45 protein-coding genes (1 of these 45 only partly in view) are annotated in these 46,354 nt (G+C 45.5%); 31 read left to right on the top strand and 14 right to left on the bottom strand.

The annotated features are described in order from the left end of the window. The 13 genes from OJ16_RS13680 to OJ16_RS13620 all read left to right on the top strand — a co-directional run. Positions 1 to 1,060: chemotaxis protein CheW (locus OJ16_RS13680; protein ID WP_040991790.1), on the top strand; the 1,060-nt coding region annotated here is incomplete at its 5' end. A gap of 35 nt (positions 1,061 to 1,095) precedes the next feature. Further along, entirely contained in the window at positions 1,096 to 1,590 is a 495-nt protein-coding gene (locus tag OJ16_RS13675; protein WP_040991788.1) for a chemotaxis protein CheW, read from the top strand. After that, positions 1,590 to 2,075 carry a DUF2802 domain-containing protein gene (locus OJ16_RS13670; RefSeq protein WP_040991786.1) on the top strand — a complete coding sequence of 162 codons (486 nt, stop codon included), beginning with the start codon at positions 1,590 to 1,592 and terminating at the stop codon, positions 2,073 to 2,075. The genes OJ16_RS13675 and OJ16_RS13670 overlap by 1 nt, the downstream gene beginning before the upstream one ends. Before the next feature lie 223 nt (positions 2,076 to 2,298). Next, positions 2,299 to 2,919, top strand: a complete 621-nt coding sequence (gene ccmA / locus OJ16_RS13665) for a cytochrome c biogenesis heme-transporting ATPase CcmA (RefSeq protein ID WP_040991784.1) — start codon at positions 2,299 to 2,301, stop codon at positions 2,917 to 2,919. A gap of 1 nt (position 2,920) precedes the next feature. After that, positions 2,921 to 3,589: a heme exporter protein CcmB gene (gene ccmB / locus OJ16_RS13660; protein ID WP_040991782.1), complete on the top strand. Its 669-nt coding sequence runs from the start codon at positions 2,921 to 2,923 to the stop codon at positions 3,587 to 3,589. Between the two features lie 106 nt (positions 3,590 to 3,695). After that, positions 3,696 to 4,448 carry a heme ABC transporter permease gene (locus OJ16_RS13655; protein WP_040991780.1) on the top strand — a complete coding sequence of 251 codons (753 nt, stop codon included), beginning with the start codon at positions 3,696 to 3,698 and terminating at the stop codon, positions 4,446 to 4,448. 2 nt (positions 4,449 to 4,450) lie between these two features. Then, a complete protein-coding gene (ccmD, locus tag OJ16_RS13650; RefSeq protein ID WP_040991778.1) occupies positions 4,451 to 4,657 on the top strand; it encodes a heme exporter protein CcmD in 207 nt (68 codons plus the stop codon). After that, entirely contained in the window at positions 4,654 to 5,139 is a 486-nt protein-coding gene (ccmE, locus tag OJ16_RS13645) for a cytochrome c maturation protein CcmE (protein WP_040991776.1), read from the top strand. Before ccmD ends, ccmE begins: the two co-directional genes overlap by 4 nt. Next, on the top strand, positions 5,136 to 7,094 hold the full coding sequence (locus OJ16_RS13640; protein WP_040991774.1) for a heme lyase CcmF/NrfE family subunit: 1,959 nt from the start codon (positions 5,136 to 5,138) through the stop codon (positions 7,092 to 7,094). Before ccmE ends, OJ16_RS13640 begins: the two co-directional genes overlap by 4 nt. Positions 7,095 to 7,096: 2 nt before the next feature. Continuing rightward, entirely contained in the window at positions 7,097 to 7,651 is a 555-nt protein-coding gene (locus OJ16_RS13635) for a DsbE family thiol:disulfide interchange protein (RefSeq protein WP_040991772.1), read from the top strand. Continuing rightward, positions 7,648 to 8,127 carry a cytochrome c-type biogenesis protein gene (locus OJ16_RS13630; protein ID WP_040991770.1) on the top strand — a complete coding sequence of 160 codons (480 nt, stop codon included), beginning with the start codon at positions 7,648 to 7,650 and terminating at the stop codon, positions 8,125 to 8,127. Before OJ16_RS13635 ends, OJ16_RS13630 begins: the two co-directional genes overlap by 4 nt. After that, positions 8,127 to 9,359, top strand: coding sequence for a c-type cytochrome biogenesis protein CcmI (ccmI, locus tag OJ16_RS13625; protein ID WP_040991768.1), 1,233 nt, complete (start codon positions 8,127 to 8,129; stop codon positions 9,357 to 9,359). The genes OJ16_RS13630 and ccmI overlap by 1 nt, the downstream gene beginning before the upstream one ends. Before the next feature lie 62 nt (positions 9,360 to 9,421). Continuing rightward, the gene (locus tag OJ16_RS13620; protein WP_040991766.1) at positions 9,422 to 10,180 is read left to right on the top strand and encodes an MlaA family lipoprotein; all 759 of its coding nucleotides are present in this window, start codon (positions 9,422 to 9,424) and stop codon (positions 10,178 to 10,180) included. 101 nt (positions 10,181 to 10,281) lie between these two features. Here OJ16_RS13620 and OJ16_RS13615 read toward each other — a convergent pair whose 3' ends face one another. The 4 genes from OJ16_RS13615 to OJ16_RS13600 form a co-directional block, all read right to left on the bottom strand. Beyond that, on the bottom strand, positions 10,282 to 11,595 hold the full coding sequence (locus tag OJ16_RS13615; RefSeq protein ID WP_040991764.1) for an outer membrane protein transport protein: 1,314 nt from the start codon (positions 11,593 to 11,595) through the stop codon (positions 10,282 to 10,284). 355 nt (positions 11,596 to 11,950) lie between these two features. After that, the gene (locus OJ16_RS13610) at positions 11,951 to 13,240 is read right to left on the bottom strand and encodes an outer membrane protein transport protein (protein WP_040991762.1); all 1,290 of its coding nucleotides are present in this window, start codon (positions 13,238 to 13,240) and stop codon (positions 11,951 to 11,953) included. A 280-nt stretch (positions 13,241 to 13,520) separates the two neighbouring features. Further along, the gene (locus tag OJ16_RS13605; protein ID WP_040991760.1) at positions 13,521 to 14,255 is read right to left on the bottom strand and encodes a DUF3379 domain-containing protein; all 735 of its coding nucleotides are present in this window, start codon (positions 14,253 to 14,255) and stop codon (positions 13,521 to 13,523) included. Further along, a complete protein-coding gene (locus OJ16_RS13600) occupies positions 14,248 to 14,796 on the bottom strand; it encodes a sigma-70 family RNA polymerase sigma factor (RefSeq protein WP_173425032.1) in 549 nt (182 codons plus the stop codon). The genes OJ16_RS13605 and OJ16_RS13600 overlap by 8 nt, the downstream gene beginning before the upstream one ends. 589 nt (positions 14,797 to 15,385) lie before the next feature. Between OJ16_RS13600 and fadI the strand changes: the two genes are divergently transcribed. The 3 genes from fadI to OJ16_RS13585 all read left to right on the top strand — a co-directional run bounded on the left by fadI (position 15,386) and on the right by OJ16_RS13585 (position 19,538). Further along, positions 15,386 to 16,693, top strand: a complete 1,308-nt coding sequence (fadI, locus tag OJ16_RS13595; protein ID WP_040991756.1) for an acetyl-CoA C-acyltransferase FadI — start codon at positions 15,386 to 15,388, stop codon at positions 16,691 to 16,693. After that, complete coding sequence (fadJ, locus tag OJ16_RS13590; RefSeq protein WP_040991754.1) at positions 16,693 to 18,804, top strand: fatty acid oxidation complex subunit alpha FadJ; 2,112 nt, start codon at positions 16,693 to 16,695, stop codon at positions 18,802 to 18,804. The genes fadI and fadJ overlap by 1 nt, the downstream gene beginning before the upstream one ends. A 185-nt stretch (positions 18,805 to 18,989) precedes the next feature. After that, a complete protein-coding gene (locus tag OJ16_RS13585) occupies positions 18,990 to 19,538 on the top strand; it encodes an NAD(P)H nitroreductase (protein ID WP_040991753.1) in 549 nt (182 codons plus the stop codon). 129 nt (positions 19,539 to 19,667) lie between these two features. Here the strand turns inward: OJ16_RS13585 and OJ16_RS13580 are convergent, their stop codons facing one another. Further along, positions 19,668 to 20,543: a LysR family transcriptional regulator gene (locus tag OJ16_RS13580; RefSeq protein WP_040991751.1), complete on the bottom strand. Its 876-nt coding sequence runs from the start codon at positions 20,541 to 20,543 to the stop codon at positions 19,668 to 19,670. 245 nt (positions 20,544 to 20,788) lie between these two features. On the opposite strand from OJ16_RS13580, the gene OJ16_RS13575 reads away from it, so the two are divergent. The 6 genes from OJ16_RS13575 (at position 20,789) to recR (ending at position 26,890) form a co-directional block, all read left to right on the top strand. Then, a complete protein-coding gene (locus tag OJ16_RS13575; protein ID WP_040991749.1) occupies positions 20,789 to 21,883 on the top strand; it encodes a response regulator in 1,095 nt (364 codons plus the stop codon). 626 nt (positions 21,884 to 22,509) lie between these two features. Next, positions 22,510 to 22,902 carry a YbaN family protein gene (locus tag OJ16_RS13565; protein ID WP_040991745.1) on the top strand — a complete coding sequence of 131 codons (393 nt, stop codon included), beginning with the start codon at positions 22,510 to 22,512 and terminating at the stop codon, positions 22,900 to 22,902. Positions 22,903 to 23,048: 146 nt separating this feature from the next. Then, positions 23,049 to 23,594, top strand: coding sequence for an adenine phosphoribosyltransferase (apt, locus tag OJ16_RS13560; RefSeq protein ID WP_040991743.1), 546 nt, complete (start codon positions 23,049 to 23,051; stop codon positions 23,592 to 23,594). Between the two features lie 12 nt (positions 23,595 to 23,606). Beyond that, on the top strand, positions 23,607 to 25,796 hold the full coding sequence (gene dnaX / locus OJ16_RS13555) for a DNA polymerase III subunit gamma/tau (protein ID WP_040991741.1): 2,190 nt from the start codon (positions 23,607 to 23,609) through the stop codon (positions 25,794 to 25,796). A gap of 142 nt (positions 25,797 to 25,938) precedes the next feature. Next, the gene (locus OJ16_RS13550) at positions 25,939 to 26,268 is read left to right on the top strand and encodes a YbaB/EbfC family nucleoid-associated protein (RefSeq protein WP_040991739.1); all 330 of its coding nucleotides are present in this window, start codon (positions 25,939 to 25,941) and stop codon (positions 26,266 to 26,268) included. Between the two features lie 16 nt (positions 26,269 to 26,284). Further along, on the top strand, positions 26,285 to 26,890 hold the full coding sequence (recR, locus tag OJ16_RS13545) for a recombination mediator RecR (protein ID WP_040991737.1): 606 nt from the start codon (positions 26,285 to 26,287) through the stop codon (positions 26,888 to 26,890). Between the two features lie 155 nt (positions 26,891 to 27,045). Here the strand turns inward: recR and aqpZ are convergent, their stop codons facing one another. Further along, on the bottom strand, positions 27,046 to 27,738 hold the full coding sequence (gene aqpZ / locus OJ16_RS13540) for an aquaporin Z (RefSeq protein WP_040991735.1): 693 nt from the start codon (positions 27,736 to 27,738) through the stop codon (positions 27,046 to 27,048). 184 nt (positions 27,739 to 27,922) lie between these two features. Then, entirely contained in the window at positions 27,923 to 28,621 is a 699-nt protein-coding gene (locus OJ16_RS13535; RefSeq protein ID WP_040991733.1) for a GntR family transcriptional regulator, read from the bottom strand. 411 nt (positions 28,622 to 29,032) lie between these two features. Here OJ16_RS13535 and OJ16_RS13530 point away from each other — a divergent pair, with 411 nt between their 5' ends. The 4 genes from OJ16_RS13530 to OJ16_RS13515 all read left to right on the top strand — a co-directional run bounded on the left by OJ16_RS13530 (position 29,033) and on the right by OJ16_RS13515 (position 33,056). Continuing rightward, the gene (locus OJ16_RS13530) at positions 29,033 to 30,673 is read left to right on the top strand and encodes an alpha-glucoside-specific PTS transporter subunit IIBC (RefSeq protein WP_040991730.1); all 1,641 of its coding nucleotides are present in this window, start codon (positions 29,033 to 29,035) and stop codon (positions 30,671 to 30,673) included. A gap of 114 nt (positions 30,674 to 30,787) precedes the next feature. Then, positions 30,788 to 32,125, top strand: coding sequence for a 6-phospho-alpha-glucosidase (locus tag OJ16_RS13525; RefSeq protein ID WP_040991728.1), 1,338 nt, complete (start codon positions 30,788 to 30,790; stop codon positions 32,123 to 32,125). 55 nt (positions 32,126 to 32,180) lie between these two features. After that, positions 32,181 to 32,468 carry a SemiSWEET transporter gene (locus OJ16_RS13520; RefSeq protein ID WP_173425030.1) on the top strand — a complete coding sequence of 96 codons (288 nt, stop codon included), beginning with the start codon at positions 32,181 to 32,183 and terminating at the stop codon, positions 32,466 to 32,468. Between the two features lie 189 nt (positions 32,469 to 32,657). Continuing rightward, complete coding sequence (locus OJ16_RS13515) at positions 32,658 to 33,056, top strand: hypothetical protein (RefSeq protein WP_040991724.1); 399 nt, start codon at positions 32,658 to 32,660, stop codon at positions 33,054 to 33,056. Positions 33,057 to 33,149: 93 nt separating this feature from the next. On the opposite strand, the gene OJ16_RS13510 is transcribed toward OJ16_RS13515, so the two are convergent. After that, positions 33,150 to 34,727: a PTS transporter subunit EIIC gene (locus OJ16_RS13510; RefSeq protein WP_040991722.1), complete on the bottom strand. Its 1,578-nt coding sequence runs from the start codon at positions 34,725 to 34,727 to the stop codon at positions 33,150 to 33,152. Between the two features lie 213 nt (positions 34,728 to 34,940). On the opposite strand from OJ16_RS13510, the gene OJ16_RS13505 reads away from it, so the two are divergent. From OJ16_RS13505 to OJ16_RS13495, 3 genes are all read left to right on the top strand, one after another. Further along, positions 34,941 to 35,639 (top strand): GntR family transcriptional regulator, encoded by a 699-nt coding sequence (locus tag OJ16_RS13505; protein ID WP_052810406.1) that lies wholly within the window; start codon positions 34,941 to 34,943, stop codon positions 35,637 to 35,639. A 186-nt stretch (positions 35,640 to 35,825) separates the two neighbouring features. Further along, positions 35,826 to 37,160, top strand: coding sequence for a 6-phospho-alpha-glucosidase (locus tag OJ16_RS13500; protein ID WP_040991819.1), 1,335 nt, complete (start codon positions 35,826 to 35,828; stop codon positions 37,158 to 37,160). A 14-nt stretch (positions 37,161 to 37,174) separates the two neighbouring features. Then, positions 37,175 to 38,155: an aldo/keto reductase gene (locus OJ16_RS13495; RefSeq protein WP_040991720.1), complete on the top strand. Its 981-nt coding sequence runs from the start codon at positions 37,175 to 37,177 to the stop codon at positions 38,153 to 38,155. 171 nt (positions 38,156 to 38,326) lie between these two features. Here OJ16_RS13495 and OJ16_RS13490 read toward each other — a convergent pair whose 3' ends face one another. Further along, entirely contained in the window at positions 38,327 to 38,617 is a 291-nt protein-coding gene (locus tag OJ16_RS13490; RefSeq protein WP_052810409.1) for a YkgJ family cysteine cluster protein, read from the bottom strand. 171 nt (positions 38,618 to 38,788) lie between these two features. Next, positions 38,789 to 39,040, bottom strand: a complete 252-nt coding sequence (locus OJ16_RS13485; RefSeq protein ID WP_040991718.1) for a GlsB/YeaQ/YmgE family stress response membrane protein — start codon at positions 39,038 to 39,040, stop codon at positions 38,789 to 38,791. Between the two features lie 190 nt (positions 39,041 to 39,230). Between OJ16_RS13485 and OJ16_RS13480 the strand changes: the two genes are divergently transcribed. Continuing rightward, the gene (locus tag OJ16_RS13480) at positions 39,231 to 39,683 is read left to right on the top strand and encodes a YcgN family cysteine cluster protein (RefSeq protein WP_040991716.1); all 453 of its coding nucleotides are present in this window, start codon (positions 39,231 to 39,233) and stop codon (positions 39,681 to 39,683) included. A gap of 253 nt (positions 39,684 to 39,936) precedes the next feature. Continuing rightward, positions 39,937 to 41,592, top strand: coding sequence for a mechanosensitive ion channel domain-containing protein (locus tag OJ16_RS13475; protein WP_040991714.1), 1,656 nt, complete (start codon positions 39,937 to 39,939; stop codon positions 41,590 to 41,592). 73 nt (positions 41,593 to 41,665) lie between these two features. Here OJ16_RS13475 and OJ16_RS13470 read toward each other — a convergent pair whose 3' ends face one another. From OJ16_RS13470 to rlmA, 4 genes are all read right to left on the bottom strand, one after another. After that, positions 41,666 to 43,231: an alkaline phosphatase gene (locus OJ16_RS13470; RefSeq protein ID WP_408063504.1), complete on the bottom strand. Its 1,566-nt coding sequence runs from the start codon at positions 43,229 to 43,231 to the stop codon at positions 41,666 to 41,668. A 293-nt stretch (positions 43,232 to 43,524) separates the two neighbouring features. Next, positions 43,525 to 45,411 carry a BCCT family transporter gene (locus OJ16_RS13465; RefSeq protein ID WP_040991711.1) on the bottom strand — a complete coding sequence of 629 codons (1,887 nt, stop codon included), beginning with the start codon at positions 45,409 to 45,411 and terminating at the stop codon, positions 43,525 to 43,527. A 127-nt stretch (positions 45,412 to 45,538) separates the two neighbouring features. Further along, positions 45,539 to 45,895, bottom strand: a complete 357-nt coding sequence (locus OJ16_RS13460; RefSeq protein WP_040991709.1) for a hypothetical protein — start codon at positions 45,893 to 45,895, stop codon at positions 45,539 to 45,541. Between the two features lie 318 nt (positions 45,896 to 46,213). Next, positions 46,214 to 46,354 carry the final stretch of a 23S rRNA (guanine(745)-N(1))-methyltransferase gene (gene rlmA / locus OJ16_RS13455; RefSeq protein ID WP_040991707.1) on the bottom strand. 681 nt of this gene lie beyond the right edge of the window, so the window shows 141 of its 822 coding nt (coding positions 682–822); its start codon lies off the right edge, out of view; it ends in the stop codon at positions 46,214 to 46,216.

The following is a 46,354-nucleotide window of genomic DNA, read 5'->3' as shown; positions in this document are numbered from 1 at the left end:
TAAGGTCGCGCACGAGGAAGCGGAAAACAACCGCGAACTTGACGAGAGCGACCTTAACCTTGAGGCTGCTTTGCCAGAGCCAGAGCCAGAGCCAGAGCCAGAGCCAGAGCCAGAGCCAGAGCCAGAGCCAGAGCCAGAGCCAGAGCCAGAGCCAGAGCCAGATTATAGCGATCAAGACGACTCTTTTACGCCTTTAACTCAGCGAGTGGCCCCCTCGTTTGACTATCTTCCTGCGATGGATGAGGTTGACGTCCCTAACTTAGAGGATGTCGAAAGGTTGCTTAAGCAATTAGAGGCGTCGAATCCTGTCGAAGAGTTTCAACTCGAGGCGTTGATGGAGGCGAATACCCGTCAAATTGCTCAAGAGTCAGCCATGTGGTCTACCGAGGATGAAGTTCAAGAGTGGGATATTTTACCCATCGAGCAAGTGAATCCTGAAGATGTTCACTCAGTAGAGATGCATCAAACCGAAGAAGATGGGCAGGATATTGCGGCGTCGACGAGCATAGGCATCCCTGACGAAACGTCTTCTGCTGAAACAAATGTTTCCATTGCCGCAGAAACTCAAGCGGGCGGAGTGATCGGTGAAGAGTGGCAAAACACTCAACGCCTCAAAGATTTCCAAGTGCTCTACTTTGAAGTGAACGGCATTACTTTTGCCGTTCCACTGGATGAGTTGGGTGGTATTCATCGACTCGGCGAACTGAGCCATTTGATTGGTCGTCCCGAGTGGTATCTTGGCTTGCAGTCGAGCCGAGAATCTCAAGTCGATGTTGTCGACACGGCGAAATGGGTGATGGCGAATAAGTTGACTGGCGATGAATATAAAGACGGCTATCAATATATTGTTATGCTCGGTAAGAGTTCGTGGGGGTTAGCCTCAACTCAGTTGATGGGGACTGAACTCCTCAGCTCAGAGATGGTCCGCTGGCGAGAGTTGGCTGGAAAGCGGCCATGGCTCGCGGGTATGGTAAAAGAAAAAATGTGCGCATTGATCCATGTTGAAGCATTGACCACTATGCTAAATGCCGGACTTGATGTAAAAGCTTTAAACAATTAGAAATGTACGCCATAAAAGGCTTAGAGAGGAAAGGTATGTCTCATACTAGCGAAGTTGAAGTGAGAAGAGATCAGTCAAACGACGAAGTGCTTCAATGGGTGACGTTCCAATTAGAAGAAGAAACTTACGGCATTAACGTTATGCAAGTTCGTGAGGTGCTTCGCTATACGGAAATCGCACCAGTTCCTGGTGCTCCTGATTATGTTCTCGGCATCATTAACCTTCGTGGCAACGTCGTGACGGTTATCGATACACGTTCACGTTTTGGTTTGATGGAAGGTGAGATTACCGACAATACACGTATTATCGTGATTGAATCTGAACTGCAAGTGATTGGTATTTTGGTTGATAGCGTTGCAGAGGTTGTCTACCTACGCTCTTCTGAAATTGATACCACGCCAAGTGTGGGTACGGATGAAAGTTCTAAGTTCATTCAAGGTGTGAGTAACCGTGACGGTAAGTTATTGATTTTGGTCGACCTGAACAAGTTGCTGACGGATGACGAATGGGATGACATGGCGCATTTGTAATGAATATGACAGCCATTAATCAGGCTCCAGCGATTGCCGCTGGTGTCATTGCATTTTTGCTGGTTGTGATGTTACTGGGTTTGTTTGGCTTGAAACGCAGCCAACGTATCGCCACTGAACACTCGCAGCAGCAACAGCGCCGACTTGATAGAGACATCAAAAAAGTCAATAAACAGCTTTTAGAAGTCCGTTCGGTCGTGGTTGGTCTTGGGCAAAAGGTCAGCGAGCAAGAAGACATCATTCAGCATCTTCAACAAAGAATTAAAGAGTTAGAGCAAGCGGACGGTGACGGCCGCATGTATTCACGCGCAACAAAAATGGCTCAACTCGGTGCGGATTTAAATGAACTGATCGTTGAATGTGAATTGCCGAAGGCAGAAGCTGAATTGATGATGTCATTGCAAAACAAGCTAGCCGGACGAGAAAAAATCCCGCCTCTTGAAAGCTTTCCAGAGCAACCGTCGCAAAGGCGACGCTACTCATAAAAACACTCATATAAGGATGCCGTTGCGCATCCTTTTTTATTGTTGGTGCATAGGCAGGAGAGAAGAATATGTATTTTTGTAACCATTTAGTGGTAGTTGAGTCTGGATATAATTAAATATTAATAACTTCTTACTTAGTTTCGTGATTCGTAAAGCTCTATCTCTATGCTGTCAAAAAGTGGCTGTGGTAAGATATAAACTTCAATTCTCCTAGTGACTGCGCATGCTTGAAGTAAAACAATTAACCTCGATTCGCGATGAAAGAGTTTTGTTCGAATCCCTGTCTTTTACGATAGGGAGTGGCGAACTGGTTCAAATTGAGGGCCGAAACGGCACAGGTAAAACCACATTACTGCGTATCATCACCGGACTAGGCGATCGTGATGACGGCGAAATTTATTGGAATAATGAGTCGATTGAAAAAAATCGCGATGAGTATCACCAAGATTTGCTCTTTTTGGGGCATCAAACGGGTGTAAAGCGTGAATTAACCGCTTATGAAAATCTTAGATTTTATATTTCGCTTCACAGTAAACATCCGACAGATAAAGAGACCATCTATAATGCACTGGTTAAAGTGGGCTTAGCTGGGCGAGAAGATGTCCCAGTAGCACAGCTTTCAGCCGGTCAGCAGCGTCGTGTTGCACTCGCCCGTTTATGGTTAAGTGACCATAAACTTTGGGTGTTGGATGAACCGTTAACAGCGATTGATAAACAGGGCGTCAAAGTATTAGAAGCCTTGTTCTTAAAACACGCGGAGCAGGGCGGTATTGTCATTCTCACGACTCACCAAGATATGTTTGCGGATAACCCGAAACTTAGAAAAATAAAATTGGGTGGTTAACATGTTGAATAGTATGAGTTCTATCATTCGTCGTGAGCTGTTAATCGCATTTCGACGTCAAGCGGATGTGTTTAATCCACTGTGGTTTTTTATCATAGTGATTACATTGTTCCCATTGAGCATTGGGCCAGAGCCTAATTTGTTGGCACGCATTGCCGCCGGTATTGTGTGGGTCGCGGCATTATTATCCGCATTACTGTCTTTAGAGCGCTTGCTTCGTGACGATTTTCAAGATGGTGCGTTAGAGCAAATGATGCTCATGCCTGTCCCTTTACCTCTTGTTGTGATCTCAAAAGTGATCGCTCACTGGTTGTTAACGGGATTGCCTCTGATCTTGATCAGTCCGTTATTAGCGATCTTATTATCACTCGATTTTAACACCTGGCTTGCGGTGGTTTTAACCTTACTTGTAGGGACACCCACATTGAGCTTTATTGGTGCAATCGGGGTGGCGTTAACGGTGGGGCTGCAAAAAGGCGGTGTGTTACTCAGTTTGTTGATACTGCCGTTGTATATCCCGGTGTTGATTTTTGCTACATCGGCGATTGATGCCGCTTCTTTAGGCATGGCCTACAGCGGGCAGTTAGCCGTACTAGGTGCAATGTTTATGGGGGCGTTAACGTTAACGCCTTTCGCCATCAGTGCTGCTTTACGCGTAAGTGTTAATTAATTGTTTTTGATCAAGCGACAAAAATTACCAGTATATAAATTACAAAACCAATAATTGCTCGGCGTGAAAGGCCCAGTAAAATCTGAAGTAAAGAGTGAGAATAACGATGTGGAAATGGCTTCATCCATACGCTAAGCCTGAATCGGCTTACCGATTGTGCGGTAAGTTACTGCCATGGTTTTCTATCCTAGCTTTAACCTGCCTTGCGGTAGGTACGGGGTGGGGGCTTGCGTTTGCGCCATCTGATTACCAACAAGGTGACAGTTTTAGAATTATCTATATCCATGTTCCGTCGGCAATTTGGTCGATGGGGGTGTATATGTCTATGGCGATCGCCGCTTTTATTGGCATTGTCTGGCAAGTTCGCCTATCCAATATGGCAGCACTTGCGATGGCTCCTATCGGTGCTTTGTATACTTTTATTGCGCTATTAACCGGCGCGATTTGGGGTAAACCAATGTGGGGCGCTTGGTGGGTTTGGGATGCGCGTTTAACGTCAGAGTTGATCCTTCTTTTCCTTTACTTAGGTGTTATTGCGCTTTATCACGCATTCGACGATCAAAAAACGGCAGCGAAAGCGGCGGGTATTTTAGCGATCGTGGGCGTAATTAACTTGCCGATTATCCATTTCTCGGTGGAATGGTGGAATACCCTGCACCAAGGCGCGACCATTACTAAGTTTGATAAGCCTTCGATTTCAAACGACATGTTGTGGCCTTTATTGCTCAACATTTTTGGTTTTGCTTTTTTCTTTGGTTCACTGACGTTAATTAGATTGCGCAATGAAATTATCAGCAAAGAGAGTCATCGTCCTTGGGTGATTGCACTGTCTGCTCGCGCGACTCAGAAAGGTAGCTAACGATGCATTTTGATTCTTTGAGTGATTTCTTGGCCATGGGTGGCTATGCCGGATATGTATGGAGTGCATTTGGTATCACTTTTGTGTCGATGATTATACTGCTTATAAGCAGTGTTCGTCGTCACACCACTTTACTTAATGAAGTTCAGGCCAAGGTTGAGCGCCAAGCTCGTATCGACGCCGCTAAGAATTTGGAGAACACGTTATGACCCCAAGACGCAAAAAGCGGCTCGCTATTGTTCTGGCGATATTCCTGGGTATAGGTTCCACCGTGGGCTTGATGATTTACGCATTAAGCCAAAACATGGATCTTTTCTACACGCCAACCGAGTTGGTCAATGGCAAACCGGATGGTACTAAACCGACGGTCGGTCAACGTCTTCGCATTGGTGGAATGGTCGCCGTGGGCTCTGTTCGACGTGACTCTGAATCATTGCGCGTTTCTTTTGACTTGCATGATGTCGGCCCAATGGTCACGGTCGTCTATGACGGTATCTTGCCGGATCTTTTCCGTGAAGGTCAGGGGATTGTGGCGCAAGGCGTGCTGGTTGATGCTAATACGGTAGAAGCGTTCGAAGTGCTGGCAAAGCATGATGAAGAATACATGCCACCGGAAATTGCAGAGGCGATGGAGAAAACACATCAGCCGCTACAATATACAGATTCACAAAAACAAGGAAGCGACCAATGATTGCAGAGATCGGTCACTTTGCACTGATTTTATCACTCGCCATGGCGGTGTTGCTTAGCATCTTGCCGTTGGTTGGTGCATCACGTAACAACCCGTTATTGATGAACAGCGCGCGTCCACTTTCGTGGGCGATGTTCTTGTTGCTCGCGTTATCCTTTGCGATTTTACTGTGGGCGTTTTACACCAACGATTTTACGTTAAATTACGTAGCAAATAACTCCAATACCCAATTACCTTGGTATTACCGCTTAACCGCAGTTTGGGGGGCGCACGAAGGGTCTCTATTACTTTGGGTGCTAATTCAGGCTGGTTGGACGGTGGCTGTCGCTTCGTTCAGTCGTGGTATGCCACAAGAGTCGGTTGCGCGTGTACTGGCTGTGATGGGGATGATCAGCGTTGGCTTCTTGCTGTTTATCATCCTGACATCGAACCCGTTCTTACGCACGTTGCCGTTCTTCCCGGTTGATGGTCGAGACTTAAACCCGCTTCTACAAGATCCTGGTTTGATTATCCACCCGCCAATGTTGTACATGGGCTATGTGGGCTTCTCTGTCGCGTTTTCTTTCGCGATTGCGTCGCTAATGACCGGTCGTCTTGATACGGCTTGGGCTCGTTGGTCGCGTCCGTGGACAACTGCGGCATGGTTATTTTTAACTCTGGGTATCTCTCTAGGTTCATGGTGGGCTTATTACGAACTTGGCTGGGGCGGTTGGTGGTTCTGGGATCCAGTAGAAAACGCCTCATTTATGCCATGGCTTGCGGGTACCGCATTAATGCACTCGTTAGCGGTGACTGAAAAGCGTGGTACGTTCAAAGCGTGGACGGTACTACTGGCTATTTCGGCTTTCTCATTAAGCTTACTTGGCACGTTCTTAGTGCGTTCGGGCATTTTGGTTTCGGTGCATGCGTTTGCGTCCGATCCTTCGCGCGGCATGTTTATTCTTGGCTTCTTAGTATTCGTTATCGGTGGTTCGTTACTGCTGTTTGCCGTAAAAGGCGCGAGTGTTCGTGTCCGTGGCAACTTTGATTTGGTTTCACGCGAAAACGCTTTGTTGGCAAACAATGTGTTGTTGATGGCGGCGCTGGTCGTGGTCTTAGTCGGTACATTATTGCCATTGGTTCACAAGCAAATCGGCTTGGGTTCGGTGTCTATTGGTGCGCCGTTCTTTGACATGCTCTTTGCATGGTTGATGATCCCATTCTCGTTTGTGCTGGGTATCGGTCCACTTATTCGCTGGAAGCGCGACAACCTATCAAGTTTGTTCAAGCCAATGGCCATCAGTGGTGTCGCGGCAATCGCATTGGCTGGGCTGTTTAACTGGATCTTCTCGGATTACTTCGTCTTTATGACCTACCTTGGTTGGTTGATGGCGATGTGGATCGTGATTTTGCATGGTTTCGAGCTTTATCAACGTGCAACGCATCGCCATAGCTTCGCGGTTGGCGTGCGTAAACTGCAACGTAGCCACTGGGCAATGATGCTGGGTCATATTGGTTTAGCGGTTACGATTATCGGTATCGCGATGGTGCAAACACACAGCATCGAACGTGATGTTCGTTTGGCGCCGGGAGACAATTTCCAGCTGAAAGGTTACAACTTCCACTTCTCAGGTGTGAGTGACAATGACGGCCCTAACTACGATGGTTACATTGCGAGTTTTGAAATTACTGCCGACGGTAAATACGTGAATACTCTGCATTCCGAGAAGCGTTTCTATAAAACGGCTCGCTCGATGATGACAGAAGCCGCGATTGAACGCAGCTTTACGCGCGATCTGTACATTGCTCTGGGTGATCGTCTTGATGATAACAAGTCTTGGGCAGTGCGCATTTACTACAAACCGTTTGTAAACTGGATTTGGGCGGGCTCAGTGTTCATGGCGCTAGGCGGCTGCATAGCGATCAGTGACCGACGCTACCGCTTCCGAGCGGCGTCTAAAAAGCAGGAGGCGTAGTGATGAATAAAAAATTGATGTTTCTCCCGCTTCTTGCATTTTTAGGTTTAGTCGCGGTATTTACCACTCAGCTTGTGCGCAACTCTGAAGGGGATGATCCGACTAAATTGGAATCGGTATTGGTCGGTAAAACGGTCCCTGAATTTCGCTTAGAAGATTTGGCTGAGCCGGGCAAGCTGTACGATCAAACGATCTTTAAAGGTGAGCCATTGCTGCTCAACGTTTGGGCTACATGGTGTCCTACGTGTTACGCCGAGCATCAGTATCTGAATGAACTTGCTGGGCAAGGCGTTAAGATCATCGGTTTAAATTACAAAGACCAGCGTGATAAAGCCGTGACGTGGCTAAACGATCTCGGTAATCCATACCTGATTGGTTTGTTCGATGGCAACGGCATGCTGGGTCTTGATCTTGGTGTCTATGGTGCACCGGAGACATTCCTAATTGATGCGAACGGCGTAATTCGTTATCGCCATGTTGGGGATGTAAACCCGCGCAATTGGAAAGAAACGCTGCAACCGATGTACGACGCGTTAGTGGCGGAGGCGAAACAATGAAAAAATGGTGTATCGCACTATTCGCGGCAGTGACCTTCTCAATGGCTGCGCATGCGACGATTCAAGTCTATGAGTTTGACACTCTAGAGCAAGAACAGCAGTTCAAAGAGTTGGGCAGCACATTACGTTGTCCAAAATGTCAGAACAATACCATTGCCGATTCTAATGCCGAGTTGGCGCAAGATTTACGTCACAAAGTGTATGAGATGACCAAAGAGGGCAAGTCGAAAAATGAAATCGTCGACTACATGATTGCTCGCTACGGTAACTTTGTTACTTATAAGCCACCCTTTACGCTGGCGACAGCGGTTCTGTGGCTGGGCCCACTTGCGGTTGTCGTGCTAGGTTTTGGACTTATTGTACGTCGCAGTCGTCAATCAAAGCAGCCACAAGCGGCTGGTGACAAATGGGATGACAAGAAAGAGCAACGCCTGAAAGCGCTGCTTGATGATGAGAAAGATGGAGACAAGCAGTAATGACATTATTTTGGGTTGCCTCAATTATTCTTATTGCATTGAGTGGTGTTCTTGTTGCGTGGCCTTTTATTAAGCGCAAAGAGAACAACGATGAAGCCCTTCGCGATGAACTCAATAAAGCGCTCTATAAAGACCGTTTAACTGAGCTTGAAGTGGAAGACGAAGAAGGCTTGATGGAAAACCAACAAGAATTGATTGCTGATCTTAAGCAGTCACTCCTTGATGATATTCCAACTGAAAATCAAACCGCGGCACAAAGCAATATGAACCCGTGGTTAGTCATCGTGCCATCTATGCTACTTACCGTCGTACTCTCTTATGGCTTGTACTATAAATTTGGTGCCGCAGAAGAGATGATGGAATGGCAGCAAGTGAACGAGAACTTGCCAGCATTGTCGAAAAAGTTGATGTCACCGGAAGCGGCCGCGTTGAGTGAAGATGAGATGCAAGATCTCTCTTTAGCACTTCGTACGCGTCTTCATTATCAACCGGATGATGCGACGGGCTGGTTGCTACTAGGCCGTATCGCTTTGGCTAATCGTGCGGTGGATACGGCGATAGGTTCAATGGATAAAGCGTATCGTTTAAAAGCTGATGATCCTGATATTATGTTGGGATACGCGCAAGCACTGATGTTGTCGCAAGACGATATCGACCAAGACAAAGCTCGCTCACTGCTTGGCAAACTTATCCAACAGAACTACATGGACGTTCGCGTTTTCTCTCTACTCGCGTTTGATGCTTACGAGCGAAAAGACTTCCCTGCGGCGATTCGTTATTGGAGCATCATGCAACAAATGATTGGTCCAGAAGATGAACGCTACGAAATGCTTGGGCGCAGTATCGAAAATGCCAAAAAGCAACTCGGAGATAGCTCAACAGTAGGCACTTCGGTTGCCGTTACGATTGATTTAGGGCAAGCATTAGGACAAGGCATCACGGCACAACCTGGCGCTGCGCTGATTGTGTCAGTGCATAATGCCGATGGTTCGCCAGTGCCTGTTGCGGCTGCGCGTTATCCTTTAGGGACATTCCCACGTACGGTTGTGCTGGATGACAGTAACAGTATGATGCAGGGACAAAAAATGTCGCAACTTGACGATTTTATCGTACGAGTAAGAATCGATAACGATGGTAATGTTGCGACCAAGCAGGGTGACTGGTTTGGTGAGAGCAAGCCTGCGAAAATGGGACAATCAGTATCAGTTATTGTTGATGGGCAGTACCAATAAGCAATAATAATGAGTAAACTTAGGCCGGTAATCTACCGGCCTTTTTTATGGATAAAATAACAATGCAGAGCCTCAAGCCCAAGGTATGGGCCTCGTTACTCTCCGTCGTCATGCTTGCTGGCTGTGCCAGTGCCCCTGAAGAGAGTGAGAATAACTCACAAGTCAGTGACCCATTTGAAGGGTTCAACCGCTCGATGTGGGCAATCAACTATGATTATCTTGACCCGTATATCGTCCGTCCGGTTTCTCTAACCTATGTCAACTACACACCACGTCCGGTGCGTATTGGCGTGTCTAACTTCTTAAGTAACCTTGATGAGCCATCCAGTATGGTCAACAACTTACTGATGGGGAATGGCGGCAAAGCCTTAGATCACTTCAATCGTTTTTGGATCAACAGTACGTTTGGTTTATTGGGTTTAATTGATATTGCCTCTGATGCAGGCATTACGGATCACAACGAAAAAGCATTGAGTGATGCGATAGGCCACTGGGGCGTAGGGAATGGCCCATATGTGATGGTGCCAGGCTATGGACCATGGACCGTGCGTGAAACGGCGAGCTTTGCGGACAGTGCGTACTTACCGCTATCATTACTTAACTTCTGGGCAGGGCTTGGAAAGTGGGCGTTTGAAGGAATGGAAAGTCGCGCAGCCTTGGTGACGCAAGAGTCGATGCTAGAAAACTCGCCAGATCCATACGCGTTAACCCGAGAAGTGTACATTCAGTACCAAGACTTCAAAGCAGAAATTGAAACGCAAGAAGAAGAAATCGATCATGACGAAGAAGCGTATCTTGATGAATACCTCGATGATCTTTGATCTTATTTGATAGGCGATATTATCGTTATTGATGAGAAACTAAAAAAGGCTTGGGGAATCCCAAGCCTTTCTTTTTCACTATCTAAAGCGTTTACGGCAAATTAGAACGTGTAGTTCGCTTGAATACCAACTAGCCATACATGGCCAGTTGTTTGACCTACGAACTCGCCGCCAACTAGTTGTGCTTTATCATCTGCCTCATAGCCACGAGATTCTTTGATGTCGGCATCTTTAGCCATGATATAAGTAAAGCCAGCATCAAGAGTTAATTGTTTTGTCGCAACGTAGCTAGCACCAAGACTTAACCAAGTACGGTCAGTTTCAGGGATTGTGATAGTGCGGTTCTTGTCACTTACAGCTGAAGTGTCGTAAGCAACACCAGTGCGTAATGTTAGTTTCGGATCTACCTGGTAAGTTGCGCCAAGTGCGAAACGGTAATTATCTTCCCAATGCTCATCTTTAACGGTTGAGCTAGGATTGTTGTCTAAATTTGCAGTTAGTCTCTCGAAGCTGCTCCAATCTGTCCAGTTGATGCTCGCGTGCATTGCGAAGCTATTTGTTAACTGGTGGTAGGATGCGATTTCTGCAGTTGCAGGTAGCTCGATCATCATTGAGCCAGTGTCTTTAAAGTCACGATCCCCAAGAACGAAGGCTGCGCCTTCAGCGTGGCCCTCCAGCTCAAGTTCAACTTTAGACTTATAAGTAAAACCTATGCGGTTTGCATCGTTTAGTTGCCAAACTGTACCAACTTGCCAACCCCATGAGTAATCATCACCTTCCATGTACTTTAATGTATCATGAGGGGCGACGATTTCATGGTTAATAACAGGGATTTTAATTCCACCATGCTCAGGCGCTACCGCACCAAAATGCCCCTCACCATGAACTAGGCGTAAACCGCCACCAAAACTAAATTGTTCATTTAGTTTATAAGCAAGGTTCAAATTTGCTTCCATCGACTTAATCATAGCTTCGTTGCCGAAGTGCGAGGCGTCGAAATCACTACCTAGGTTTGTTTCCATACCATAGTTTGTTCCAAGAGCTAGACCAATTGCGAATTGCTCATTGTAACGGTGTGATAAATAGAAGTTTGGAATCACCGCATCATTCGCAAAGTCTTCTGAGCCCGCTTCGATACTTTTAGTTTTGTGGGTTACTTCTCCATTCACATCAAGGTTTGGATTTACATAAATAGCGCCAACAGAAACTTGAGTGCCTTCTAGCTGCATTAGTAGTGCAGGGTTACGCCATTGTGAGCTTGCGTTGTCAGCCATTGCTGCTTCACCTGCGTATGCACGGCCAAGACCCGTCGCTGAGTATTCTGCTAGCTGGAAACCTGCTGCATTTGCGGTAGTTGCCACTGACATTAGGCCACATGCTACGGCAAGTGATAGAAGAGACTTATTTGTTTTCATTGTTATGTTCGCTGAATATGAAGGGAGTTCGTAACAAGATGTTAAGTTTAGAGCTTTTGCTTTAAAAATGGAAAGCGCCATAATGGGGTAATTAAGAGTTAAATTTTATTAAATGGCATTTATATAGTGATAAAAACTGGCAAAGTGGTTAGACCACTTTGATATTCAGCGTACGTATGTTTCGTTAAATTTATGTTTAGTCGTACGCATGTGCGCTTAAAATTCGAGTGTGAGTGTACGCTGAAAGTGGAAGAGATAGTGTTTCTATTAAGGGGAGTGTCACAGTGGCATGTACTTTGGACAGCAAAAAGGGCTGGATAACCAGCCCTTCAAATAGTCTGTATAGCGTCAGCGATTAGAAGCTACGGCTGTATTGTAGACCGACTAGGATTGCATCAGCTTTAGTGGTTGCGGTGACCGAGGAGGCTTTGATACCACGAACTTCTGTTTCTTCATTCACGTCGACATCATCACCCATTAGGTAGGTAAAACCAAAGTCGATGTTAGATGCGCTATCAATGTGATAAGTGAAACCAGTAGAGAACCACTGACGATCGGAGTCTGGTACTGAAATTGAGGTTAGGCTATCTTGCGCGCTGGTGTCATACATGTAACCGGCGCGTAGTGTCCAATCGTTGTTTAGGTAGTAAGTACCACCAATCGCGTAGTGCCAACCATCTTGCCATTCATACTGTTTGTCGTATGAGCCTGATAGAACAGAGCCTTGCAGGTTCTGGAACTCAATTTTATCAAATGATCCCCAACCAATGTATTGGACTGAGTAATGCACTGCAAATTTTGTGTCTTGGATTTTGTGGTAACCAGAGAACTCCGCGATGTCTGGTAAAGGTAGAACAATCTTTTGACCTTTGTCATCTTCAGCTTCAAATTCAGGGCTGTAGCGGTATGACAGACCAAAACGGTTATTTTCATCCAGTTCGTAAACTGTACCAACGTTGAAGCCAACAGCCCAACCGTCAGCTTTATCTACATCGAGAAGAGGAGTTCCTGCTGGGACGCCTAGCGCACCTAGAACGCCACCAACGCTTTTGCTTGGTTCACGCTTCATTGTACCTTGGCCATAGATAAGATCTAGACCGGCACCAAAGCTCCATTGTTGGTTTAGACGGTATGAGCCGGCTAGACCAAAGTTGAAGCTTTTCACATCGGTTAGGCCGCCGTATTCTGTAGCAGCGTAGTCATCAGAGAATTCGGTTTTGGTACCAAAGTTTGAGTAGGCATTCACACCCCAGGCAAACTTATCATTTACAGGGACGATAAGGTGAATATTCGGAGCAATTGAAGTGCCACCAACATCATCGATATCATCAACAGAAGTCGGTTTCATACCCATTTGGCAGCCAGGTCCACAATATTCAGCATCTTTAACTTCGATCATCGTCGTAATGCTTTCAAAACCTAGCGAAAGTTCTGTTTTATCAAACAGCGCCATGGCTGCAGGGTTACGTGCCATTACGGATGCGTTATCAGCGATTACTGCGTCACCCGCAAATGCACGGCCGATACCAGTTGCAGATTGTGCGTTAAGTTGGAAACCAGCAGCTAAAGCTTGCTGAGAGGCGAGGGTAGTTGTTGCGATTGTCACTGCTAACAGTGTCTTTTTAAACAGACGCGAGTTGTTCATTGTGCTTTTCCTTTTTAGTCGCCTCTTATACGGGCGCTGTTTTTTGAGCAAATGCTCAGTGGGGCTGATTTTATTCTGAAGTATAGAATATAGAAATCCGACCATTGGCTAATTTGACGATAAAATTATGGAAATGATGGGTAACGGGCGGGAAAATGCTGCTAAAGTCGTCATTTTAGAGTTTGTACTCTATTTTTGTCGGTTTTTTTACCAAATGTTATTCATAAAAAAGCCTGAATCGAGGTTCAGGCTTTTTATCGGTTTGTTCGCTAATTGTTGGTTAAATTGGCATCGGTTTGATTATGTTAAGGATACTTTTGGCGAGAGTGGCCACATCTTCATTTTTCTCACCGACAATAATCAAGCTGCTGTTCCCGACGGGCTCGACGATGCCTGCCATTCCTTCTTTGACAAAATCTTGCACGCTAGTGCTTGAAATGCCGGTAAGAAATAGAGTGACTTTACCGTGCTCCCCCGCAAACACCATATGCAGCGCGTTCGCGTCACCAAATCCACAGTGATTGAGATAATAGACGTGGTAAGGAAACGACTTGTCTAATTGTTGGTGGAAAGGCTGCATCTTAGCGTTGATCTGCGTTGAACTGACTTGTTCATCCAAATGAGTGACAAACGGCTTTTCTGCAATGACGTGTTCAATAGCGGTATCGGCCAAACTTGCTTGAGCGGGAGTCACGAAGACATTGCCCCAATTTACTTGCCCCACCAACAACCCAACCGCGAACGCGACGGATGCCGCCATGGCCATACTGCGTCGAACAAAGTTTGGTTTAATCACGTTGTCATGTTCGCGCGAATTCTGCTGACTAAACAAGATACGGTCAGCAAGATCGTCAGGCACGTCCACATTCATTGCTTTCGCAATGTGTGCGTCAAGTTCATTGATGTCATCAACAAATTTACTGTGGCTTTCATTGGCTCGCATCGCATCGACGATGTCACTATTCCTATGCTTAGGATCGGACATTATTCGACGGCGGAATTCTAATTCATCCATTGTGCGCTCCTCGTTGATTCTCTGCTGACTCCATCATCTCTTTGAGTTGATTGCGTGCTCTAAATAGACGGGTCATCACGGTATTTTTATTTAGCTCTAGTATTTGACCAATTTCATCGCCACTAAAGCCCCCCACCACTTGCAAAAAGAGCGGCTCGCGATAATCAACTTCAAGCTTCATGATTTGAGCGTGGATCCACTCCGTTTGATGGTGTGCATCATCACTCACTTTGGCTTCATTGCTGTGATCGTCGATGTCGACTAAATCAAACTGCTTACGTTCAAAGCGTCGTGCATTTTCTCGGCGCAAGATAGTAATAAGCCATGATTTCGCCGCTTTTTCGTCTTGTAGGCTGTCGAGTGACTTCCATGCGCGCAAGCACGTTTCCTGTACCAAATCTTCGGCGATGGTTGGATCTTTACACAACCAATAGCCGTAGCGATACAAGTCGCGGTGATAGGCTCGCACAAGAGCTTCATATTTTCTTTGTCTGTCCATAATAGAGTCGACCGGACGTTTTGACTTTTTCTTCCCAAAAATGTCTAAAATTGCCAAAAGAGCCTCCGAAACGGTGTTGAAGTGATACCCAAGAGATTTTCAACCAGCATCGCTTAGCCAAAAAATGCATAGAACGAGGGGTTTTGATAGTAAATTGTTGTCGGTTTAACGAGAAATCGCATGAAAAATTGATCTAATTCAAAAACTGTAGTGATTCAGCGGTTATAGTACATATTGTCATCTAGTTAGTGTTTCACTAACGAGTTGAGCAAGATGACACTTCCTTTTGAAGGCTGACTTTACTTTCTCCTAATCAGGAAACTGATTATTTCAATTGGCGTAAGTTAATTGCTTTATACATTCCGACCACACAGCTTTGTGTGGTTTTTTTTTGCCTAAATTTACTCACGTCACAGATCAATTGTCCTAAATATAGCTAAAATTTACTCTCCGACAACGCTTTATTTTCATTTAGTTAGCTATTCTCCTAGTTTGAAATCACGTTTATTTAAACATGCGTTTGATTGTTTTAACAACTTGATTACAATAATTCTGGTCAGACCTCTAAATTGGCCAAAGTCATTCGTCGCTAGGAAACGTCTTTTGGTTGCACTTATTGTAAGGAGAAACAATGGGTAAGCAGGAATTAACTACTCGCAATGGCGAGCGAATCGCGATTGTTGCCGGGCTTCGTACGCCATTTGCGCGTCAAAGTACTGAGTTTAGCCAAGTCCCAGCCATTGATTTAGGCAAAATGGTGGTGAGCGAGATGCTTGCTCGAACCGATATTGATGCCAAATTAATAGAACAAGTGGTGTTTGGCCAAGTTGTTCAAATGCCAGAAGCGCCCAATATTGCACGTGAAATTGTGTTGGGGACGGGGATGCATGTACATACCGATGCTTACAGCGTAACTCGCGCGTGTGCGACCAGTTTTCAAGCCGCCGTCAATGTTGCAGAAAGCATTATGGCCGGCACTATTGACGTGGGTATCGCAGGTGGCGCCGATTCTTCTTCCGTGTTGCCAATTGGCGTCTCTAAAAAATTGGCGGCTAATTTACTCGCGCTCAGTAAAACCAAAACAGTGGCGCAAAAGCTCACTATCCTTAAATCTTTTTCAATGAAAGATCTCATGCCGGTTCCGCCTGCGGTTGCCGAGTATTCTACTGGGTTGTCCATGGGCCAAACCGCAGAACAAATGGCCAAGAGCCACGGCATTAGCCGTGAAGAACAAGATGCACTCGCGCATCGTTCCCATACCCTTGCGTCTCAAGCGTGGAAAGAGGGCAAAATCGCAGGTGAAGTGATGACAGCATTTCCGGCGCCCTATAAACAATGGTTGGCGGAAGACAATAATATTCGCCACGACTCGACGCTTGAGAGTTACTCAAAATTGAGACCAGCCTTTGACCGCCAGTATGGCAGTGTGACTGCCGCCAACAGCACTCCGTTAACTGATGGTGCCGCTGCCGTTATGTTGATGCGTGAAGGTAAGGCGAAAGAGTTGGGATTAGAGATTTTAGGCTACATTCGCTCTTATGCGTTTTCGGCTATTGGGGTCGAGCAAGATATGTTAATGGGGCCATCGTACGCGACACCGATCGCGCTCGATCGCGCAGGCATTTCTTTGAGTGATTTAACTCTAATCGACATGCATGAAGCATTCGCTGCGCAAGCGCTCTCTAACGTGAAGATGTTTGCGAGCGATAAGTTTGCCCAAGAAAAATTGGGGCGCAGTAAGGCGATTGGCGAAATCGACATGGATAAATTTAACGTATTAGGCGGCTCTATCGCCTATGGCCACCCGTTTGCAGCGACCGGAGCTCGCATGATGACGCAAACGTTACGCGAACTGAAACGACGCGGTGGCGGTTTAGCATTGAACACTGCTTGTGCAGCGGGCGGTTTAGGCGCAGCTATGATACTGGAGGTTGAATAATGACCGATCTTAAAGCCTTTAATCTCACCATTGATGAGCAGAACGTTGCGTGGCTGTGTATCGATGTTCCGAATGAAAAAATGAATACACTCCAAGCGGCGTTCGCCGAAGAAATGGAGCAAGTCTTTACTGAACTTGACCAACACAAAACCGCGTTGAAAGGGCTAATTATTCACTCGGGTAAACCCGATAATTTTGTCGCGGGCGCGGATGTACGCATGCTTGATGCGTGCCAAACTGAACAAGAAGCTCAAGCCTTGGCAACGAAGGGGCAAGAGATGTTTGAAAAACTCTCTAAGTTAACCTTTCCCGTTGTCGCGGCAATTCATGGCCCGTGTTTGGGCGGCGGCTTAGAACTGGCGCTTGCTTGCGATTATCGTGTGTGTAGTGATGACGATAAAACTCGCTTGGGTCTACCTGAGGTGCAATTGGGTTTGTTACCGGGGTCGGGGGGCACGCAACGTCTACCGAGACTTATTGGTCTCCTTCCGTCGCTCGATTTGATATTAACGGGTAAGCAATTACGGGCGAAAAAAGCGCAAAAATTGGGTGTGGTCGATGCGTGTGTGGCCCCGACCATTTTGCTTGATGTCGCCAAACAATTTGTCGAAGGCAAGGGAAAGGCAAAACATAAGGTCGGCGCGAAAGAAAAACTAATGGCGCAAACCGGTTTTGGCCGCAAAGTGATTTTTGAACAAGCGGCGAAGAAGACTGCACAGAAAACACGGGGTAACTACCCGGCAACGGAAGCGATTTTAGACGTAATTCGTTACGGTTTAGAGCACGGCTTTGATAAAGGTCTGGCTTATGAAGCGGAGCGCTTTGGCAAATTAGTCATGAGTGATGAATCTAAAGCGTTACGTTCGATCTTTTTTGCCACGACCGAGATGAAGAAAGAACACGGTGGTGATGCCGTACCGACCAGCGTCAAGCGTGTCGCCGTGCTTGGTGGTGGCTTAATGGGGGCTGGTATTAGCCATGTAACCGTGGCAAAAGCCAAACGGCCGGTTCGTATCAAGGATGTGAGTAATGATGGCGTATTGAATGCGCTCAACTACAACTTCAAGTTGTTTGAAAAGCAACGTCAACGCCGAATCTTAAGCAAAGCGCAGTTACAAAGTCGCATGCAGCAACTCTCCGGAGGGACTGACTTTATTGGTTTTGAGCATACTGATGTCGTGATTGAAGCGGTGTTTGAAGATTTGGCACTTAAGCAGCAAATGGTGGCGGACATTGAACAAAATGCTAAACACGACACCATCTTTGCGACGAACACGTCATCGCTTCCCATCCATCAAATTGCGCAACACGCCGCACGCCCTGAAAATGTGATTGGTCTGCATTACTTTAGTCCGGTAGAAAAAATGCCGCTGGTGGAAGTGATTCCACATCAAACCACCTCCGAACAAACGATTTCCACGGTGGTGGAGCTTGCTCGCAAACAAGGTAAAACGCCCATTGTAGTGAAAGATCGGGCCGGTTTTTATGTTAACCGGATATTGGCGCCTTATATGAACGAGGCGGCGCACATCTTGTTAACGGGAGAACCGATTGAGCAACTTGACGGTGCACTCCTTGATGCTGGCTTCCCTGTTGGTCCTATCACCTTACTGGATGAGGTGGGCGTCGATATTGGCGCGAAGATCATGCCGATACTGGTGAATGAGCTTGGCCCTCGCTTCCAAGGTCCAGAGGTGTTTGATACGTTACTCAAGGATGGCCGTAAGGGGCGTAAAAAGGGCAAAGGCTTTTATACCTACAAAGGCAAAGAGAAGCAGGTGGATAAGAGTGTCTATAAACTCCTCAATCTTACGCCTGAATCGAAGATGGCCAGTAAAGAGATGGCGATGCGTTGTCTGTTGCCAATGCTTAATGAGGCGGCGCGCTGCTTAGATGAGGGGATCATTCGATCACCAAGAGACGGTGACATTGGGGCGATTTTCGGCATTGGTTTCCCGCCATTTTTAGGGGGGCCGTTCCGCTATATGGATCAGATTGGCATCGTCAAATTGGTTGAATTGATGAATGAACATGCTGAAAAATATGGCGATCGATTCGCGCCTTGCGATGGTTTATTGACTCGAGCAAGTTTAAATCAGTCTTTCTATTGAACGTTTGAATTCTATTCGTCGATTCAAATATTCGATGTAAAGAATGCCAAATCACGGTCTTGATATAAACCCAATAAATATCAGTGTTTAGCTGCCGTTTATTGGGTTTTATTTTGCTTAAGAAATTGTGAAATACAGAAGAAGGCCGTTATGATGAAAGGATATGGAACCCAATAAGGATTGTTATGGATGCCTTAGATTTATTACTCAATCGGCGCTCGATTGCGCGACTTTCAGCCCCTGCGCCAGAAGGGAAAGCGTTAGAGAATATTATTCGAGCGGGTTTACGTGCCCCTGACCATGGTGGCTTAACGCCTTGGCGTTTTGTGATTGCTCAGGGTGAGGGCTTAAGAAAATTGGCGAACATTTTGGTGACGGCCGCAGAAGCGGAGAATAGTGACCAAGCCATCATCGATAAAGTGAGCCAAGCTCCGTTTCGTGCCCCTATGGTGATTACGGTAATCGCCCGAGTAACCCCGCATGAAAAAGTCCCTGCCTTTGAACAATATTTATCAGCAGGATGCGCGGCGCATGCCATGCAAATGGCGGCAATCGCTCAAGATTTCCAAGGTTTTTGGCGTTCAGGGAAATGGATGTTCCATGAGAGTGTACGGGATGCGTTTCACTTACAAGCAGAGGATCAAATCGTCGGTTTCCTCTATCTAGGAACGCCAGGTTGTACGCCGATGAAAGTCCCAGAGCGTGAGCTCACTAAATTTGTCGAATTTTTATAATGATCTAGATACGCGAGTATAGGCGATCGCGTTTGCTGTGTTGAAGATGATCATGGTTGTTCAAAAAGAGCCTGGCAGTGCCAAGCTCTTTTCATAGAGTCGATTTCAAGTATCAACGTAAATCGGGACTTAGTGAATGTTGTAAGCAATCACAAAATCGATAAACAGACGGACTTTTTCAGGCAGATGGTCTTTATGGTTATACAGCATGTAGATATCGCGCGGGTTCGCACTCCAATCTTTCAATACCTGCACTAAGCTCCCATCTTCGATAAATTCGCGAATCATAACGTCTGGCATCAATGTAATACCTAGTCCTTCAGAACAGGCACTACGCACCACATTTAACGCATTTGCTTGGAAGCGGCCATTATCATTATTGATGATCACTTCGCCACTTTCATTGATAAGTTGCCATTTTTTAAGTGGATCACCTTTTAACAATAAATGGTTATGAAGTTCTTCAGCGTGAGTAGGGACGGGATGAGTACGAAAATAATCCGGACTTGCGACTAAAATATCTTTGACCGAACTGATTTTACGCGCGATTAAACTTGAATCACGTTGTGGACCGACACGGAAAATGACATCCCATTCGGTAGGGTCAAGTTTATCGGCATGATTACTGGTATTCAATTCGATGCTAATGTCAGGATATTTTTGCATAAATGCATTGAACATCGGCATCATCATGCGTTTAGTTAAGTTGGATGGCGATGAAATTCTAATTTTTCCTGCCGCACCGCGACATTCGTCTGAAATTTCTTCAGTAACAAAGGATAAACGCTGCAATAAAGGCGAGCATTCGTTATAAAAGCGTTCACCCGCCTCTGTAAGCGACAGCTTACGCGCATGGCGATTGAGGAGCCTTAAGTTTAATGCATCCTCTAAAGCTTGAATGCGTCGCGTAATGGTTGCAACAGGAATCATAGTTTTACGTGATGTTGCGGTGTAGCTCCCATTTTCGACAACCAGTCGGAACAGGTTTAGATCATCTAATTTCATCAGCAGGACACATTTTTTTACGAATAGAGTTAATTTATATTGATCATCACAGTTAAAGATTGAGACATATCAACAAGTATCACGATCTTTATCATTTCATACATCTTGTGTGCAGCAAAGCGAGAGTTACGCATATTTGTATAAATAGCGGTTCGCGACTATTTTTGTAAGAGTTACCTATTTTACTTATAAATATAATAATAAGTCATATTTCTTAATTTTAAGAACTTGTGTGAGGCATTTCCATGCATAAAGTATCAGAGGCTAAGGTTTTACCATCAGGTCATGCCCTAGCGAAGAAAAAACGGGTGATGCTGGTGGATGATGACCCAATTTTTCGTCGTATCACCGCATCGATTTTAGTGGCACAAGGATATGAAGTGCTCGAAGCGGAAGATGGACTGGCTGGCCTAAAGCATTTACGTGAGTTTGAGCCTGATCTCGTTTTGTGTGACCTCGCGATGCCTGTGCTAAACGGTATCGAGTTTGTTGAAGAGGTCAGTTTAGAATACCCATCATTGCCTGTTATTGTTGTGTCTGCAACCGAAGAAATGTCAGACGTTGCGAGAGCCCTACGTTTCGGTATCAAAGATTTTTTACCGAAACCGATCAGTGACCCAACCAACTTAACCGACGCCATTGAAAATACATTAGAAGATTCAGACAGCCATATTGGCGATAATCGTGATTTTGCAAGTCAATGGTTTCGCGTGGACAGCGGTGATATGCCGGATGAACAAGAGTTGCATTGGCATCTTGATTATCTTGAGAATAACCCAAGTTCGGCGAAAGATTTGTTGCATGCTCTATTGCCTGAAAAAGAGACCGCGCAAGGCGACTGGAAATGCAGTTACCGACTTTTACAATCAACCGATGTTATGCCGCTGGTGTTTGACTACGCGTGGTTAATGAAAGGGCAGTTTATCTTTTATCTTGTCGATTCTGATAACGTGTATGGGCATGGCGCGGCAACCACATTATTGGTGAGAGCGCTTTTCCATGATTACTTGCGCAATTTAAAGTCGTTCAACGCAAACCTTAAAGATCTCGCTGAACTTCTTGAAAAAGGGATCAACTGTGCAGACTGTGCGACGCCGATACGCGCATTGTTTGGTGTGGCGGATGTCGCGGAAGGGACCATCAGTTTACTGCCCGCCGGCATTGAATCACGCTATCGTAGTGGGGAGTTGGTGAAACACATTCCGGCAGGCGTTCGCTTGGGCGAGAAATGCATGAAAAATTTCACCACGACCGATCTCTATATCGACCAACATTGCGTGGTTAGCTTAAACCGATTAGGTGCCAGCAGTTTTGCTTTAGATTTGTCGAAAAAATCCTAGTCCAAATCACCAACGTCATCGCCAATCAAAAGGCGAAAGGTGCAGGTTGGCCATTTAGCTTTCGGTGATGTTCGTTTACCCGCTCAATACGATAAGTCGGCTCTCGATGGGATCCATACCATATGGATCCCCGTTCTATTTCAGTGGCGAGTCTTTGGCTATTGCTTTTAAATCTCATGACATCGCTTGTTCAATATCGCTCATTAATAGACTTTTTAGCGGTGTTCGTCGGTTGACGACCTGCATGCCTTGTTACCGCCAGAAACATGTTTTTATAACGTCATTTCGCCTCATAACCTTCTGTTATTCCGTCTTAATTCGTTCGCTAACCTCACTTTATAAGTAGTAACCACACTGTTAGTCGGTGTTTAGGTTAATGCGTGTACGCTATAATTATTAACAAGTGTTGATCATGCAAGTAACAATTGTGCGATTGGTTAACGTTGTTCCCTATTGACGGTAAAGAGAGTGAGTAATGGCAGACAAAAATTTTAAAGAACCTTATAATATTTTCTACTTTCTTGGATTTATCGCTGTGTTATTAATTCCAACGCTTCCGGCTACGCTAACGTGGATTCGTGTCTTTAATGGCTATGCGGGTTTCTAGTTAAATTTGGAGTAAAGCCATCATTATTCGTCGTTTTTTCTTAAACCTGATTGGTGGCTTAAGTCTGTGTCTAGGTATATTAGGCATCTTCCTTCCTATTCTTCCAACCACCCCTTTCGTTCTGCTATCGAGCGCCTGCTTTATGCGTAGTAGCCCTCGCTTCCATCGTTGGTTGAGTGAGCATGCAACATTTGGCCCTATCATTACTAATTGGCACCAATATCGAGCCGTTTCGCAAAAAGTAAAATGGCGTGGTGCGTTGGTGATGATCGCGAGTTTTTCATTTTCCATCTATGTCGTCCCGCACGATTGGTTAAAGATTATGCTGCTAGTCATGCTGTTGGGTTTGCTTAGTTGGTTTATTCGCTTACCAGTGATCGAGCACCTTGCTGACCAAGAAGAAAATCACTAAGATTGGCAGGAAGTGTGCCCACCTTTTTTTGTGGGTGTTTTCTTGCCCCTCGATGTTGTGTTTCGATAAAGGGGTGACACAATCCATTCTTGCCCGCCGTAAGCTAAAATGATTACGATGGCGTAGCCAATCTTAAGTATAGAGTTATGACGACTGAAACTATTTCAATGATCAAAGCGAGCATCAAAAGCATCGCTGATTACCCAAAACCAGGCATTCTATTTCGCGATGTAACTAGCCTTTTAGAAGACGCGCAAGCATACCAAGCCACTATTCAGCTTCTTGTCGATAAATACAAAGACATGGGCTTCACCAAAGTGGTGGGCACAGAAGCTCGTGGCTTCCTATTTGGTGCGCCACTGGCACTAGAGCTTGGTCTTGGTTTTGTACCGGTTCGTAAGCCAGGCAAATTGCCGCGTGCAACCGTGGCACAAACTTACGATCTTGAGTACGGTACCGATACACTTGAAATTCACGTGGATGCAATCAAAGCCGGTGACAAAGTGTTGGTTGTCGACGATCTACTGGCAACTGGCGGCACCATTGAAGCAACCACTAAGCTAATCCGTCAACTTGGCGGTGAAGTTGAGCACGCAGCCTTTGTGATTAACCTACCTGAAATCGGTGGTGATAAGCGCCTTGAAAAATTGGGCTTAAATATTTACAGCATCTGCGAGTTTGACGGTCACTAATCGGAACGGTTCATGAGTTATCTTGCCTTAGCGCGAAAATGGCGACCAACTAAGTTTCACGAAGTGGTTGGTCAAGCCCACGTATTAACTGCTTTAGAAAATGCTTTAGCACAAAACCGTCTGCATCATGCCTACCTGTTTAGTGGTACGCGCGGTGTCGGTAAAACGACTATCGGTCGTTTGTTTGCTAAGGGTCTAAACTGTGAAACCGGCATTACCGCCACCCCTTGCGGTGAGTGCGATACTTGCCGAGAAATCGATGAAGGTCGTTTTGTAGATTTACTTGAAATCGATGCGGCTTCGCGTACCAAGGTCGAAGATACCCGTGATCTGCTCGATAACGTGCAGTACAAACCGGCACGTGGTCGATTCAAAGTCTACTTAATCGATGAAGTTCACATGCTCTCGCGTCACAGCTTTAATGCGTTGTTAAAAACGCTAGAAGAGCCACCCGAGTATGTGAAATTCATCTTAGCCACCACTGATCCACAAAAACTGCCCGTGACCATATTGTCGCGTTGTTTGCAGTTCCATCTTAAACCGATCAGTGTGGATGATATCCATCAACAGCTAGAGCACGTTCTTAACCAAGAAAAATTGGACTTTGAACAACGTGCGTTGGGGCTTATTTCTCATGCTGCAGACGGCAGTATGCGTGATGCGCTGAGCCTAACTGACCAAGCGATTGCGCTGGGTAATGGTCAGGTTCAGGAGGAATTAGTTCGCCACATGCTGGGTACGCTGGATACTGACCAAGCTTTGCATCTACTTGAGGCGATCAGTTCTAAACAGCCGCAACAAGCGATGGATTGCTTAAGTCATATGGCGCAAAATGGCGTGGAGTGGGATGGTTTATTAAATCAACTTGCCGCACAGTTGCATCGTATTGCCTTGTGTCAGGCATTGCCATCGACATTAGATAAAACGCAGCCTGATGCGGAAAAGGTCACGTTACTTGCGCAGGCGCTTTCTCCGCAAGATGTGCAACTTTACTACCAAATTGCGTTAAAAGGTCGCCAAGATCTGCCATTTTCGCCTTCCGAGCGAATTGGATTAGAAATGGTGGTACTGCGCATGATGGCGTTTCGTCCTGCCACCTCAACAGCGAATGTGATTTCCACTGAGATCAGCCAAGCACCCGTTGTGACACCAGTGACGTCAGCTTCGCCAGTACAAGTACAAGCACAAGCACCTTCGGCTGCACCAACAGCGATACAAACGTCTGCGCCAATCGTACCAAATACGCCGCCTACACCAATGCCACCGCAGTACAATACGCCGCCTACACCAATGCCACCGCAGTACAATGCGCCGCCAAGTGCGGGTGATGTGATGTCACAATCGATGCCGATGGCGCCTGAGTATGACATGGCACCACCGGAAGCGTATTATGATAATTATGACAGCGCTCCCGCGAATGTCGCGCCGCAAGCGCCGATGCCGGAAGCTGCGCCTAGCGCTCAAGAAGCGCCTGCTGCTCGTCCTTCATTGGGCGGTTTGCGTCATCAATTACGTTCACAGCGTTCGGGTTCAACCCCGACGGGTGGTGATGTAAAAAAGGTTAATGCGACATCTGCTACTAAAAAAGAGTCGGTTCTTGATCGTGTTGCACAAAAGCACACGGGAACTGCGCAGGTGTCGCCGCTCGCGAATGGTTTACCTCCTGTTCCTGTCATAGAAACAGAGAAAGATGATGCGTATCGGTGGAAGCCGATATTGCCTCAGCAGCCAACGCAAGAGAAAAAAGAGCTAACACCAAGCCAGATCAAGCAAGCCTTAGAGCATGAGAAAACACCAGAAATGGTGCAAAAACTCGCGCAGCAGTCGATTGAGCAAGACCCGTGGTCAGCGTTAATCGCGAAATTGACCACGGCAAAATTGACCGAACAATTAGCGCTTAATTCGCACTATAGAAAAGAAGGCTCAACGCTGTCTCTGACGCTTCGTCCGGAACAAGCACACCTAATGTCAGAGCGTTCACAATCCGAGTTGCTTGAAGCGCTCAATGCTGCGTTAGGTGAAGAGTGCCATTTGAGTGTCGAAATAGGTACGCAGGGGCAAACGCCTTTGGAGCTGCGAGAATCGTTCTATCAAGGCAAATTACAACAAGCCTTTGACAGTTTAGAGGCCGATCCTCATGTACAATTTATTGAGACTCGTTTTGCCGCTGAGCTTGATAAAGATAGCGTAAGACCGGTTTAGAATAGGCCACATCATCGAAAAGACCTTGTAATAGATTGGGGTTGAAATTATTGCTTTTAACCCCATCTATTATGAAAACGATAAGCTAATACTGTATCTTCATCATAACGAGATATAGATAAACATAATCAGAGAGATAACTATGTTTGGTAAAGGCGGAATGGGCAACCTAATGAAGCAAGCCCAGCAAATGCAAGATCGCATGCAAAAGCTTCAAGAAGAAATCGCAATTATGGAAGTGACCGGTGAATCTGGCGCTGGCCTAGTTAAAGTGACGATCACAGGCAGCCATAGCGTGCGTCGTGTTGATATCGACGAAAGCTTAATGCAAGACGATAAAGAGATGCTTGAAGATCTTATCGCAGCTGCATTCAATGATGCTGCTCGCCGTGTAGAAGAAACACAAAAAGAAAAAATGGCGCAAGTGACTGGCGGTATGCAATTACCACCAGGCATGAAAATGCCATTCTAATCAAAAAGGTTAGATAATGCGCACCAGTCATATGCTGGAGCAATTGATGGAGGCCTTACGTTGTCTGCCTGGGGTTGGCCCCAAGTCGGCTCAACGTATGGCCTTTCATTTGTTACAGCGCGATAGAAAAGGCGGCTTGCAGCTTGCTGATTCACTGAGTCATGCAATGACCGAAATTGGCCATTGCAACGAATGCCGAACCTTTACTGAAGAAGATACTTGCCATATTTGCACCAATCCTAAACGCCAGGAAAACGGACAAATGTGTGTGGTGGAAAGCCCTGGCGATATCGCAGCGGTTGAAGCAACTGGGCAATTTTCAGGGCGCTATTTTGTTCTGATGGGGCATCTGTCGCCATTAGATGGCATCGGCCCAAGTGATATAGGTTTAGATGTGTTGGACTACCGTCTACGTCGAGGGGATGTGAGTGAGGTTATTCTTGCAACCAATCCGACCGTCGAAGGAGAGGCCACGGCACACTATATTGCTGAGCTCTGCCGAGAGCATCAAGTGGAAGCGAGTCGCATCGCACACGGAGTTCCTGTTGGTGGAGAGCTTGAGTTAGTTGATGGCACGACGCTATCTCACTCATTGCTGGGTCGCCACAAAATACTCTATTGAGTGTGAGCCATTGCTTACATTTCGTTAAGTCGTCGCTTCGAGAAGTCACTGCTTAGCGGCGAATAAATGAGAAACCGCAATGTCATTTGCTTTTATCATTGAATGGATAAGAGCCGAAGACATTGCGGTTTTTTTTGCTTAATCTACCGAGCTCGTTACTGCTCTTTTCCCGCCATAACGTTGTAAATTATCGCTCCAAGAATCGCACCTACGATCGGAGCAACCCAAAATAGCCACAACTGACTGACAGCCCAATCTCCGACGTAAACCGCCACACCAGTACTTCGCGCAGGGTTAACCGACGTGTTGGTCACTGGAATAGAAATCAAATGAATCAATGTCAAACAAAGGCCGATAGCAAGAGGCGCAAAGCCTTGTGGAGCTCGAGAGTCAGTGGAACCCATGATGACAATCAAAAACATCATGGTCATGACAATTTCGCACACGAGTGCGGCAATAAGTGAATATTGACCGGGTGAATGTTCAGCATACCCGTTGGTGGCAAATCCGGAAGCGCCCACATCAAAGCCCGCTTGGCCACTTGCAATAAGATACAACACACCACCGGCGGCAATTGCCCCAATCACTTGCGCAATGATATAGGGTAAAACCTCTCGTGCTTCAAAACGCCCGCCAACCCACAAACCAATAGTGATCGCTGGATTGAGATGACATCCTGAAATGTGTCCAATGGCGTAAGCCATAGTGATAACGGTTAAACCGAACGCTAAAGCCACACCTAAAAAACCAATCCCCAATTCAGGGACGCCAGCGGCGAGTACGGCAGCACCACAGCCACCTAACACTAACCAAAATGTGCCGAAACCTTCAGCAAGTAATTTATTCATGTGGACTATTTCCTCCGTGACAGTACCCGCTGAACATAGCTAATAATGAAGGACTTTGCGTAATTTTGGCGGAAGAAAGGTGGAATTTATGGTTATTTTGGAGGAAAGAGGCGAAAAGCGGCGAGATAGGCTAGGGAGCTGCACAAGACATCGCGGCAAGACTCCCTACCAAGAGGCGTTACATTTAACGTTTTAAATAGTGCTTGTAGGTGATGGTTTCCGGTTTAGAAACGATTTTAGTGTATTCGAATATCCGCCCATCCGCGAGCTTACCAATAGAGAGGATTTGAATGAGAGGCTGCTTCGCACTCACACCGAGAATGTCACACATGTGTTTGTCGGGAATGATCGCTTCAAAATCTTGAAATGCGCCATCAATGACAAACCCCAGCTCTTTCTCTAGGTAGTGGTACTTTGAGCCTTCCATCGACATCACATTCATCTTTGGATACAGCGACATTGGCATGTAAGAGTCTTCGTAAACGGAGGCAGCGCCATTGATGAGTTTAAAGCGTCGAATAAAGTAGACCTTTTCACCTGGTGTGATTTCAAGAATTTCTGCCAGCTCATCGTCAGCATCCATCAAGGTAAATTCGCAAATTTTGTATTCGATCTTTGCGCCTGTATCGATCAGGTATTCGCTGGTGCTTTTTAGGTTCAACATGGAACCGATCATCGTTTTTCCAATCACGGTTGAGCCAGCGCCTTGGCGTTTTTCGACTAAACCTAGCTTGACGAGTTCTTCAATCGCTTTACGAATGGTAATACGACTAACTGCGTAGTACGCCATCAATTCCTTTTCGGTTGATAACGTATCTCCGATAGCAAATTCTTCTGAGTCAATGCGGCTTTTAAGCTCTAGCATGACTTTCTTATACAACATAATTAACCTCTCTGAGCACATACACCTTACTCTAAGGTGCGTTCAACATTGAGTGCGCCCACTGATACAAGTCATTTCACTGAATTATTCATGGCAACAAACTATCCGCAGCCATCCGCTTATTTCAAGCAAGTCCAAAAATAGGACGACGATAGAGCAAAATTATCATTCAAAATAGAACAAATCAATGACCTTTTTTTGATGTAAGTCGAATTCATATTTCATTATGCGAATAAAGGTACTCGATATGTCCTTTTTGGTGACCAAAATCGCATAATACGTACTTAATTTGTACTCGATCACGATCTGCATATTATCTATTTGTCCTATCCGTTTTTCGGGAGTAACTTAAATCCTGTCGAAAGACGGAACACTCTGGAACATATTAATAACAAATTTAAGGACCCTGCCATGTTGAGTGCGATACAACGATTAGGCGGAGCAATGTTTACCCCAGTTTTGCTGTTTCCATTTGTAGGGATACTAGTGGGCTTAACCATTGTTCTTAAAAACCCGATATTTGTTGGCGATTTGGCTGATAAAAACGGATTGTATTATCAAGTGTTACAAGTCATTGAAGAAGGTGGCTGGACCATCTTCCGCAACATGGCGCTTTTGTTCGCGGTTGGCTTACCAATCGGTTTAGCGAAAACCGCTCATGCACGAGCTGTGATGGTGGTGATGGTTTCTTACTTAACCTTTAACTACTTTGTTGGTGCGATGGGAGGCTTCTGGGGGGAGTTCTTCAATGTGGATTTTTCTCAACCAATCGGCGGAACGTCGGGTTTAACTGAAATTGCAGGTATTAAGACCATTGATACCGGTATTTTCGGCGCGATCATTATTTCAGGCTTAGTGACCTGGATTCATAACAGCACGTTTGAGAAGCAACTTCCTTCTTATTTAGGCATTTTCCAAGGTGCTTCATACGTTGCGATGATCTCTTTCTTTGCCATGCTGCCAGCAGCTTGGATAACGCTCTATGTATGGCCATCGATTCAACACGGCATCTTAGGGTTACAAACATTTTTTGTTGAATCGGGTGCATTCGGTGTGTGGTTGTTCACTTTCCTCGAGCGCATTCTGATCCCGACCGGTCTGCATCACTTTATTTATACCCCGTTCCAATTTGGCAACGTAGTAACGCCTAACGGCATTACCGTGGATTGGTTTACTAACTTAGAAGCGTTTACGCAATCAAGCCAAAGCATGAAAGAGCTGTTCCCAGCGGGTGGTTTCTCTTTACACGGCAACTCAAAAGTCTTTGGTTGTATTGGTATTGCGCTAGCGATGTACCACACGGCGAAACCTGAAAACCGTAAAAAAGTGGCAGCCTTACTGATTCCGGCCACATTTACAGCGGTATTGGTGGGCATTACTGAGCCGCTTGAATTTACCTTCTTATTTATTGCGCCATGGTTATTTGCGATTCATGCGGTACTGGCTGGCACGATGGCAATGGTGATGTATCACTTTGGCGTTGTCGGCAATATGGGCGGCGGTTTGATTGAGTTTGTCACCGGTAACTGGATTCCTCTATTAGGTAACCACACCAGCATGGTCGTGACGCAAATTTCAATTGGCCTTTGTTTTACCGCCATTTACTACGTCACTTTCAAGTATCTCATCGTTAAATTTAACGTGCCAATTGCTGGCCGTGGCGATGCAGAAATGAAGTTGCACAGCAAAGACGACTTTAATAAGAAGCACGGTATTACCGGTAAAGGCCAACAAGGTGTGAACCCATTGCAAATTCAAGCGATTGAAACACTTGAAGGGCTAGGTGGTGTGGCCAACCTTGAAGACTTGAGCAACTGTGCAACCCGCCTTCGTGTGACGGTGGTAGACCCAGACAAAGTTCAATCAGCGGAATACTTTATGAGTACTGGTGCGGTGAACTTAGTGAAAAACGGCAAAGCAGTTCAAGTGATCATTGGCCTGAGCGTTCCGCAACTCCGAGAAGAATGTGAAAAGATCGTCAGTGCTTACAAAGAAGAACAAAAGGAACAAAAAGAACAAGAGGAAGCGCTAACACTCAGTGCAGCAAATTAAAGAGACAACGCTTTAGGCGTTATGGCTTAACAAAAATTTAGACATAGACACCCAATTTAAAACACTAATTTATTCGGGCGGACATAACCCCGCCCAACTTAAACGAGGCTTATTATGAAAACAGATTTCTCAGTAGTTATTGCAGGCGGCGGTTCAACTTTTACTCCTGGTATCGTAATGATGCTGCTTGAAAACCAAGACCGTTTCCCTATCCGTAAATTGAAATTTTATGACAACTTTGCGTCTCGCCAAGAAACGGTTGCTGAAGCGTGTAAGATTCTACTGAAAGAACGTGCACCACACATTGAATTCTCATACACCACCGATCCAGAAGAGGCATTTACAGACGTTGATTTCTGTATGGCTCATATTCGTGCTGGTCTATATGCGATGCGTGAGCAAGATGAAAAAATCCCTCTACGTCATGGCTGTGTTGGCCAAGAAACATGTGGTGCGGGCGGTATGGCTTACGGTTTGCGTTCAATTCCAGCGGTTATCGAAATGATCGACTACATGGAAAAATACTCACCAAATGCTTGGATGCTGAACTACTCAAACCCAGCAGCAATCGTCGCTGAAGCGTGTCGTGTGATGCGCCCTAATTCAAAAGTGCTGAACATCTGTGATATGCCGATTGGTATTGAAACTCGTATCGCTGAAATCTTGGGCTACGAAGACCGTAAGCAGTTCGACATCATGTACTACGGCTTGAACCACTTCGGCTGGTGGAAAGAGTTTAAAGATGCGAAAACAGGTGAAGATCTGATGCCACGCATCAAAGCGTACATCAAAGATCACGGTTACTTACCGCCAAGTGTATTGAACGGTGCTCAGCATACGGACGAATCTTGGAAAGAAACCTTTATCAAAGTACGTGATGTGTATGCATTGGACCCAGAAACGATTCCAAACACATACCTAAAATACTACATGTACCCAGACTATGTGGTTGAGCATTCAAATAAAGAGTTCACTCGTGCGAATGAAGTCATGGAAGGTCGTGAGGCTGAGGTGTTTACAGAGTGTCATCGTATTATTGCTAACGGTACAGCAAGCGATACGACGATTGAAGTGGAAGAGCACGCGTCGTACATTGTTGACTTAGCGACGGCGATTGCCTTCAATACCAAAGAGCGCATGCTGCTTATCGTGCCAAACAATGGTGCAATCAGTAACTTTGACCCAACGGCGATGGTAGAAATTCCATGTATCGTGGACAACACGGGCGCGAAACCATTACAAATTGGTGAAATCCCTGAGTTCCAAAAAGGTATGATGAGCCAACAAGTGTCGGTTGAGAAATTGGTGGTTAAAGCACACGTTGAACAATCTAAGCAGCGTCTATGGCAAGCACTGACGCTATCGGCAACCATTCCAAGTGCAAGCGTTGCAAAAGATATCCTAGAAGACTTACTTGAAGCGAACAAAGATTTCTGGGTAGAAATGAAATAGTTTAATCGCTGATCAATGCCCTGCTTATGCGGGGCATTTTTATAGGTATAATATAATGATTGATGTCACTATTCTTGGCTATATCGCCGCTTTTTGTACCACTTGCTCCTTTGTTCCTCAAGTTCTGCATATTCTAAAAACGGGCGATACCGCTTCGATTTCACTGGCGATGTACAGCTGTTTTGTACTGGGCGTATTTCTGTGGTTAATCTATGGTATTGCGATGCAGGATTGGCCAATTATTATCGCCAATGCCATAACCTTAATGCTGGCGAGCGCGATTCTATTGTTAAAAATTCGCGATGTTTTCAGAGCGCGGAAGACACCTCAATTAAGCGTCTAGTTAACGTGCTTATGCCCCTCACTTGAAACCAGATTGCGATCTGGTTTTTTTATGGGCGCAATCGGAAGTCATGTTAATGCTGCAAAGTGGTCGCTTTAATGCTTTGGGGTCGCAGTGCTTTTCTGTAGCGTCATTGAGTTAAGCCATCTATATTCGTTTATATAAGGTTGCTCAATATGGGATAGCAAGATGAACAATAAAATGATGAAACTGGGCTTTGTCTTAGCGGCGGCAATGAATATTGGTGGCGTGTTGATCTTTTCTCGTGGTTTTACCAATAGCGTAATTCATCAATTTGACCCGGTTGTGATGTCTAACTTCGGTTTGTTGATGATTATGGTATGGGGGCTTGCGTATTTGGGCGCGGCAACGATTGAAGGCAACATAACATGGTTGGCCGGGGCATTTGTTATTGAGAAGTTGGTGTATGTTGTGGCTTGGTTACTGTGGATTAGCCATAACGATTTATCTTCCGTATACCAGCATGATGTTTTTGCGGGGGCTTTTTATACCATCTATGGCCTGAATGATTTTGTCTTTATGTTGTTCTTTATTTGGGTGTTTATTTCTCAACGTAAGCGTCATTAGCCGTCATCGCTTATGCTTTAAACGCGATTGAAAAATAACAATGAAAAAGGGAAGCATGGCTTCCCTTTTTTAGTTTGAATAGCGGGTGTCTAATTAGGCCATAACGTGTAACTGGTGGTTCACTTCTTGTCGAACAGAAGCGACATGACTACCAAAAATGATTTGGATATTGGTGCCTTTTAATACCACGCCCATTGGATTGGATTCGCGAATGATGGCTTCGTTGACTAGCTCCGGTTGTCGCACTTCAACGCGAAGACGCGTGTAGCAGTTTTGTACATCAACAATGTTGTCCTTACCACCTAAGCCCTCAATAATCGCCGCTGAATTGTATTGCCCAGCAGCAGAATCGATCGTTTGATTTTGTTGTTTGGCTTGGTAATCCGCTTTGTTATGGAGCTTCATTTCTGACTCACCACGACCCAATGTTTTGAGGTTTAGCTTAGTGATCAGCATACGGAACACGGCGTAGTAAACCACTAATTGAATCACGCCGATGAACAGATAAGATGGCCAATCGGTTTTTTCAGTCCCTAGCGGCACGTTGTAGACAATAAAATCAATCAAGCCCCCTTTGCCCACGGCAACAATATCGAATATCGCTAACAGAGACATAAAAACACCGGTCAAAATCGCGTGCACAACAAACAAAATTGGCGCGACGAATAAGAATGAAAACTCGATCGGCTCAGTGACCCCCACTAAGATGGATGATGCAATGGCAGGGAAGACAATCGCCTTCACTTTGAGTCGCTTATCGGCATCGGCACAGTGGTACATTGCTAGACCTGCACCGGTCAGACCAAAAATTTTCACCAAACTACGCGAATCAAAAATAATTGAGCTCGAGAGGCGAGTGGTATCAGGATCGCCAATTTCAGCCAGGAAAATATTTTCTACACCACAGTAGCTCTGACCTGCAATCATTTGGCATCCGCCAAGATCAGTAAAGTGCATCGGCACCCAAAGTAAGTGGTGTAAGCCCGTTGGGATCAAGATACGTTCAAGAAAACCATATACGCCGATGCCCATTGATCCAGCGCTACGGATGTCTTCGCCAAATTGAAATATAACCTGTTGGACAGGGGGCCAAATATGGGTAAACAGCAGGCCAATGCCGATACTGATTGGCAATATGATGATCAAAACAAGACGTGATTCGCCATAGAGAGACAGCGCGCCATTGAGTACTTTTTGGCTGTATTTATTATGGAAGTACGCATTGATAACGCCAATAAGCATACCGACGAAGACGCCCGTATCGACGACTTGTAAGCCCATAATAGTGGCTTGTCCTGTTCCCCCTAAATCCCCGTCGATCAGTAACCCATTGAACTTCATATAAGTGTTCATGGTGTAGAGATAAACGAAATAGAGAATCATGGCATTGAAGGCTGCGAGGTGCTTATCTTTTTTCGCGAGTCCCATCGAAATGCCAACCGCAAAGATAATATGCAGATTGATTAATACACTGAGCGTTGACCAAACCAGCACTTCGCCCATGCCCTTAAAGAAAGGGGCGTCGAGGAATGGCAGTAGTTCGACAATGCCGGGATTGGTCACGGCAGCCCCGATCGCAATAACAAAGCCAACAAGCGGCAGTACGTAGATTGGAGCCAGCATTGCCCGAGATAAATCACTGAGGTAAGTGGTGATTGCTTCCTTTTTCATGTTTATTGTCTCGATTCATTATTTGTTTTTATGTTCAAGTGATCGAGTCAAAGAGCCGTCACTTGCTATTTTTTGTAGGTTCACAAGCACTCTATTGTTTAAATAGGTCATGACAACTTTTGTGATTAATATTTGTGATATATAACCTATCTATCCTTTAATACGTCATGTTATCTTGTGGTTAATATGACCTTTATGCAGGAGTGGTTAGGGATGTTGTATAAAAAAGTGCTGGATGATCTAAAGCAGAAAATAAATAGCGGAGTTTATGAGATTGGTAATGCGCTACCAACAGAGAGACGACTGATCGAAGAATATGACGTTAGCCGAATTACCATACGGAAAGCGGTTGATGAATTAGTCAAACTGAGTTTGGTTGAAAAACGTCGCGGTTCAGGCACGTACGTGTTGGGAAAGCAGTATTCCCATGAGTTACGAGGTTTGGCCGGTACCACCGAGATTTTAGGCGGTTGCAACAAAACCGTGCGCTATAAAGTATTTCAATTCAGCATGATAACTGACAATCCAGCCATTCATAAAATGCTCGAAATCAATGAGAGTGAGCCACTGTACTATATTCGACGTGTTAAATATGTGGATGATTTACCTAGAATTGTTGAAGATAGCTATATGCCAGTGTTCCTTTTTCCGGACTTGAATATTTCCACGTTGGAAAAGTCGAAATTTGAGTATGTAGAACGAGATAAGGGCATGGCCATTGAAGGCAGCCGTCAGGAATTTACTGCGGTAGAGCCCGATGAGGACTTGATGGCGTTATTGGATATGGAAAAAATTGCACCTGTTATGAATTTACGCTCGGTGTCTAATTTGAAAGATGGCCGTCGTTTTGATTATACCGAGGCTTGGTTTCATCCTGATGCACACAAGCTGGCAATATATCTACCTAGATAAATTGGTATTTTTTATTGGCCATTTAAATAACCAATATTCGAAATAAATTCGGCGAGATCACATTATCTGTTTTAATTGTTTGTTATGCCAATTCTAAATAATAGGATGGAACCAATTAATAAATAGGTCATACGAAGTATAACCTTTAAAGAATAATGAATGACTGACATTTGCTCGAGGATGGTTATGAACAAACAACCGCAAATTATTGCTATTGCTGGTGGCGGCTCTACTTACACGGCAGGAATTGTAAAAGCGTTACTGATGAAAGGTGATGAATTTCCGATCGCTGAAATTCGCCTTTATGACATTGATAAGCAGCGCCAAGACAATGTTGCGGTATTGGTCAATTACGTCGTGAAAACCCATGCGCCGCATGTGCACCTTACCGTAACCACGGAACCTGAGGTCGCGTTTTCCCATGCCGATTTCGTTTTTGCTCAGATCCGTGTGGGTCAGTATAAAATGCGTGAGCAGGATGAAAAAATCCCTCTACGCCATGGTTGTGTTGGGCAAGAAACGTGTGGGGCAGGCGGTCTGGCTTACGGCATGCGCACCATCTTCCCAATGATTGAATTGATCGATCACATGGAGCGTTTTTCTAAACCGACGTGTTGGATGTTGAATTACTCGAACCCGGCGGCGATTGTTGCAGATGCGGTGAACCGTTTACGTCCAAATTCACGCGTGCTCAATATCTGTGATATGCCAGTGGCGATCGAGCGTAATCTGTCGAATATCTTAGGGGTTAACCGCTACGAACTTGATGTTGAATACTTTGGTTTGAACCACTATGGGTGGTTTACGTCCATCAAAGTGGGTGGTGAAGAGAAACTGCCGCTTTTGCGTAATCACATTCAAAAATTCGGCATGTTGACTGAATTGGAAGTGGAGAACGCTTGCCACGCAGAACCGTCTTGGATCAAAACCTTTAAGAACACTAAGCCTCTAGTACAAATGTTCCCTGAGTATTTACCAAACACTTATCTTCAGTATTACTTGATGGCGGATGAGATTGTTGAGCAATCGAACCCAGAACGCACTCGCGCCAATGAGGTGATGGAAGGTCGTGAGAAGAAAATGTTTGAGGCGATAGAGCAAATTAAAGCCTCGGATGGGAATGTTGAAGGTAAATTCCACGTTGGTGTCCATGGCGAATTTATTGCAGATGTCGCGATGTCGATGGCGTATGATTTGCGTCAGAAGTGGTTGGTGATCATTCCTAACAACGGTTTAATCAAAGGATTGCCAGATGATGCGATGGTTGAAGTGCCGGCACTGCTTGGGCGCGATAAAGTGTACCCAATTCAAGTCGGTGAAGTGCCACACTTCTATCAAGGCATGTTGCAGCAACAGTTGATGTCGGAAAAGTGTTTAGTGGATGCGGCGATTGAAGGTTCTTATGAAAAAGCGCTGCAAGCCTTCGCACTGAACAAAACCATTCCTTCGGCACGAGTGGCCAAGCGGATCCTTGATGAAATGATCGAAGCGAACAAAGATTATTGGCCAGAGCTTAAATAACGGAATTGAGTATTATGAAATTCAAACAAATTAAAGATATGAATGCATCGGCCGTTGGATTTGGCTGTTGGGCGATTGGTGGTACATGGAACAACGTGACCGACGATGAGTCGATTCGAGCGATTAAAACGGCGATCGATACCGGAATTAACTTTTTCGATGTTGCTCCGGTTTACGGCAAAGGCCACGCTGAAACGGTACTTGGTCAAGCCTTAAAAACAGAGAAGCGTGAGTCGATTATCATCGCCACCAAGTGCGGCCTGCCATGGTCACAAGACGAGCGCAGAAAGACGCGCAAAGACCTCACCAAAGCGAGCATCTTTAAAGAAATAGATGACTCATTAACGCGTCTACAAACCGACTACATCGACCTGTATCAAGTGCACTGGCCAGATCCTAATACGCCAATCAGTGAAACTGCAGACGCGCTGGCTGAGCTGAAAAAACAAGGTAAGATCCGTCATGTGGGTGTCTCGAACTATTCACTCGATATGACGCGTGAAATGATGGCGGGCGTCGAAGTTGCCACTTTCCAAGGCTTGTATAACCTACTGGAGCAAAATCCAGAGCATTATCACAACATCCCGCTGCAGTATCGTACTCGTGAAGAGGCGCTGCCGTTCTGTAAAGCGCATGATATGAAGTATTTGCCATACTCGCCGCTTATGCAGGGGTTGTTAACCGGTACATTAATGCGCAGCGGTAACTGGGATGAAAACGATGACCGTCGTAACAACCCTAAATTAAATGGCGAAGCATTTGAACCCTACTTTAACTGCGTTGAAGAGTTAAAAGTGTTAGCGAAAGAGGCCAATATTCCTCTCGCGCATTTAGCCATTCATTGGTTAGTGGCTCAGGATGAAGTGGGCCCCGTCATTGCCGGTGCATACACGCAAGAGCAAGTACGTGATAACGCGGCATTCGTACAATCAACGTCGAGCATCGAGTTGTTAAAACGCGCTGAAGAGATTGTCGCGAAATGGCAATTGCGCTAATCGCCGTAACGCGAAAGCGATGATGACGAAAGCAATGATGAATTGAGTGTTGTGGATCCTGCCTTTTAGGCAGGATTTTTTTTATGCGCAGAATGATCAGCGTCGGGGAGGATGGCTGGGAGCGCTATCCTAAGACAAAGAAGAAGGCTATCGGTCAGTGATGACGTGGACTTACCTTGTTGCGTCTTCTAAATCTAATAGAATCTCAAGTGCTTTCTCTGGACCGCCAGCGCAAATGAAATCCTCGCTATCAAAGGCGGAACAAACCGCAGGGCGATCCGGTTGGCCAAAAATTTTGCATAGGTTGCTTTCGTTAAGCTGGATACAACGAACACCAGAAGGCTTGCCGTTTGGCATGCCAGGAATGGGTGAGCTTATAGAGGGAGCAATGCAGCACGCGCCACAACCACGGTTAAGTTTGACTGAGATACAAGGAGACCAATCAGAAACATCAATAGCCATTGTCGTCATGCGTGTACCTTTAAACGGGGTTGAGAAATTTAAGAGGGGCGATTCTAGAGGATTGTCGCCGTTGATACCAGTACACTTTATCTATAGACGATGAGCCCTAAGCGATAAAAAACAAAAAGCCCCAACGAAGGGGCCAATCATTCACCGTGGTGTTGCGAGGTCTTAGCCTCGTAAAAAACGATTGTAAACAAACAGTAGAACGAATGCCCCAACGGTTGCGGTAACAATACTGCCGATGTTGATGCCGTCGGCCCCGCCAAAACCCATGAAGCTACCAAGGAAGCCTCCGACAAATGCGCCAGCGATCCCCAACACCATCGTTGCAATCCAACCGCCGCCATCATTGCCCGGCATTAACCATTTTGCCAGTGCGCCAGCGATTAGACCAAGAATGATCCACGAAAGAATACCCATGTTTGCTCCTTCAATTAATGTGTATTTGATCTATACCCAAGTCATTCTCGCTGCATCGGCCATTTCGAGGTGACTTGAGTCTATTAAGAATAGAACAGCTTGCGTAAAGTGGTTATTTTGGTTGAGGACTTGCACTTATTGGATGAGAGCGGTATAAATCGCCCCCTGTTTTGAATCGAAGTATGAGTCTATGAGCGAACAATTTTGGGAAACTAAAAAACTAGAACAAATGAGCGATCAAGAGTGGGAAGCACTCTGTGATGGTTGCGGTAAATGTTGTCTACATAAACTCATGGATGAAGATACCGATGAAATCTACTACACCAACGTGGCGTGTAGTTGGTTAAATACAAAAACCTGTTCATGCAAAGATTACGCGAATCGCTTCACTTCAGATGAAGACTGCACCAAGCTAACGCGTGACGATATTGAAGACTTTGAGTGGTTACCGCATACGTGTGCATATCGTTTATTGGCGCGTAACGAGCCTCTGCCAGAGTGGCACCCTTTGATTACGGGTTCAAAAGCGGCGATGCATAAAGCGGGTGCAAGCGTGCGTAACAAAGTGGTGTACGAGATTGAAGTCGTTGACTGGCAAAACCATATTCAAAACTTGCCAGATTGGGCCGCAAAAAAAGTGTAACGGTGCTCTCAGCACGAGCCATTAAATATGTGGCGTGAACACTCACATCGTTTTTGATTGAAAAGGCTTACTTCGGTAAGCCTTTTTTCTTTCTGGTTTACATGGTGAGTTTTTCGACTGGTGCGCGGTTTTTATTCTTTAGTCACTGTTCTGATTTAACATCCCAACTACACTTACGTTTAACCGTAGATTGATACGGTATGAAGGGATTCCGCTAGGCTTATACTAGCTAGCTTTAGTCAGTGAGGTAGGTATGTCGTTCATTTTTAGTAAGCCTTTTTTTCTTACTCTAGTTATCAGTTTTTTTTCTTTGTCGGCCTTTGCTGAGCAAGCAACCGATGCGCCTCAGTTGTCGAAAACAGAGCTGGCGATTCAATCGATTAATCAAGATATTGTCGACCTTTCACAGAGCTTAGCGTCATCCACCGGTGATGAACGCGATGCGATTCAGTTACAGCTCTTTCAAAAAAATGAAGAACTCAGAACGAAGCTCGCTTCTGCTGTCAGTCACGGAGGATTAACCGAAGCGGCATTGTTAAAGCAGATCTCGATTCAAAAACGCTATGCCAGTGGCGCGACAGAGTATCTAGATGCCAAGATCAAAGAGCTCAGCCTACAAATTGATAGCGCCAAGCCAGAAGATAAACTTGCGCTACTGAATCATTATCGCGAACTTCAGCAATATTTAGATTCGATTTATCAATCCAATTGGCAAAATGTTACTTGGCTAAAAAAGCTGGATAAACCGGACGAAAAGCTAGAGGAAGCGCTGCGTGAATCCACCAATATACGCCTGCGTTTGCTGTCTGCATCGGTGGAGTATTTTAACCAACAGCTTGAATTTACCACGACACAATTGGCCACGAGCCCAGAATCTGAAAAAGCCTCGATTCAACTCAATCAATTGATCATTAAACAGCGGTTAGATATCGCGACGAACAGCATGCGTGATTTGATTACGATTGGTGATCATCTCGGCTTATCCACCTCAGAATACAAGCGCTTGGCCTTTGAGGTGACAGGCAACATTACCCATGACTTGCTGAATACTCAGGTGATTTTGGCCATTATTACAACATGGTCGCGCAATGCCTTTGATTGGATTGTGGATAATGCGCCACAGCACCTGTTCCAGTTGATGGTCTTTGCTTTTATTTTGCTGATTGCGAAGGGACTGGCGGGCGTTGCACGTAAATTAGTGACGAGAACGGTCTCATCTAAAAACTTAAAAATGTCACAGTTGATGCAAGACTTCTTTGTCTCTATGTCAGGTAAAGCGGTTTGGGTTATCGGTATTATGGTCGGCCTTTCTCAAATCGGCCTCAATTTAGCCCCCATTCTAACTGGTTTCGGTATTGCTGGGGTCATTATCGGTTTTGCTTTGCAAGATACGCTGTCTAACTTTGCCGCAGGCATGATGCTGTTGATTTACCGCCCCTTTGATGTCGGGGATTTTGTTTATGCCGGTGGGGTTGATGGCAAGGTGAGTCATATGAGCTTGGTGAATACCACGATTCGTACCTTTGATAATCAGATCATCATTGTGCCGAACAGTAAAATTTGGGGCGATGTTATCAAGAACGTGACGCATGAACGTATCCGCCGAGTTGATATGGTATTCGGTATCGGCTATAGCGATGATTTACTGCTGGCTGAATCGGTTCTTGAAGATATTATCGTTTCACATCCAATGGTGTTGCGTACACCTGAGCCAATGATAAAAGTACATACCCTTAACACGTCATCAATCGATTTTATTGTTCGTCCTTGGGTCAAAACAGAAGATTACTGGGATGTGTATTGGGATGTCACGAAAGAGGTCAAATTACGTTTTGATCGTGAAGGGTTGTCGATTCCTTTCCCACAACAAGATGTGCATTTGCACATGGTGGAGAAGAAAGACGCCTAAGAGAGTTTGATAACAAAAGCGCCCTGATCAGGCATCAGAGGCGCTTTTTCATTATCGTCTTTTGTTCGATGAATTACTTAACTTGTGTCATCAGGTAATCGCCCAATTCCGAGTGATGCATGATTTTCGAGACGGGTAAGATCTTTTCTGCCGGCCCCCATGCAAATACGTTGACTGGCGTGTGAGTGTGAGTACCTGTGCCCCAAACGGTATTTTGTGCCGTTGCTTGTTCCCTTGCTAGCAGGTTACCGCGGTCGTTGTATGGGAAGAATGCATCGAAATCATTAATGGCCGGAACGTCCTTCTCTGCCAAGTATTTGTGGCTCGCTAAGCGGTATGGATTTGGCTTGCTTTGTAATACACGCTCGGCTTGCTCTGCGGTGATGGGAAAGTCGCTATTTTCATTGACGATTTTCGCGAGTCTTTCTGGCGTTTGCTGCGCTTTATCCAATTCTTGGAAACGGCTTATCATACCGTAATAACTCATTTTCTGGTTGTAGAGTCCATCAAGGATGGAGAATTGGCCAAAGTTGAAGTTTGGCGCATAGTCTCGTTGCTCGAAGGCTTTGCCGCTGCGCTTTTGTGGTTTTGGTAAATCGCTTGATGAGTAGCTAAAACCAAATGAGCCCGTTTCATGGTCTGCAGTCACAATGATAATGGTGTCATCACGATCTTTTGCCCACTGATAAACGGAATCAACGGCTTCATCAAATTTGATCATTTCATGCAGCATGGTACCTGCATCGTTGCTGTGTCCTGCCCAGTCAATTTGTCCTCCTTCTACCATCAAAAAGAACCCATCTTCATCTTTGGAGAGAATATCGATCGCTTTGGTGGTCATTTCTGCCAATGATGGCTGGGTGCGTTTGGGATCATTCTTACTGTTGTGGTAAGCGATGCCGTCATTCATCCCTGAGTAGGCGAATAAGCCAAGCAACTTGTCGCCTTGCGCTTGCTCGAGCATTTGGCGGTTGAACGCCAATGAGTAGCCACTGTCACTTGCTTCTTGCAGTAAGTTTCGCTCATCTTTTCGTTTTGATTTTAGGTAGACATCACCTTGAGTCAGTTTTTCGAGTGCTTGGTAGGTGCTGCCTTTATCGTTGGTTGACTTAGGAACCCAGTGACGAAGGCCACCAGAGAGCATCACATCGACATTGTTGGCGAGCATATCTACCGCAATATCATTTTCTAGTGAGCGGTGCGGTTGATGCGCGGCAAAGGCGGCTGGCGTTGCGTGGGTGAGGCGAGTATCTGAAACCAATCCCGTCGCCTTACCTTGCTTTTTCGCTTTTTCTAATACGGTTTCAACGTGATTGCCTTGAGAATCAACACCAATTACCTCAGACGCGGTGTATTGTCCGGTGGCTAGCATGGTGGCTGAGCAAGCGGAATCAACCACGATGGCATCTTCTGGATGCGTCAGAGAAGAGCCAATGACCCCTTCGTCGGCCAGATTATAGAGCGCTGTTTTTTGACCTTTATAAATCGAATGTGGTGCTTGATTGGCGTAGGTTTCTAATAAGCCAACTTGTTGCGGGCCCATACCATCGCCGATCATGAGAATGACATTTTTTATTTCAGCCGACGCGGCGCCGAAAGAAAGGGTGCTTGCAATCATCGCGGTGGCGACGGCGTTCATTGTAGGTGTGAGTCGGTATTTCATTCTAATTCCTGTGAAAAGATACTCTTTTAAGACGAACTTACTTAATCATGCTTAGATGTCAGTTTTGTTGCGGCACAAAATTGTCATCAATGATTCATATTCCAACTTTGATTTTGGTCTAATGACATTGGGTGTGCCAATGCGTTGCCTTGCCGAAGAGTCACCTGATTAATCGGGTTTGAATTTCCTGGGAATGATTAAATGAAGAGGACGGTGGCTGATGTAAAAAAGCCCACAGAGTGGGCTTTCATTTGAAGATATGACACGGCTTAGGATGGATTTGGAATGACGTTGTCGAAATCCATTCTTGCTTGTTGTGAAAGCTCGGAAGCTTGTTGTTTATACTCTTTTGCTTTGGCTATGTTATCAAGGGCGTGTTGTAACGCATCTTGCAGTTCTTGTGGCAAATTATGATCAGCGTAGTTTTCATCTAAGCTATGCTCCAGTGCAAAAGCACGAATTTGTTTACGTACATGCGCCAGTTCATTCATGGCTAGACGCTCGGCCTCAGCCGCTTCCTGCGCGGTATCACGGGCTTTCTCGAAACGTGCTAGCGCCATCCCTTCGGTTGACCATGGGTCTACGTCAGGTAACTCCTCAATATTGATGGTGGACTCTACATAGTCGTCTTGATGGCGAAGATCGAGTGAGGTCGCACGTACTGCCGAGATCATCAACATAACGGAAATTCCCAGCAGCGGTAAACCGCCAACAATCGCGGCAGTTTGTAAGGTGCTTAAGCCACCCATAAACATCAATACCGTTGGTAGGAAGGAGAGGGTAAATGCCCAGAACATACGGTTCCAACGCATTGGCTCTTCCGTCACATTGTTTTGCACCACAGAGGCTAGGATGTAAGAGATCGAGTCGAAAGTCGTCGCTGTAAAAATAATACATAACACGGTAAAGACGGCAATAACGGCGGTACCCATTGGTAGCATTTCTAGCATCGAGAAAATCGCTTTGGTTGCCCCTTCAGTATTGAGAATGCCAACCACATCAAGCTCACCTGATAATTGCAGTGATAAACCGTAGTTACCCAGAATCATGAAGAAAAGAAAACAGCCCAATGAACCGAAGAAAATAGCACCTGAGACCATTTCTTTAATGGTACGGCCACGTGAAATGCGTGCAACAAAAAGCCCCATGCTCGGCGCAAAGACTAACCACCATGCCCAGTAGAAGATGGTCCAATCTTGTGGGAAATGAGTATCCTCAAATGAGCCGTAGCCACCAAATGGTTCTGCCCATGTTGCCATCATAAAGAAGTTAGACAGCATTCGTCCGATTGAATCGAGCCCCGTTTCCAGCATAAAAATGGTTGGCCCGGCAAATAGAACGAATGCTAACAGTCCCATAGCACCCCAAAAATTGACGTTACTTAAGAATTTAATGCCTTTTTCTAAGCCCGCGTAGGACGAATAGGCAAAGATAGCCGTACACACGAGAAGTACTAAGACTTGGCTAAAGGTGTTTTTAGGCAAGCCAAATAAGTAATGCAGCCCTTCACCAATGAGCGGTGCAGCAAGACCCAAGCTGGTGGCCGCGCCGCCAAGAAGACCGAAGATAAATAGCACATCCACAATTTTCCCCACAGTCCCTTTACTGCGTTCTTCCCCAAGAACAGGCATTAATGCGCTTGATACTTTGAGAACGGGTTGCTTGCGGACATAGAAGAAATAGGCGATTGGCAGTGCTGGGATCATATAGATCGCCCATGCAATCGGTCCCCAGTGGAAAATGCCATAAGTGGCCGCCCAGCGAACCGCTTCTTCACTACCTGGTTCTAATTGGAAAGGGGGCGCTTGGTAATAGTAAGCCCATTCAATACATCCCCAATACAGGATGCTTGCGCCAATACCACCACAAAAAAGCATAGCGGCCCAAGACATGGTGGAGAACTCGGGTTTTTCATCTGCGTCGCCAAGTTTGATTTGCCCCATATCACTAAAAATGACGTAAATCATAAAGAACAAGGCACTGATGCCCAAGGCGAGGTAGAGGAAACCGAGCTTATCGGTCATAAAGGTTTTTGCGATTGCGATCCAGTCGGCCCCTTGCTCAGGGAATAGAATCAGAGGAACGACGATCATTAATAGCAGTGCGATGGCACCAAAAAAGGTGGGTTTGTCGATCAAAGAAAAGTCATTTTTCATAGTTAGCTTCATCCATAAAGGCTATGACGAAGTTCATTATGTCGGTCTATTCTTTTCTATGACAAATTGCAAATGTATTCGTAAGGATAAGTAAATGTAATGGTTGTGTAAAATGCTTGTTTTTAACTTAAACAAGCATCAGCAAAATACCACCAATTGTTGCCGCTGCGGACACAAATTGCCCCGCAGAATAAGAGTCATCCTCTTCCTCTTTTATCGTGTCTGGATGATCCATACCCAGTGCACCATGAGCGAAAGATTCCACTTTGTCTCCAACGGATTTTTCAGCCGAAGGCATTTTAGCACTCTCTTTTTCGATCTCTTGGAGTGCCGCAAGCAGCGCCTTGCCTTCTTCTGACAGCGTAACCTTATTGGCTTCTGCCTTTAGTGGGCTAAGACTTGTGGCAACGTCAGCGGGCTTGGCTTGAGGCTTTGCTTGCTGAATAGTGGTCAGTCTGGCCGACTCTAATCCAACGGGTGTCATACATTTCTCCTATGGGGACTGAATATTGTATCGACCGCAATTCAAAAAACTTGTGGAAAATATTCGTGAAATTAATAAAACATCTAAACCAATAAATCATTTATAGCAATAATTAAGCCAATGTAGATGTCTTTAGGAGATGGTCATCACGACGTTACTCACGCCTTACCCTCTGGAGGGGGAATGGATCGGTAGCGAGTGTTTGAACATTGAATGAAGGGGGGTATTGTCGATAAGTGGCAATCAATATAAAAAAGCCCGATAACAGCCAGTTGGGCGTTATCGGGCTTAATTACGATTCAATTGATCCGTATCCGTTTATGCGTTTTTACGATAGATACGAATCATAAAGTCCGCTTCACAATCAAAGCTGGTGGCGGTTTTGAGTAACTCTCGCAATTCATCACTCGCTTTCCAGGCAAAGGGCGTCATTTGCAAAAGGTCAAACCCATCGCCTTG

The organism is Vibrio renipiscarius, from assembly GCF_000827885.1.
GTDB lineage: Bacteria > Pseudomonadota > Gammaproteobacteria > Enterobacterales > Vibrionaceae > Vibrio > Vibrio renipiscarius.
The sequence above is the reverse complement of the archived record's forward strand: the minus strand, read 5'-3'. Positions and strand labels throughout refer to the sequence as shown.

Excerpts from the sequence above, each read along its gene's own strand:
- OJ16_RS13635 (WP_040991772.1), top strand. The coding sequence starts at position 7,097 with ATGAATAAAAAATTGATGTTTCTCCCGCTTCTTGCATTTTTAGGTTTA.
- OJ16_RS13655 (WP_040991780.1), top strand. The coding sequence starts at position 3,696 with ATGTGGAAATGGCTTCATCCATACGCTAAGCCTGAATCGGCTTACCGA.
- OJ16_RS13550 (WP_040991739.1), top strand. The coding sequence starts at position 25,939 with ATGTTTGGTAAAGGCGGAATGGGCAACCTAATGAAGCAAGCCCAGCAA.
- OJ16_RS13605 (WP_040991760.1), bottom strand. The coding sequence starts at position 14,255 with ATGGATGAATTAGAATTCCGCCGTCGAATAATGTCCGATCCTAAGCAT.
- OJ16_RS13630 (WP_040991770.1), top strand. The coding sequence starts at position 7,648 with ATGAAAAAATGGTGTATCGCACTATTCGCGGCAGTGACCTTCTCAATG.
- OJ16_RS13495 (WP_040991720.1), top strand. The coding sequence starts at position 37,175 with ATGAAATTCAAACAAATTAAAGATATGAATGCATCGGCCGTTGGATTT.
- ccmD (WP_040991778.1), top strand. The coding sequence starts at position 4,451 with ATGCATTTTGATTCTTTGAGTGATTTCTTGGCCATGGGTGGCTATGCC.
- apt (WP_040991743.1), top strand. The coding sequence starts at position 23,049 with ATGACGACTGAAACTATTTCAATGATCAAAGCGAGCATCAAAAGCATC.
- OJ16_RS13515 (WP_040991724.1), top strand. The coding sequence starts at position 32,658 with ATGAACAATAAAATGATGAAACTGGGCTTTGTCTTAGCGGCGGCAATG.
- OJ16_RS13580 (WP_040991751.1), bottom strand. The coding sequence starts at position 20,543 with ATGAAATTAGATGATCTAAACCTGTTCCGACTGGTTGTCGAAAATGGG.
- OJ16_RS13475 (WP_040991714.1), top strand. The coding sequence starts at position 39,937 with ATGTCGTTCATTTTTAGTAAGCCTTTTTTTCTTACTCTAGTTATCAGT.
- OJ16_RS13470 (WP_408063504.1), bottom strand. The coding sequence starts at position 43,231 with ATGAACGCCGTCGCCACCGCGATGATTGCAAGCACCCTTTCTTTCGGC.
- OJ16_RS13670 (WP_040991786.1), top strand. The coding sequence starts at position 1,590 with ATGAATATGACAGCCATTAATCAGGCTCCAGCGATTGCCGCTGGTGTC.
- OJ16_RS13520 (WP_173425030.1), top strand. The coding sequence starts at position 32,181 with ATGATTGATGTCACTATTCTTGGCTATATCGCCGCTTTTTGTACCACT.
- OJ16_RS13675 (WP_040991788.1), top strand. The coding sequence starts at position 1,096 with ATGTCTCATACTAGCGAAGTTGAAGTGAGAAGAGATCAGTCAAACGAC.
- OJ16_RS13535 (WP_040991733.1), bottom strand. The coding sequence starts at position 28,621 with ATGTTGTATAAGAAAGTCATGCTAGAGCTTAAAAGCCGCATTGACTCA.
- OJ16_RS13490 (WP_052810409.1), bottom strand. The coding sequence starts at position 38,617 with ATGGCTATTGATGTTTCTGATTGGTCTCCTTGTATCTCAGTCAAACTT.
- ccmI (WP_040991768.1), top strand. The coding sequence starts at position 8,127 with ATGACATTATTTTGGGTTGCCTCAATTATTCTTATTGCATTGAGTGGT.
- OJ16_RS13500 (WP_040991819.1), top strand. The coding sequence starts at position 35,826 with ATGAACAAACAACCGCAAATTATTGCTATTGCTGGTGGCGGCTCTACT.
- OJ16_RS13620 (WP_040991766.1), top strand. The coding sequence starts at position 9,422 with ATGCAGAGCCTCAAGCCCAAGGTATGGGCCTCGTTACTCTCCGTCGTC.
- OJ16_RS13465 (WP_040991711.1), bottom strand. The coding sequence starts at position 45,411 with ATGAAAAATGACTTTTCTTTGATCGACAAACCCACCTTTTTTGGTGCC.
- OJ16_RS13615 (WP_040991764.1), bottom strand. The coding sequence starts at position 11,595 with ATGAAAACAAATAAGTCTCTTCTATCACTTGCCGTAGCATGTGGCCTA.
- OJ16_RS13530 (WP_040991730.1), top strand. The coding sequence starts at position 29,033 with ATGTTGAGTGCGATACAACGATTAGGCGGAGCAATGTTTACCCCAGTT.
- OJ16_RS13585 (WP_040991753.1), top strand. The coding sequence starts at position 18,990 with ATGGATGCCTTAGATTTATTACTCAATCGGCGCTCGATTGCGCGACTT.
- fadJ (WP_040991754.1), top strand. The coding sequence starts at position 16,693 with ATGACCGATCTTAAAGCCTTTAATCTCACCATTGATGAGCAGAACGTT.
- fadI (WP_040991756.1), top strand. The coding sequence starts at position 15,386 with ATGGGTAAGCAGGAATTAACTACTCGCAATGGCGAGCGAATCGCGATT.
- ccmE (WP_040991776.1), top strand. The coding sequence starts at position 4,654 with ATGACCCCAAGACGCAAAAAGCGGCTCGCTATTGTTCTGGCGATATTC.
- aqpZ (WP_040991735.1), bottom strand. The coding sequence starts at position 27,738 with ATGAATAAATTACTTGCTGAAGGTTTCGGCACATTTTGGTTAGTGTTA.
- OJ16_RS13525 (WP_040991728.1), top strand. The coding sequence starts at position 30,788 with ATGAAAACAGATTTCTCAGTAGTTATTGCAGGCGGCGGTTCAACTTTT.
- OJ16_RS13505 (WP_052810406.1), top strand. The coding sequence starts at position 34,941 with ATGTTGTATAAAAAAGTGCTGGATGATCTAAAGCAGAAAATAAATAGC.
- OJ16_RS13480 (WP_040991716.1), top strand. The coding sequence starts at position 39,231 with ATGAGCGAACAATTTTGGGAAACTAAAAAACTAGAACAAATGAGCGAT.
- OJ16_RS13460 (WP_040991709.1), bottom strand. The coding sequence starts at position 45,895 with ATGACACCCGTTGGATTAGAGTCGGCCAGACTGACCACTATTCAGCAA.
- OJ16_RS13640 (WP_040991774.1), top strand. The coding sequence starts at position 5,136 with ATGATTGCAGAGATCGGTCACTTTGCACTGATTTTATCACTCGCCATG.
- dnaX (WP_040991741.1), top strand. The coding sequence starts at position 23,607 with ATGAGTTATCTTGCCTTAGCGCGAAAATGGCGACCAACTAAGTTTCAC.
- ccmB (WP_040991782.1), top strand. The coding sequence starts at position 2,921 with ATGTTGAATAGTATGAGTTCTATCATTCGTCGTGAGCTGTTAATCGCA.
- OJ16_RS13610 (WP_040991762.1), bottom strand. The coding sequence starts at position 13,240 with ATGAACAACTCGCGTCTGTTTAAAAAGACACTGTTAGCAGTGACAATC.
- recR (WP_040991737.1), top strand. The coding sequence starts at position 26,285 with ATGCGCACCAGTCATATGCTGGAGCAATTGATGGAGGCCTTACGTTGT.
- OJ16_RS13575 (WP_040991749.1), top strand. The coding sequence starts at position 20,789 with ATGCATAAAGTATCAGAGGCTAAGGTTTTACCATCAGGTCATGCCCTA.
- OJ16_RS13510 (WP_040991722.1), bottom strand. The coding sequence starts at position 34,727 with ATGAAAAAGGAAGCAATCACCACTTACCTCAGTGATTTATCTCGGGCA.
- ccmA (WP_040991784.1), top strand. The coding sequence starts at position 2,299 with ATGCTTGAAGTAAAACAATTAACCTCGATTCGCGATGAAAGAGTTTTG.
- OJ16_RS13485 (WP_040991718.1), bottom strand. The coding sequence starts at position 39,040 with ATGGGTATTCTTTCGTGGATCATTCTTGGTCTAATCGCTGGCGCACTG.